Annotated in this window: 48 protein-coding genes (2 of these 48 cut by a window edge); 23 read left to right on the forward strand and 25 right to left on the reverse strand. The window is 72.3% G+C overall.

The genetic code is table 11. The features are described 5' to 3' along the window. A protein-coding gene (locus ACVCAH_RS12560) for a nitrate- and nitrite sensing domain-containing protein (RefSeq protein WP_447136265.1) crosses the window boundary here: on the reverse strand, positions 1–336 show its 5' end (the start). It extends 2,163 nt beyond the left edge of the window; the window shows 336 of its 2,499 coding nt (coding positions 1–336); its start codon is at positions 334–336; its stop codon lies beyond the left edge, outside the window. A 99-nt stretch (positions 337–435) separates the two neighbouring features. Next, on the reverse strand, positions 436–1,818 hold the full coding sequence (locus ACVCAH_RS12565; RefSeq protein ID WP_447136266.1) for an FGGY family carbohydrate kinase: 1,383 nt from the start codon (positions 1,816–1,818) through the stop codon (positions 436–438). 253 nt (positions 1,819–2,071) lie between these two features. Here ACVCAH_RS12565 and ACVCAH_RS12570 point away from each other — a divergent pair, with 253 nt between their 5' ends. Further along, positions 2,072–4,042 carry an anthranilate synthase family protein gene (locus ACVCAH_RS12570; RefSeq protein WP_447136267.1) on the forward strand — a complete coding sequence of 657 codons (1,971 nt, stop codon included), beginning with the start codon at positions 2,072–2,074 and terminating at the stop codon, positions 4,040–4,042. Positions 4,043–4,127: 85 nt separating this feature from the next. On the opposite strand, the gene wrbA is transcribed toward ACVCAH_RS12570, so the two are convergent. After that, the gene (gene wrbA / locus ACVCAH_RS12575) at positions 4,128–4,745 is read right to left on the reverse strand and encodes an NAD(P)H:quinone oxidoreductase (RefSeq protein ID WP_447136268.1); all 618 of its coding nucleotides are present in this window, start codon (positions 4,743–4,745) and stop codon (positions 4,128–4,130) included. A 143-nt stretch (positions 4,746–4,888) separates the two neighbouring features. Between wrbA and ACVCAH_RS12580 the strand changes: the two genes are divergently transcribed. Next, on the forward strand, positions 4,889–5,377 hold the full coding sequence (locus ACVCAH_RS12580) for an N-acetyltransferase family protein (RefSeq protein WP_447136269.1): 489 nt from the start codon (positions 4,889–4,891) through the stop codon (positions 5,375–5,377). A 186-nt stretch (positions 5,378–5,563) separates the two neighbouring features. On the opposite strand, the gene ACVCAH_RS12585 is transcribed toward ACVCAH_RS12580, so the two are convergent. From ACVCAH_RS12585 to ACVCAH_RS12595, 3 genes are all read right to left on the reverse strand, one after another. Continuing rightward, positions 5,564–5,932, reverse strand: coding sequence for a DUF3037 domain-containing protein (locus ACVCAH_RS12585; RefSeq protein ID WP_447136270.1), 369 nt, complete (start codon positions 5,930–5,932; stop codon positions 5,564–5,566). Continuing rightward, positions 5,929–6,687: a HipA family kinase gene (locus ACVCAH_RS12590; protein ID WP_447136271.1), complete on the reverse strand. Its 759-nt coding sequence runs from the start codon at positions 6,685–6,687 to the stop codon at positions 5,929–5,931. The genes ACVCAH_RS12585 and ACVCAH_RS12590 overlap by 4 nt, the downstream gene beginning before the upstream one ends. Positions 6,688–6,756: 69 nt before the next feature. After that, positions 6,757–7,149 carry a hypothetical protein gene (locus ACVCAH_RS12595; protein WP_447136272.1) on the reverse strand — a complete coding sequence of 131 codons (393 nt, stop codon included), beginning with the start codon at positions 7,147–7,149 and terminating at the stop codon, positions 6,757–6,759. Between the two features lie 205 nt (positions 7,150–7,354). Between ACVCAH_RS12595 and ACVCAH_RS12600 the strand changes: the two genes are divergently transcribed. Both ACVCAH_RS12600 and ACVCAH_RS12605 read left to right on the forward strand, forming a co-directional pair. Further along, positions 7,355–8,419, forward strand: a complete 1,065-nt coding sequence (locus ACVCAH_RS12600; RefSeq protein ID WP_447136388.1) for a winged helix DNA-binding domain-containing protein — start codon at positions 7,355–7,357, stop codon at positions 8,417–8,419. A gap of 197 nt (positions 8,420–8,616) precedes the next feature. Then, positions 8,617–9,366, forward strand: coding sequence for a YsnF/AvaK domain-containing protein (locus tag ACVCAH_RS12605; RefSeq protein ID WP_447136273.1), 750 nt, complete (start codon positions 8,617–8,619; stop codon positions 9,364–9,366). Between the two features lie 98 nt (positions 9,367–9,464). Here the strand turns inward: ACVCAH_RS12605 and ACVCAH_RS12610 are convergent, their stop codons facing one another. The 4 genes from ACVCAH_RS12610 to ACVCAH_RS12625 all read right to left on the reverse strand — a co-directional run bounded on the left by ACVCAH_RS12610 (position 9,465) and on the right by ACVCAH_RS12625 (position 13,881). Beyond that, positions 9,465–10,673 (reverse strand): ABC transporter ATP-binding protein, encoded by a 1,209-nt coding sequence (locus tag ACVCAH_RS12610; RefSeq protein ID WP_447136274.1) that lies wholly within the window; start codon positions 10,671–10,673, stop codon positions 9,465–9,467. A gap of 8 nt (positions 10,674–10,681) precedes the next feature. Continuing rightward, on the reverse strand, positions 10,682–11,518 hold the full coding sequence (locus tag ACVCAH_RS12615; RefSeq protein WP_447136275.1) for a carbohydrate ABC transporter permease: 837 nt from the start codon (positions 11,516–11,518) through the stop codon (positions 10,682–10,684). A gap of 1 nt (position 11,519) precedes the next feature. Then, positions 11,520–12,518, reverse strand: a complete 999-nt coding sequence (locus ACVCAH_RS12620) for a carbohydrate ABC transporter permease (RefSeq protein ID WP_447136276.1) — start codon at positions 12,516–12,518, stop codon at positions 11,520–11,522. A 76-nt stretch (positions 12,519–12,594) separates the two neighbouring features. Continuing rightward, complete coding sequence (locus tag ACVCAH_RS12625) at positions 12,595–13,881, reverse strand: ABC transporter substrate-binding protein (RefSeq protein WP_447136277.1); 1,287 nt, start codon at positions 13,879–13,881, stop codon at positions 12,595–12,597. Positions 13,882–14,114: 233 nt separating this feature from the next. Here ACVCAH_RS12625 and ACVCAH_RS12630 point away from each other — a divergent pair, with 233 nt between their 5' ends. From ACVCAH_RS12630 to ACVCAH_RS12645, 4 genes are all read left to right on the forward strand, one after another. Further along, complete coding sequence (locus tag ACVCAH_RS12630) at positions 14,115–14,693, forward strand: DsbA family protein (protein ID WP_447136278.1); 579 nt, start codon at positions 14,115–14,117, stop codon at positions 14,691–14,693. 214 nt (positions 14,694–14,907) lie between these two features. Further along, positions 14,908–15,612, forward strand: a complete 705-nt coding sequence (locus ACVCAH_RS12635; RefSeq protein WP_447136279.1) for a VOC family protein — start codon at positions 14,908–14,910, stop codon at positions 15,610–15,612. Between the two features lie 187 nt (positions 15,613–15,799). Continuing rightward, a complete protein-coding gene (locus ACVCAH_RS12640) occupies positions 15,800–16,231 on the forward strand; it encodes a hypothetical protein (protein ID WP_447136280.1) in 432 nt (143 codons plus the stop codon). A gap of 46 nt (positions 16,232–16,277) precedes the next feature. Further along, complete coding sequence (locus ACVCAH_RS12645) at positions 16,278–16,553, forward strand: hypothetical protein (protein ID WP_447136281.1); 276 nt, start codon at positions 16,278–16,280, stop codon at positions 16,551–16,553. A 61-nt stretch (positions 16,554–16,614) separates the two neighbouring features. On the opposite strand, the gene ACVCAH_RS12650 is transcribed toward ACVCAH_RS12645, so the two are convergent. The 3 genes from ACVCAH_RS12650 to ACVCAH_RS12660 form a co-directional block, all read right to left on the reverse strand. Further along, entirely contained in the window at positions 16,615–18,444 is a 1,830-nt protein-coding gene (locus tag ACVCAH_RS12650; RefSeq protein ID WP_447136282.1) for a BTAD domain-containing putative transcriptional regulator, read from the reverse strand. 267 nt (positions 18,445–18,711) lie between these two features. Beyond that, positions 18,712–19,101, reverse strand: coding sequence for a hypothetical protein (locus ACVCAH_RS12655; RefSeq protein ID WP_447136283.1), 390 nt, complete (start codon positions 19,099–19,101; stop codon positions 18,712–18,714). A 97-nt stretch (positions 19,102–19,198) separates the two neighbouring features. Continuing rightward, the gene (locus ACVCAH_RS12660) at positions 19,199–27,871 is read right to left on the reverse strand and encodes a golvesin C-terminal-like domain-containing protein (protein WP_447136284.1); all 8,673 of its coding nucleotides are present in this window, start codon (positions 27,869–27,871) and stop codon (positions 19,199–19,201) included. A gap of 223 nt (positions 27,872–28,094) precedes the next feature. Here ACVCAH_RS12660 and ACVCAH_RS12665 point away from each other — a divergent pair, with 223 nt between their 5' ends. Beyond that, complete coding sequence (locus tag ACVCAH_RS12665) at positions 28,095–28,529, forward strand: TIGR03668 family PPOX class F420-dependent oxidoreductase (RefSeq protein WP_447136285.1); 435 nt, start codon at positions 28,095–28,097, stop codon at positions 28,527–28,529. Positions 28,530–28,545: 16 nt separating this feature from the next. On the opposite strand, the gene ACVCAH_RS12670 is transcribed toward ACVCAH_RS12665, so the two are convergent. The 8 genes from ACVCAH_RS12670 to ACVCAH_RS12705 form a co-directional block, all read right to left on the reverse strand. After that, the gene (locus ACVCAH_RS12670; RefSeq protein WP_447136286.1) at positions 28,546–29,457 is read right to left on the reverse strand and encodes a TIGR03619 family F420-dependent LLM class oxidoreductase; all 912 of its coding nucleotides are present in this window, start codon (positions 29,455–29,457) and stop codon (positions 28,546–28,548) included. Between the two features lie 105 nt (positions 29,458–29,562). Next, entirely contained in the window at positions 29,563–30,090 is a 528-nt protein-coding gene (locus ACVCAH_RS12675; protein ID WP_447136287.1) for a hypothetical protein, read from the reverse strand. A 135-nt stretch (positions 30,091–30,225) separates the two neighbouring features. Continuing rightward, positions 30,226–30,888 carry a L,D-transpeptidase family protein gene (locus ACVCAH_RS12680; RefSeq protein WP_447136288.1) on the reverse strand — a complete coding sequence of 221 codons (663 nt, stop codon included), beginning with the start codon at positions 30,886–30,888 and terminating at the stop codon, positions 30,226–30,228. Between the two features lie 523 nt (positions 30,889–31,411). Continuing rightward, entirely contained in the window at positions 31,412–32,143 is a 732-nt protein-coding gene (locus ACVCAH_RS12685) for a DUF4184 family protein (RefSeq protein ID WP_447136289.1), read from the reverse strand. Positions 32,144–32,192: 49 nt separating this feature from the next. Then, positions 32,193–32,903 carry an HAD family hydrolase gene (locus tag ACVCAH_RS12690; RefSeq protein ID WP_447136290.1) on the reverse strand — a complete coding sequence of 237 codons (711 nt, stop codon included), beginning with the start codon at positions 32,901–32,903 and terminating at the stop codon, positions 32,193–32,195. Positions 32,904–32,955: 52 nt separating this feature from the next. Then, positions 32,956–33,321 carry a TetR-like C-terminal domain-containing protein gene (locus ACVCAH_RS12695; RefSeq protein ID WP_447136291.1) on the reverse strand — a complete coding sequence of 122 codons (366 nt, stop codon included), beginning with the start codon at positions 33,319–33,321 and terminating at the stop codon, positions 32,956–32,958. Positions 33,322–33,327: 6 nt separating this feature from the next. Next, positions 33,328–33,666: a helix-turn-helix domain-containing protein gene (locus ACVCAH_RS12700; protein WP_447136292.1), complete on the reverse strand. Its 339-nt coding sequence runs from the start codon at positions 33,664–33,666 to the stop codon at positions 33,328–33,330. Between the two features lie 84 nt (positions 33,667–33,750). Next, positions 33,751–36,459, reverse strand: a complete 2,709-nt coding sequence (locus tag ACVCAH_RS12705; protein ID WP_447136293.1) for an MGH1-like glycoside hydrolase domain-containing protein — start codon at positions 36,457–36,459, stop codon at positions 33,751–33,753. Positions 36,460–36,501: 42 nt separating this feature from the next. Between ACVCAH_RS12705 and ACVCAH_RS12710 the strand changes: the two genes are divergently transcribed. Beyond that, positions 36,502–38,430, forward strand: coding sequence for an amylo-alpha-1,6-glucosidase (locus ACVCAH_RS12710; protein ID WP_447136294.1), 1,929 nt, complete (start codon positions 36,502–36,504; stop codon positions 38,428–38,430). Between the two features lie 138 nt (positions 38,431–38,568). Beyond that, positions 38,569–39,900, forward strand: a complete 1,332-nt coding sequence (locus tag ACVCAH_RS12715; RefSeq protein WP_447136295.1) for a glycosyltransferase family 4 protein — start codon at positions 38,569–38,571, stop codon at positions 39,898–39,900. Positions 39,901–39,977: 77 nt separating this feature from the next. Here the strand turns inward: ACVCAH_RS12715 and ACVCAH_RS12720 are convergent, their stop codons facing one another. Beyond that, positions 39,978–40,847 (reverse strand): rod shape-determining protein, encoded by an 870-nt coding sequence (locus tag ACVCAH_RS12720; protein ID WP_447136296.1) that lies wholly within the window; start codon positions 40,845–40,847, stop codon positions 39,978–39,980. A 153-nt stretch (positions 40,848–41,000) separates the two neighbouring features. Here ACVCAH_RS12720 and ACVCAH_RS12725 point away from each other — a divergent pair, with 153 nt between their 5' ends. The 12 genes from ACVCAH_RS12725 to ACVCAH_RS12780 all read left to right on the forward strand — a co-directional run bounded on the left by ACVCAH_RS12725 (position 41,001) and on the right by ACVCAH_RS12780 (position 54,313). Beyond that, positions 41,001–41,207, forward strand: a complete 207-nt coding sequence (locus ACVCAH_RS12725) for a hypothetical protein (protein ID WP_447136297.1) — start codon at positions 41,001–41,003, stop codon at positions 41,205–41,207. A gap of 153 nt (positions 41,208–41,360) precedes the next feature. Next, positions 41,361–42,167 (forward strand): rod shape-determining protein, encoded by an 807-nt coding sequence (locus ACVCAH_RS12730; protein ID WP_447136298.1) that lies wholly within the window; start codon positions 41,361–41,363, stop codon positions 42,165–42,167. Between the two features lie 25 nt (positions 42,168–42,192). Beyond that, positions 42,193–42,423 carry a potassium transporter TrkA gene (locus ACVCAH_RS12735; RefSeq protein ID WP_447136299.1) on the forward strand — a complete coding sequence of 77 codons (231 nt, stop codon included), beginning with the start codon at positions 42,193–42,195 and terminating at the stop codon, positions 42,421–42,423. Between the two features lie 87 nt (positions 42,424–42,510). Continuing rightward, positions 42,511–44,163 (forward strand): serine/threonine-protein kinase, encoded by a 1,653-nt coding sequence (locus tag ACVCAH_RS12740; protein ID WP_447136300.1) that lies wholly within the window; start codon positions 42,511–42,513, stop codon positions 44,161–44,163. Between the two features lie 102 nt (positions 44,164–44,265). After that, a complete protein-coding gene (locus ACVCAH_RS12745; RefSeq protein ID WP_447136301.1) occupies positions 44,266–45,075 on the forward strand; it encodes a metal-dependent hydrolase in 810 nt (269 codons plus the stop codon). Further along, complete coding sequence (locus tag ACVCAH_RS12750) at positions 45,072–46,019, forward strand: amidohydrolase family protein (protein WP_447136302.1); 948 nt, start codon at positions 45,072–45,074, stop codon at positions 46,017–46,019. Before ACVCAH_RS12745 ends, ACVCAH_RS12750 begins: the two co-directional genes overlap by 4 nt. A 202-nt stretch (positions 46,020–46,221) precedes the next feature. Then, entirely contained in the window at positions 46,222–47,367 is a 1,146-nt protein-coding gene (locus ACVCAH_RS12755; RefSeq protein ID WP_447136389.1) for a LacI family DNA-binding transcriptional regulator, read from the forward strand. 76 nt (positions 47,368–47,443) lie between these two features. Then, positions 47,444–48,748, forward strand: coding sequence for an ABC transporter substrate-binding protein (locus ACVCAH_RS12760; RefSeq protein ID WP_447136303.1), 1,305 nt, complete (start codon positions 47,444–47,446; stop codon positions 48,746–48,748). Positions 48,749–48,812: 64 nt separating this feature from the next. After that, a complete protein-coding gene (locus tag ACVCAH_RS12765; protein WP_447136304.1) occupies positions 48,813–49,784 on the forward strand; it encodes a carbohydrate ABC transporter permease in 972 nt (323 codons plus the stop codon). 1 nt (position 49,785) lies between these two features. Continuing rightward, positions 49,786–50,679, forward strand: a complete 894-nt coding sequence (locus tag ACVCAH_RS12770; protein ID WP_447136305.1) for a carbohydrate ABC transporter permease — start codon at positions 49,786–49,788, stop codon at positions 50,677–50,679. Beyond that, positions 50,676–52,907 (forward strand): alpha-xylosidase, encoded by a 2,232-nt coding sequence (yicI, locus tag ACVCAH_RS12775; protein ID WP_447136306.1) that lies wholly within the window; start codon positions 50,676–50,678, stop codon positions 52,905–52,907. The genes ACVCAH_RS12770 and yicI overlap by 4 nt, the downstream gene beginning before the upstream one ends. After that, entirely contained in the window at positions 52,904–54,313 is a 1,410-nt protein-coding gene (locus ACVCAH_RS12780) for a GH1 family beta-glucosidase (protein ID WP_447136307.1), read from the forward strand. Before yicI ends, ACVCAH_RS12780 begins: the two co-directional genes overlap by 4 nt. A gap of 40 nt (positions 54,314–54,353) precedes the next feature. Here the strand turns inward: ACVCAH_RS12780 and ACVCAH_RS12785 are convergent, their stop codons facing one another. From ACVCAH_RS12785 to ACVCAH_RS12795, 3 genes are all read right to left on the reverse strand, one after another. Beyond that, a complete protein-coding gene (locus ACVCAH_RS12785) occupies positions 54,354–55,403 on the reverse strand; it encodes a phosphotransferase family protein (protein WP_447136308.1) in 1,050 nt (349 codons plus the stop codon). Positions 55,404–55,412: 9 nt separating this feature from the next. Next, entirely contained in the window at positions 55,413–55,910 is a 498-nt protein-coding gene (locus tag ACVCAH_RS12790; protein ID WP_447136309.1) for a hypothetical protein, read from the reverse strand. 130 nt (positions 55,911–56,040) lie between these two features. Then, positions 56,041–57,263, reverse strand: partial view of an FAD-binding oxidoreductase gene (locus tag ACVCAH_RS12795; RefSeq protein ID WP_447136310.1) — the 3' portion only. The gene runs 25 nt beyond the window's last position; 1,223 of the gene's 1,248 nt are visible here — the last part of the coding sequence; its start codon lies beyond the right edge, outside the window; it ends in the stop codon at positions 56,041–56,043.

Below are 57,263 nucleotides of genomic sequence, written 5' to 3' on the forward strand. Positions count from 1 at the left end.
CGCCCCGGCCCGCCGCAGCTCGGCCAGCTCACCGGCGACCCGGTCCCGCTCCTGCTGCAGCCGGTGCACCGCCGCGGTGATCTCCCGGCCGATGCCCACCTGCTCGGCGAAGTCGCTCAACGCGGTGGTCCGCCCGACCAGCGCGCGGGTCTGCACGCCGGCCAGCACCAGGAACGCCACCGAAGGAATGACCAGCACGGTGGCGAGCTTGGTCCGCATCCGCCAGTCACGCAGTCGGAACGGCGAGCGGCGCCGGTGCGGCACGACGCGGACGTCGAACCGGCGCCGGCGGTGGCTGGACACCGTGCCGTGCGCCCGGTCCGGACCTGCGCCCACACATGCCTCCTACGTTTCTCGCGTCCGCCGCGAGCCGGGGAGCGCAGTCCATCCAACCAGCCCCGGGAGCTGTGTCAACGGCTCCGGCTGAGGACCCGATCAGGAGGGTGAGGGCCGCTCATCCGTCCGGCCGATGGTGGCCGCCGTGACCGGGTCGCCGATCCGCCCCACCGCGACCAGCGCCGCGCCGGTCGCACCGACCTCCGGGTTGCGCTGGTGCCAAACCGGACGGGGCGCCAGCGCGGTGGCGAACGCCTGCCGCCACCACAGCGAGGCGGTGACCGCACCACCGCCGAGGACCACCTCGACCCGGGTGTCGAGGGTGGACTCCAGCACGGCGAGGTCGTCGGCGACCAGGCCGCACAGCCCGCGCATCAGCGCGGCCAGGATGTCCACCGCGGTGGTGCCGAAGCTGATCCCGTGCAGTTCCCCGGACCCGGCCGGCGCCAGGCCGGGCGGCCGGTCGCCGCCGAAGCGGACGTTCGCCCGCTGGGTTCCGCCGTCGGTCGGCACCAGCGCCAGCGCGGCGTCCAGCTCCGCGCCGGCGGGCAGCCGCAGCTCCCGGTTCGCCCAGGCGAACAGGTTTCCGCCGGAGGAGTAGGCGGCGCCGGTGACCACGTGGTCGTGGTCGACCCGGTAGCGCCAGAGTCGCCCCGGCAGCGGGGGCAACTCGGCTCCGGCCGGAACCCGCTGGACCACCCGGACCGCCGCCGACGTGCCGACGGTCACCGCCGCCCGGGTGGGGTCGACGCAGCCGGAGCCGACGTTGGACGCCGCGCCGTCGCCGATCGGCGCGACCCAGCGCGCCTCGGCCAGCTGCGGCCAGCGGCGGGCGTACGCCGGCCGCAGCCGGCCGCGCCAGTCGGCGGGAGCCAGCTCGGGCAGGTCCCCGGGCCGGACGCCGGCCAGCTCGCAGGCCTCCGCGTCCCACCGGAGGGCGCGCAGGTCGAGCAGGCCGGTGCCGGACGCCTGGGAGATCGACATGGGCGCGGCGTCGAGCAACTGACCGACCACGTACTCGACCAGGCCGGTGAAGCCGGCCACGGTTGCCGAGGTGTGCTGCCGCAGCCAGGGCAACCGGGCCGACCAGTAGCCGCGGTGCCACCAGGTGCCGGTGCGCTGGTGGTACGCGCCCGGGTCGGCCGGCCCGGGGGCGCCGGCGGCCGGCTCGGCGCGGGTGTCCAGCCAGGTCAGCACCGGCCCGAGCGGAGCGCCGTCGGCGGCCAGCGGGACCACCGAGTGCCACTGCCCGGAGACGGCCACCAGGCCGATGTCGCGCAGCCGGCCGTCGGCCGCCAGCTCGTCCAGGCACTCGACCAGGTGCTCCAGGTAGCCGGCGGCGTCGAGGGTGCCGGTGCCGTCGTCGCCGACGGCCAGGCTCACCCGGCGCCGGGCCAGCGCGCCGGGCACCAGCCGGGCCTCCGGGTCCAGCACCAGCCCGCGTACCGACGAGGTGCCCAGGTCGAGAGCGAGAATGTTCATCGCCGGTCAACGTACCCGTTGAGCTGGGTGGCAAAGCGCCGGCGAAGCAGGCGTACGCCCGATCGGCTTCCCGCCGGCCGGCGGAGCACGTAGGGTGGTCGCATGCCCGCGCGACTGTCCTGCTGGTGGCCCGCCGATCCGGCGGCCATCCCCCGCGCGTAGCTTTCCCACGCGGCCGCCCGTCGAGGCGGCCGCCGGTCCTCTCCGGCCCCGGGCCGTTCCGTCGGGCGGCTCCCCGGCCCGAGGAGAGACCATGACCCACCTGCCCGACCTGTTCGCCGCCGTCGCCCGCGGCGTCGACCCCGGCCCGTTCGCGCTGATTCGGCGCGAGGGCGCCGACCACCTGGAGCTGTACGCCGGGCCGGTCCGCACGGTCGACCGGCTCGCCGACGTGCCGCTGCCGGCCGGGGCGCCCGGGCCGCGGACGCTGGCGCTGGTGCCTTACCGGCAGGTCACCGAGCGCGGCTTCGCCTGCGTCGACGACGGGATGCCGCTGGAGTGCCTGCTCGTCGAGCGGCACGAACGGGTGCCGCTGGCCGAGGCGCTCGCCGCGTTGCCGGACACCCCGGTGGTCACCGCCGACGCCGGGTTCGACGTCGGCGACGACGAGTACGCGGCCACCGTGGGCCGGGTGCTGGCCGAGGAGATCGGGCAGGGCGAGGGGGCGAACTTCGTCATCCACCGCACTCTGCGGGCCACCGTGCAGGGCCCGCCGCTGCGGGCGGCGCTGGCCGCGCTGCGCCGGCTGCTGCTCGGCGAGCGCGGCGCGTACTGGACGTTCGTGGTGCACACCGGCAGCCGGGTGCTGGTCGGGGCGAGCCCGGAGCGGCACGTCAGCGTCGACGACGGGCTGGTGATGATGAACCCGATCAGCGGCACCTTCCGGTACGCCGGCAGCGCCCCGGACCGCGCCGCGCTGCTGCGCTTCCTCGCCGACCCGAAGGAGGTCGAGGAGCTGTACATGGTGCTCGACGAGGAGCTGAAGATGATGGCCACGGTGGCCGAGCGGGGCGGCCAGGTGGTCGGGCCGTACCTGAAGGAGATGTCGCACCTGGCGCACACCGAGTACCTGCTCGCCGGCCGCGGCTCGAAGGACGTCCGCGAGGTGCTGCGGGAGACGATGTTCGCGCCCACCGTCACCGGCAGCCCGATGGAGAACGCCTGCCGGGTGATCGCCCGGCACGAACGGACCGGGCGGCGCTACTACGCGGGCGTGCTGGCCCTGCTGGGCCACGACGACGCCGGCCGGCAGACCCTGGACGCCCCGATCCTGATCCGGGCCGCGGAGATCTCCCCCACCGGGGAGCTGCGGGTGCCGGTGGGCGCCACCCTGGTGCGGCACTCCACCGCGGCGGGCGAGGTGGCCGAGACGACGCACGCCAAGGCGGCCGGGGTGCTCGCCGCGCTGGGGCTCGGCCCGACGGCGCCGGCACCCGGCCCGCAGCCGGAGGTACGCGACGGCTGTTCCGGCTCGGCGCGTCGGGCGCCGCGCCGCGACCCGGAACAGCCGCTCGCCGAGGATCCCGAGGTGCGGGCCGCGCTCGCCGCCCGCAACGCGCTGCTGGCCCGGTTCTGGCTGGACCAGCGCGCCCCCGACGCGGCCGGCCGGCCCGGGCTGGCCGGCCGGCGGGCGCTGATCGTCGACGGCGAGGACACCTTCACCGGCATGCTGGCCCACCAGCTCGGCGCGCTCGGCCTGGCGGTGACGCTGCGCCCCTGGCACACGCCCGGCCCGGTCGACGGGTACGACCTGGTGGTGGTCGGCCCCGGCCCGGGCGACCCGGGCAGCGCCACCGAGCCGAAGATGCGCGCGCTGCGCGGCCTGCTCACCGGGCTGCTCGCGGACGGCCGGCCCACCCTGGCGGTCTGCCTCGGCCACCAGCTGCTGGCCGGGCTGCTCGGGTTGACCCTGCACCGCCGGGACGCGCCCTATCAGGGGCTGCAACGCGAGGTGACGGTCTTCGGCGTGCCGCGCCGGGTCGGCTTCTACTCCACCTTCACCGCCCGGGCCGGCGCCGACCGGCTGGCCACCCGCTACGGACTGGTGGAGCTGGCCCGGGACGAGGCGGACGGCGCGGTGCACGCGCTGCGCGGACCGGGCTTCGCCGGGGTGCAGTTCCACCCCGAGTCGGTGCTCAGCCCGGACGGGCTGGCCGTCCTCGACGAGCTGCTGACCGAACTGTTGGCGGTGACCCGGGCGCTGCCCGCCGCCGAGCCGGCATAGCGGTGGTCCTACCCGGGTAGAGCTGGCGGTGACGGCGGTCCGGGCAGGTTGAGAGCCCCCGTCCGGGCCGCCGGCCGCCGTCCGGTCAGCCGGCCAGGCCCTTCTTCACCGCGGTGCCGAGGTGCACGGCGCGCCTGGCGGTCAGCGCGGCCGCACCCAACGCCAGGTTGTCCGGGGCGGTCTCCGCGTTGTTGCTGGTGTGCGAGGCGCCGTACGGGTTGCCCGCGGCGAACTGGCTCGGTTCGGTGTAGCCGGGGGTGACCACGATCCCGCCCCAGTGGTAGAAGACGTTGAACATCGACAGCAGGGTGGACTCGTGCCCGCCGTGCGCGGTGGCCGTCGAGCAGAACCCCGAGTACACCTTGTTCACCAGGGCGCCCTGCGCCCACAGCGGGCCGGTGGTGTCGATGAACTGCTTGAGCTGGGCGGCCATCACGCCGTACCGGGTCGGCGTGCCGAAGATCGCGACGTCGGCCCAGGAGAGGTCGTCCAGCTGCGCCTCGGGCACGTCCTGGGTCTCCATGGCGTGGGCGTGCCAGCCCGAGTTGGAGCGGATCGCCTCGTCCGGCGCCAGCTCGTGCACCTTGCGCAGCCGTACCTCGGCGCCCGCGTCACCGGCGGCCTCGCACACCGCCTGCGCCATCTGGTACGTGATGCCGGTCGCGCTGTAGTAGATCACCGCGACCTTGGTCCGGTCAGCCATCGCAGTCCTCCTCGTCTCGGATCAGCTCCGGCGACTACCCGGTACTTGCCAGGACAAACCGGGCCGGGTGGGGCGAGGGCGCGAGGGAACGCGCAGCTCACCCCGGGTGGGGTCGGGCCGCGCGGGCCGGCGATGCTGGACCCATGGAGATCAGACCCGCCACCGCCGACGACTGGCCGCTGATCTGGCCGTTCCTGCGCGAGATCGTGGCCGCCGGAGAGACCTACACCTGGCCCCGCGACGTCGACGAGGAGCGGGCCCGGGCGATGTGGCTGGTGCCGCCCACGGGCCGCACCGTGGTCGCGGTCGACCCGGACGGCACCGTGCTCGGCTCGGCGAAGCTGGTGCCCAACCAGCTCGGGCCGGGCGACCACGTCGCCAACGCGAGCTTCATGGTCGCCCCCGCCGCCGCCGGTCGCGGGGTGGGGCGGGCGCTCGCCGAGCACGTGCTGGCGCTGGCCCGTGCGGAGGGCTACCGGGCGATGCAGTTCAACGCCGTGGTGTCGACGAACACCCGCGCGGTGGCGCTCTGGCGCTCGCTCGGCTTCGAGGTGGTCGGCCGGGTGCCCGAGGGGTTCCGGCACCCGGGCCTGGGCTTCGTCGACCTGCTCGTCATGCATCGTCGGCTGTGAATCGCTTGCCCTGGCTCAAGATTTCCGCAAGTTCCGATGCGAACCGGTGCCGATCCGCCCGCCGGCCGGGATCCTGGTCGCACCGGTGCCGGCGAGTCGGCCGGTGCCGCCGCACCGGGGAAGCTGAACGGGGGATCGCGCTCCGCCGGCAGCGTGGCTGGCGTAGCGCGATCAGGGGAGCCGACCTCAGCGGACCAGCTTGTCCATCAGCCGGTCCAGCTCGGCCGCCGGATCGGCGGTCAGCCCGGTGTGCACCGGCCCGGCCTGGATCATCGTGCTGCGCGGGGCGGCCAGCCAGCGGAACCGCTCCCCCAGCCGCATTCCCGCCGACGGGCCGTCGCCGGCGCAGGTCCGGTCCCAGGAGCGCAGCACCGCGGCCACCGCGGCCAGGTCGACCTCCGGGGCCAGCGCGCGCACCCGGTCGGCGTCCAGATGGGTACGCGCGCCCAGGAAGTCCCGCTGCTGGCAGTAGAGCAGCACTCCGACGTTGATCTGCTCGCCGCGTTCCACCCGGGGCACCAGCCGGATGACCGCGTACTCGAAGGGCTCTCTCACGCCGCCCTCCCCGGTGGCAGCCAGTCGGCGGTACGCGCCACCCGACGGGCCAGGTGGTCCACGTACGCCGCCCGGGCCACGTCCGCGGAGTCGAAGTCGGCGCCGGTCAGCCAGCTCTCGGGCACCAGGGCCAGCACCTCGGCCAGCAGGTCGCGGGTGACCCGCGGGGCCAGGTCGGCGTCCGCCTCCGCCAGCGGGCCGGCGTAGGGCGCCAGCACGTGGTCGTCGGCCCGGTACGGCCGGTGCACCGCCGCCTCGGCGCGGGGCCAGTTGTGATGGAAGTAGAGCGACGCGCCGTGGTCGATCAGCCAGAGCTCGCGGTGCCAGACGAGCAGGTTGGGGTTGCGCCAGCTGCGGTCGACGTTCTCCACGTACGCGTCGAACCAGAGCACCCGGGAGGCGAGCGCCGGCTCGACGGGGTGCGCGACCGGGTCGTAGCCCAGCGCGCCGGGCAGGAAGTCCATCCCCAGGTTGGCGCCGCCGCTGTTGCGCAGCAGCTCCTGCACCTCCTGGTCGGGCTCCGCTCGCCCGATCACCGGGTCGATGTCGAGCACCACCAGGGGCGGCACGGCCAGGCCCAGCCGGCGGGCCAGTTCACCGCAGATCACCTCGGCGACCAGCGCCTTTGGCCCCTGCCCGGCGCCGCGGAACTTCGCCACGTACGTGCCGAGGTCGTCGGCCTCCACCACGCCGGGCAGCGAGCCACCCTCGCGCAGCGGGGTGACGTACCGGATCGCGGTGACCTCGCGGAGCACGGGACCACCCTAGTGGGCGCGGGCGGCGCCCGGCCGGCGACCCGGCGCGCGGCGGTCCGACCGCCGGGCTCAGTCGAGCTGGTCGCGCAGGTCGTCGACCTGCTGTTGCATCCGGTCCACCGCGGCCTCGTTGTTGAGGAAGGTGGTGATCCCGGCGGCGAAGGCCAGCCCGATCAGCACCGCCAACGCGCTGAGCACCAGGCCGCCGATCGCCACGCCCCGACCGGTCACCCCCGGCCGGCCGGCCATCTTCAGCCCGACGATGCCGAGCACGACGCCGATGATGCCGAGTATCAGGCCGGCCCAGGACAGGATCACGGTGAGCACGCTGATCAGTGCGGCCACCCCGAAGACGAGGGCGAACGTCGCCGCCGCGCTGGTCTTGGCCGCCGTGCCGGTCCGGCCGCCCCCGGTTCGGGTCGGTGCGCCGGCGCCGCGCACCGGCTCGCTTGACGCAGTCATGTCGCTCCCTTCGGACGCGCGGAGCGCGCCTACTCCGGGGGCGGCATCCCCACTGCCTCGGCGGTTATGCCTCGGCCCGGGAGAAGCAGGGCACCGGCGCGGAGTCTTTCCGGAAGCGTCGGTGCCGGGACCTAGGCTGGCGCTCACCCGATCCGGAAGGGCGGACCCCGTGCATCTCACCGCGACCGACGCGTTGGCCCTGCGGATGACCAGTCTGCTGCTGCGCCGGCATCCGACCACCGCTGTGGGCACGGTGGCCGACGTGGTGGAGTGGTTCGGCGCCATGCAGGCGCAGGACCTGGCGAGCGGCATGTGGTCGCTCGGGGTCCGGCTGCCCGCGCTCGATCACGCCGCCCTGCACGCCGCGTTGGAGCGGCGGGAGGCGCTGCGCACGTGGCCGATGCGGGGCACGGTGCACCTGGTGCCGCCGCGTGACGCCCGCTGGATGCTGGAGCTGACCGGCGTACGCTCGCTGGCCGGTGCCGCGACCCGCCGGGCGCAGCTCGGGCTCACCGAGGCCGACGCGGAGCGCGCGGTCGACGTGCTCGGCGCCGCGCTGGCCGGCGGCGGCCGGCTGACCCGCGCCCGGTGCCTGGCCGCGTTGGAGGCCGCCGGCATCGGCACCGCCGGGCAGCGCGGCTACCACCTGCTCTGGTACGCGAGCGTGCGCGGGGTCACCTGCCTCGCGCCGAACGTCGGCACCGAGCAGACCTTCGCCCTGCTCGACGAGTGGGCGCCGCGGCCCCACCGGCCCGAGCGGGACGAGGCGCTGGCCATCCTGGCGCACCGCTACGTCCGCGGGCACGGACCGACCACCGACCGGGAGTTCGCCGGCTGGACGGGGCTGACCCTCACCGACGCGCGCCGGGGTCTCGCCGCGGCCGGCGACGCGCTGGCCCCGGTACGGGTCGACGGGGTGGCGATGCTGGTCGACGCGGCCCTGCTCGACGCGCCCCGGCAGCCGCTGGACGACCTGCTGGTGCTGCCCGGCTTCGACGAATACCTGCTCGGCTACAAGGACCGTTCGCTGATGCTCGACCCCGCGCACAAGGACGCGATCGTGCCCGGCGGCAACGGCGTCTTCCAGCCCACGGTGGTCCGCGACGGGCGGGTGGTCGGCACCTGGAAGCGCAGCGTCGGCCGGGACCGGCTCACCGTGACGCTGCGCCCGCTGGTGCCGCTGGACGCCGAGCGGGCCCGGGTCGAGCGGGCATTGGCCGGCTACGCGGCCTTCCTGGGCCTGCCGGTGCGGGTGGACTGGCCGGCCTGAATCGCGGCCGACCGGGGCGGGGCGCCCGTCCTGCTCACGTCCGCGAGCGTGAATGGGGGGATGCCGGTGGGCACCCCACCGACCTCCCGCGCCTCACCGGCCCCAGGTCTCCCCCGCACTCCTGTCCGGCGTGTCGGTGACGCATCCGCTCCGGCCAGTCGGGTATCCGGCGGGAGATACAGAGGGAGGTATGGTCCATGAAGCTCAACGCACAGCAGGTCAGCTCGCTGTACGGACAGAACGTCACGGACCGCTCGGGGTCAAAGATCGGCAGCGTGGGCCAGATCTGGGCCGACGCCGCCGGTGAGCCGACCTGGGTCAGCGTGAAGACCGGGGTGATGGGCAAGAAGGAGTCGATGGCTCCGCTGCGGAAGGCCCGGATCGCCGGCGACGGACTCGCTGTCGACTACGACAAGTCCACAGTAAAGAACGCGCCCGCCGTGGACGCCGGCACCGACGAGCCGCTCAGCACGGCGCAGATCGACCAGCTCTACCGGCATTACCAGCTCGCGCCGCAACCTGCTCCGGCCGCTCCGCCCCCGACCCGGGAGCGTGGGCGCGCGCCGGGCGCGGGTGAGGACCTCATCCGGTCCGAGGAGCGACTGCGGGTCGGCACCGAGAGCCAGCCCGCCGGCACCGCGCGGCTGCGCAAGTACGTCGTCTCCGAGGACGTGCACACCACCGTGCCGGTCGAGCACGACGAGGTGTACGTGGAGCGCGAACCGATCAGTGCCGCGGATGCCCGCAACGTCCGCGGCGACATCGGCGAGGCCCAGCAGGAGATGACGCTGCGTGCCGAGCGGCCGGTCGTCAGCAAGGAGACGGTCCCGGTGGAGCGGGTCCGCCTGGCGAAGGACGAGGTGGTCGACCAGCGGGCCGTCGACGAGCAGGTCCGACGGGAACAGGTCGAGGCCGACATCCCGGAAACCAGCCGGCGACGTCGCTGACACCTGACGGACGACGGGCGGGTGGGTCGGTAGGGCGGGTGGGTCGGTTACCGACCCACCCGCCCTACCGACCCACCCGCCCGCGCGGCCGGTACCCGTCAGTCGGCGAGCGCGCCGGCCGCCCGGCCCTCGTGCAGGGTGAGGTTGCGCCCGTTCGACGGGTCGAACAGGTGGATCTTCTCCAGGTTGAACCAGACCCGCCGGGTCTCGCCCTCCACCACCGGGGACTCCGCCGACAGCCGGGTCACCAGGTTCGCCCCGGCCCCGGTGAAGTCGGAGGCGCCGGCGTCGGCGGCCAGTTCCTCCAGTTCGGCGGCGGTGGCCCGCTCCCCCTCGACGGTGAAGTAGACGTACTTGTCCGAGCCCATCGACTCGACGATCTCCACCGGCGCCTCGAACTCCATGCCTCGGCGGCGGGTGTCCTCGTCGACCAGCTCGGCGTCCTCGAAGTGCTCCGGCCGGATGCCGAGGATCAGCTCGCGCGGCGCGTCGCCGGCGGTCAGCTGCCGCCGGACCCGGTCGCCGAGCGGCACCTCGCCCAGCGCGGTACGCAGCGTGCCGTCCTGCACCGCGGCGTGCAGGAAGTTCATCGACGGCGAGCCGATGAAGCCGGCCACGAAGAGGTTGCGCGGGTGGTCGTAGAGCTCCTGCGGCGGGCCGACCTGCTGCACCGCGCCGCCGCGCATGATGACCACCCGGTCGCCGAGGGTCATCGCCTCGGTCTGGTCGTGGGTGACGTAGACGGTCGTGGTGCCGAGCTGCTTCTGCAGCCGGGACACCACCGTGCGCATCTGCACCCGCAGCTTGGCGTCCAGGTTGGACAGCGGCTCGTCCATCAGGAACGCCTTGGGCTGCCGGACGATCGCGCGGCCCATCGCCACCCGCTGCCGCTGCCCGCCGGAAAGGTTCGCCGGCTTGCGGTCCAGCAGCGCGGTCAGCTCCAGGACCTTCGCCGCCTCCTCGACCTTCTGGTTGATCGTCTCCTTGTCCAGCTTCGCCAGCCGCAGCGGGAACGCCATGTTCTCCCGGACGGTCATGTTCGGGTAGAGAGCGTACGACTGGAACACCATGGCGATGTCCCGGTCCCGGGGCGCCTTGTCGTTGACCCGCTGACCGGCGATGCGCAGCTCCCCGGAGCTGATGTCCTCCAGCCCGGCAATCATGTTGAGGGTGGTGGACTTCCCGCAGCCGGACGGGCCGACCAGGATGACGAACTCGCCGTCGGCGATCTCCAGGTCGACGTCCTGCACCGCGACGGTCCCGTCCGGGAACTTCTTGCTCACCTTGTCGAGCACGATGTCAGCCATGACTACACCTATCCCTTGACTGCGCCGGAGGTCAGGCCGGAGACGATGCGGCGCTGGAAGAAGAGGACGAACAGGATGATCGGAATGGTGATCACCACGGCGGCGGCGCAGATCGCCCCGGTGGGGTCCTCGAACTGCGACTCGCCGGTGAAGAACGACAGCGCCACCGGCACCGTCCGGGACCGTTCGGTGGAGGTCAGCGAGATGGCGAAGAGGAAGTCGTTCCAGCAGAAGATGAAGACCAGGATCGCCGTGGTGAACAACCCCGGCGCGGCCAGCGGCGCGATCACCCGGCGGAACGCCTGGGCCTGGGTCGCCCCGTCCATCTTCGCCGCCTTCTCCAGGTCCCACGGGATCTGCTTGAAGAACGCCGACAGGGTGTAGATCGCCAGCGGCAGCGCGAAGGTGATGTACGGCAGGATCAGGCCCGGCCAGGTGTCGAAGAGGCCGAGCTGCCGCTCGATGTCGAACAGCGGCGACACCAGCGACACCTGCGGGAACATCGCGATCAGCAGGGAGACGCCGACCAGCAGCCGCTTGCCGGGGAAGTCCAGCCGGGAGATCGCGTACGCGGCCATGGCGCCGAGCACCACCGCGACGACGGTGGCGATCAGCGCGATGCCGATCGAGTTGACCAGGGCCCGGACGAACTGGTCCGTCGCGAAGATCGTCCGATAGTTGTCCAGCGTCCACTCCCGCGGCCAGAACTTGCCGTCGGTGAGGGTGGCCGGGGTCTTGAACGACAGCGACGCGATCCACAGCACCGGGATCAGCGCGAAGACGACCACGACGACGTCCAGCAGACCCCAGCGGAGCTTGGCCCGGGTGGTGGTTTCGACAGCCATCTCAGCGCCTCTCCCCGTCGTCGCTGCCGGGGGCAGCGGTACCGAACAGCTTCACGAAGACGAAGGCGATGATCGCCACGGTGAGGAAGATCAGCACCGACATCGTCGACCCGATGCCGAGGTTGAGCCCTCGGATCAGGTTGTTGTAGGCGAGCATCGACACCGACGAGGTCTCGTTGCCGCCCGCGGTGAGCACGAAGATGTTGTCGAAGACCCGGAACGCGTCCAGCGTGCGGAACAGCAGCGCGACCAGGATCGCCGGCTTCATCACCGGCAGCATCACCTTGGTGAACCGCTGCCAGGCGGTGGCACCGTCGGTCGAGGCGGCCTTGAGCAGGTCCTCCGGGACCAGCGCCAGCCCGGCCATCAGCAGCAGCGCCATGAACGGGGTGGTCTTCCAGATCTCGGCCAGCATGATGATCGCCAGCGAGCTCGCCCGCTCGGTGAGCGGCGCGCCCTCGCTGAACAGGTTGGCGAGGTAGCCGGTGCCGGGCGTCCAGGCGTACCGCCAGGAGAAGGCGGCGACCACCGTGACGATGCCGTACGGGATCAGCGCGGCGGTGCGGACGATGCCCCGGCCGACCAGCGTGCGGTGCATGATCAGCGCCAGTCCCATGCCGAGCACCAGTTCGATCACGACGGTGACCACGGTGATCAGCGCGGTCACCCCGAATGCCGTCCACCAGAACTCGTTGGTCAGCACGGTCACGTAGTTCTCCAGCCCGATGAACTCGCGCTGGTCGGGGAAGCGCAGGTCGAAGCGCTGGAGTGACAACCAGACCGAGTAGAGGATCGGGTATGCCGTCACCAGCACCATGACCAGCGCGGCCGGCGCGCAGAGCAGCCAGCCCAGCCGGCGCTCGGCCTTCTTGTTCTCACTCAGCGGCGGCCTGCGCCGGCCGGCCCGCTGCGCGGGCACCGCGGCGTGCCGGGCGCCCGAGCGGGTGGCGGTCTCCCCGGCCGCGACGTCCGCCCCGCCGGGGGTGGCGTTGACGCTCATGACGCCCCCTCTCGACGGTCGGCGACGCCACGAGGCTCCATGGCGCCGAGCTGACTGGTTCGCTCGCTGCGCTCGCTCACGGCAGGACCCCCTTGGACTCGAGCGCGTCGGCGATGGCGTCGCGCAGTTCGTCGGCGGTCCGCTGCGGGTCGATCGCCGACGGCGGCGAGAGGATCGCCGACATCACGGTGGAGATGCTCTGGTACGCCGGGGTCAGCGGGCGGGTCGCCGGCTCCTTGAGCTCCTCCAGGATGGTCTCCTTCATCGGGTACGCCTCGGCCATCTCCGGGTCGGCGTAGACCTGCTCGATGGTGGGCGGCACGCCGTCGTTGACCGCGGAGAACTTCTGGTTCTCCGCGTTGCGGATGCACTTCGCCGCGTCGAAGGACTCCGCCGGGTGCTCGGAGTAGGCGCTGACCGCCATGTTCACCCCGCCGATGGTGACCTTGCTCGGGGTGTTCTCGTCGATGCCCGGCACCCGGGCCCAGGTGACCTGCTGGGCCAGCTCCGGGTTGGCCTCCTGCATGGCCGGGTAGACGAACGGCCAGTTGACCTGGAACGCGCCGTTGCCGGACTGGAACTCCAGCCGCACCGGGTCCTCGGTGGCGTTGCTGAACGACGGCGACGTCACGCCCGACGTGGCGAACCGCTGGAGCTGCTCCAGCGCCCGCACGGTGCCCTCGTCCATCGCGGCCCGCTTACCGTCGTCGCTGAGGATGTGGCCGCCGGCGCTCTCGGCGAGGGTGTTGTAGAGGACCACCAGGCCCTCGTACTGGGCGCCCATGGTGAGCACCTGGTACGGCTTGCCCTGCTGCTTCAACTGCTGGGCGGCGGAGATCATCTGGTCCCAGGTCTTCGGGGCCTCGGGCACCAGGTCCTTGCGGTACCAGAGCAGCTGGACGTTGGTGTTCTTCGGCGCGGCGTAGAGCTTGTCCTGGTAGCGCGCGGTCTCCAGCGGGCCGGCGAGGGTGCCCTGCTCGACCTCGGCCTTGTCCTGCCCGGTCCACTCCAGGATCCAGTCGGCGCTGGCGAACTCCTGGGTCCAGGTGACGTCGAGGCCGAGCACGTCCATGCCGGTGTCCTGCGCGGCGAGCCGGCGCACCATCTGCACCCGCTGGTCGTCGGCCTGGCGCGGCAGCACCCGGTAGGCGATCCGGTACCGGCCCTGGGCCGCCGCGTTGCAGTTGTCCACCACCTTCTGCAGGTTCTGCTCCGGCGGGTAGTACAGGTTGATCGTCGGCACACCGCCGTCGTCGCCGGTTCCACAGGCCGCCATGGGCGCCACCAACGTCAGCGCCGCGGCCGCCGCCAGCGCGCGCACGTGTGGCCGGCGCCGGCGCCGGGTCCCGTCGGGATCGCTCATCACCCCTCCCCTCGTGTCGGCCAAGAGCCGGGGAGACGCACCGTGCCCCGGCGCACGGCGGAACGGTCGGGACGCTGACCAGCGAGTGACCGGCCCCGGACGTTTCGTGGCCCCAACACTGCCCGACCTGGGAAGTCGCGAAACCTGACGTGATGAGACGGTGACAACACCACTACCGGTGTGGCACGGATCACCGCGCTGCGGGCCGGCACGGCGACGCCTACCCTCAAGCGATGGACGCCACCTTCTTCTTCGACCCCGCCTGCCCGTGGACCTGGCACGCCTCGCGCTGGTTGGTCACCGTCGCCGACGCCCGTGGCCTGCGCGTCGAGTGGCGGGCCTTCAGTCTGGCCATCCTCAACGAGGGGAACGTCCCCGCGGAGTTCGCCGACGTGCTGGCCGCCTCGGGCCGGGCGATGCGACTGGTGGAGGCGCTGCGCGCGGACGGGCGCTCCGACGACGTCGCCCGGTTCTACGCCGAGGTGGGCACCCGCAGCCACGACGCCGGCAACCCGCTGTCGCCGAAGATCGTGGACGCGGCCGTCGAGGCGGCCGGCCTGGGTGACGCGGCGGCGGCGCTCGACGACGAGCGCTGGGACGCGGCGGTACGCGAGTCACACGAGCTGGCGTACGCCTCGGCCGGACCGGACATCGGCTCGCCGGTGCTGATGGTGCCCGGCGCCGAGCGGGGCATGCACGGACCGATCCTCAGCGAGGTGCCCGGCACCGACGACGCCCTGACCATCTGGGACTCCCTGCTCCCCCTGCTGCACCTGCCGGCCTTCCACGAGATCAAACGCGGCCGCCGCTGACCGCATCCCCCCTCCCCGCCACCCGCGCTCCCGCGCTCCCGCGCTCGGCCACTCGGGGCGCTCGGGGCGCTCCGGCCCAAGATCCGCGCAAGATCGGGGAAGGTGCTGCGTCCCGCGCTCGCGAGACCGCACCTTGCCGAAAGTTGCGCGTGGTACGGGCGGGCGGCCCGGGGAGCGGCGGCGAGGTGGCGGGTGGGGCGGGGATGATGGGCGCATGATCGCTCGCTTCAAAGACCTTTGTCTGGACGCCGCCGACCCGCACGCGCTGGGCGCGTTCTGGGCCCGGATCCTCGACGGCGACCTGGTCGACACCGGCGACGGCGACACCCGGATCGACCCCCGCGCGGCCGGCTCCGGCGCCGAGTCGATCTGGGTCAACCGGGTGCCCGAGCCGCGTACCGTCAAGACCCGGGTGCACCTCGACCTGCGGCTCGCCGACGCGGAACCGACGGCGCTGCTCGCCGCCGGGGCGCGGCTGGTCCGCGAGCCGGACGCGGAGATCAGCTGGTGGGTGCTGGCCGACCCGGACGGCAACCTGTTCTGCGCGTTCCCGCCCCGGGAGGGGGCCGGACCCGGCCCGATCGCGCTGATCGTCGACTCGGCCGACCCGGTCGCCCAGGCGAGGTGGTGGGCCGGCGTGCTCGGTGGCGAGGTGCAGGTCAGCGAGCAGGGGCACGCCGCGGTGCTGGGCGCGGCCGGCTTCCCCTGGCAGCAGTGGATCTTCGACCCGGTGCCGGAGCGCAAGACCGTGAAAAACCGGATGCACTGGGACGTCGACCTGACCGACCCGGAGCCGACCGCGCTGATCAAGGCCGGTGCGACGCTGCTGCGCGAGCCCGACGAGGCGATCAGCTGGTGGATGCTGGCCGACCCGGAGGGCAACGACTTCTGCGCGTTCGCGCCGCGTCCCACCCAGTGAGCGGTGATGCTACCCAGCGACCGCCCGGTGGACTAGCGTTCTCGTAGCTCCGCAGCCAGCGCGTTCGCCGCCGACGTCGACACGCCTCCGGCCGACCCCGACCCGTCCGATCGGTTGGTTCTCGCGGGAACTTCCCTCTGCCGGTCCACCGGTTGGGCAGGATCGTCCCCAACGAGGAGGTGCCGTCGTGCAGGACACCCGCGCTCTCGCCCTGACGTTCGAGGTGAGCGGCCTGCCACCGGTCAAGACCGAGGCGCTGTCCATCTTCGCCGCCGGGCACCGGCAGGCGACGAGGGTCCGCGCCCTGCTCCAGGCGGCCTGCGACGCGGCCCAGCGCACCGGCTGGACCCCGCTGTCCGGGCCGATCGAGGTGGACGTGCTGCTGCGCTGCCCGCCCGGGCACCGCACCTCCGACGCCAGCAGCCTGCTCGGCGGGGTGTGCGCGGTGCTCCAGGACAAGAAGCGGGTGGCCAACATCGGCCTGGCCCACCTCGGCGTCCTGGTCGACGTCGCCCTCTACGACGACGACCGGCAGATCCGCCGGCTGTCGTACGTGGAGGAGCCGGCGGAGGACTTCTCGTACCAGGTGCGGGTCGCCGCCGTACCGAACGTGGTTTGACCGACGGCCGCGGTGGGGTACCGCGGACGCCGACGAAGGGAGCGCCATGTCGGAGCCACATGTCACGCTGGACCCCCGCGGGCTCGATCCCGTGCAGCAGAAGCTGCGCGGCCCGCTGGAGGATCAGCTGACCTCGGCGCTGCGGGCGGCTACCGAACGGGTCCGGGCCGGCTACGCCGGCGAGCCGGTCGAGCAGGTCTGCCAGCGGCTGCTCGACGAGACCCGGGCCGGCCTGCACCCCGACATCGCGGCCGGCTTCGAGCCGGACATGGACGAGTTCTGCCGGGTGGCGGTGGCCATCGTCCGCGGCGGGGACGCCTGACACGCTGCCGTCGCCGGCCACGGGCCGTCGGTTCCCCGCGGCGGCACGTCCCGGGTGGTGCTCAGGCGGCGACCGGGTCGACCCGCCAGCCCGTCGACGGGTGCTGGGGCACCGCCGCCAACTCGACAACGTAGTCGCGCACCAGCGCGGGCAGCCGGTAGCCGCCCCGCTCGTCCCGGTGGATCAGGTGCGAGTCGACCAGCCGCTCCAGGGCGTGCCGGGCCCGCTGCGCGGAGACGCCGAGCAGAGCCGCGGTCCGCTCCGGCAACGCCGGCGCGTCCGGCGACTCGCCGAGCAGCTCCAGCAGCCGACCGGCCACCTCGTCGCCGGAGCGCACGGCGGCGACCCCGGCGGCCAGGCTCGCCCGCACCGACAGGTCCTCGTACGCCAGCAGGTCCAGCCGGTCGTGGCGGTCCCGCAACTGCTCGACCAGCACGGCCACCGGCAGATCCGGCCGGCTGGCCAGCCGCGAGGCGGTGATCCGCAGGGCCAGCGCCGAGCCGCCACAGAGCCGCACCAGCTCGGCCGTGGCGGCCGGCTCCACGTCCAGCCGCTCGGCGCCGCCGAACGCGGCCAACAGCGCCCGCGCCCCGGCGGCGTCCACCGGAGCGAGGGCGACCCGCCGGACGCCATCGAGGCTGCGCAGCTGCCGCTGGGCGACCACGACCAGCGCCGGGCCGGGCCCGGCCGGGATCAACGGCCGTACCTGCTGGGCGCCGGTTACCCCGTCGACCACCAGCAGGAGCCGTCGATCGGCGACCCGGGTCCGGAACCAGCCGGCCCGCTCGTCGGCACCGGCCGGCACGTCGGCGGCCGGCACACCGAGGGCGCGCAGCACCCGGGCCAGCACCTCGTCGGGTGTCACCGACGGCCGGTAGCCGAGGTCGACGAAGACCTGCCCGTCCGGGAAGTCGGCGGCCACCAGGTGCGCCGCGCGTACCGCCAGCGTGGTCTTGCCGCTGCCGGCCGGCCCGCTGACCACCACGGCGGCCGGTGTCCCGCCACCCACGGCCGCGACCACGTCCGCCACCTCGGCCGTACGGCCGACGAAGGTGATCAGGTCGGCGGGGAGCTCGCGGGGGACGGTGGCCGCGGCGGGGGGCGCCGGGACTGCCGCGGTGACGGCGAGCGGCGCGGCGGGCGGGACGTACGCCAGCTCCGGTGACCGGTCCAGCATGGCCCGGTGCAGCCGAACCAGGTCCTCACCCGGGTCGATGCCGAGCTGCTCGTGCAGGGTGGCGTACGCGTCCCGGTAGGCGGTCAACGCGGCTGATACCTCGCCGCACCGGTAGAGGGCCAGCATCAGCTGCCCCCAGGCTCGCTCGCGCAGGGGGTGGGCCGCGAGGTGCCCGCGGATCTCCGACAGCAGGTCTCCGTGCTCGCCGACGGCCAGCCGCGCCTCGGTCAGCCCCTCGAAGACCTGGAGCCGCTGCTCGTCCAGGCTCGCCCACCGGTTGTCGAGCGTGGTACCACGCGGCAGGCCGTCACCGGCCGGGCCCCGCCAGCAGTCCAGGGCCGCCCGGAGCGGGTCGACGGCGCCGCCCGGCTCGGCGCCCGCCAGCCGGGTGCGCCCCTCCCCCGCGAGGCGCCGGAACTCGGCGACGTCGAGTTCGTGCGGGCCCAGGCTCAGCTCGTACGCGTTGGGGCGGGCGATCAGCCGGTCGCCGAGCGTACGGCGCAGGGCCGCGGCGTGCGACCGGAGGTTCGCCACGGCGGAGGCCGGCGGGTCGTCCGGCCAGAGCATCCCGATCAGTCTGGGCAGTGGGACGGGGTGGTTGGCCTCCAGGGCGAGGCCGGCGAGTACCGCGCGGCGCTTCGCCGCGCCCGGCGTGGCGACCTGGCCCGTCACACTCAGCTCCACCGAGCCCAGCAGCCGAATCTCCAGTTGCATCCCGCGCTCCCCCGTCGAACATCGAGCGCGCTCAGGCTAAGCGGGCCGTTCCCGGCACAACAAGACGTGGGCGAGACAAAAAGAGAGACGCACATCAATATGCTGACCTGGCGTGTCGGCGTAACGGATTCGACGCGGAAAGCGCTCTCGCCGCGCCGGAACCACTCGCTACCACGATCATGTCCGCCAATGCGCCCAGCATCCGCAGTCGAGCAGGATACAAGTGGCGTCCCCGGGCGGTGCCCGGGGACGCCACCACGGCCGAACCTAGTCGCCGCAGCCGTACTCCTGCCGGAATTCGTTCTCGGTCAGGACCCTCTCGTTCGTCGCCAGGACCTTTCCGTTTTCGATCTTCCCGGTGTCCAGGACGGTGTTGTAGGTGTTGTTCTCGAAATGGGCGGTTATCGCGAGGCGACCGCCCACTCCCTGTGCGGCGATGTTGTCGGCCTCCGCCGTGAACCCTTCCGGCAGCACGCCGATCTCGACTTCCGGGACAGCCCTCGGCTCGCTCGTGGCAATCTGCCACAACGGCGGGCTGACGGTGTCCCTCGTCTTCTCATCCATCCTGGCGATGAGCAGTTTGGTGAGGTAACTACCGGGGCGACATTGCCGCCCCAACAGCACCGTCAACTGATCACCGTCCTTGCGCAGGGCCATCGGCCCGGCGGGAGTGCAGCCCGCCAGGCCGGTGGCTATCGCTGCCAGGAGCGCCGCGCAGACAACTGCCCGCCTTCCAGGCCGCATCACTCGCTCCTCAGTTGTAGTAATTGCCCTTGTGCAGGTCCGCGTCCATCTCGAAGACGTTGTAGCAGGTCCACGGGTCGTCGCACTTGTCGCCGTGGGAATCCACCCGCTCACCGGCGAACAGGTAGATCGCGCCGGAGAGCAGGCTGGCGGAGCCGTAGGCGAGACCGAAGTTCACCGGGTTGCCGGTCAGCCCGAAGTACTGGGTCGAGTGCCGGGACTCGTGCTCCATCAACTCCGGGTCGGCGTCGAGCTGGGACCTCGCCGCAGTCGTGGTGTAGACGTTCCCGATGGTGATACCTCCGTCACGAGCGAACCGCTTCGCGTCGGTGCACGTGAGCATGAGTCCCCGGTACCAACTACAGGTGGCACCGGCGATCCACGCGTAACCGTAGCCCACCGCCGTGGACGGCAGGTTCAACGCGAAGCGGGCGACGTGCCAGGCCCGCTCGATCGCGTTGGGGGTGTGCTCCACCGTCCAGTCCCAGGCGTCGCTCACCGCCTCGGTCGTGGCGTTCCAGGCGTCGGCGACGGCCTCGGTGGTCGCGTCCCACGCGTCCGAGACGAAGTCCGTCGTCGCGTCCCAGGCGTCCGAGACGGCCTCGGTCGTGGCGTCCCACGCGTCCGAGACGAAGTCCGTCGTCGCGTCCCAGGCGTCCGAAACGGCCTCGGTCGTGGCGTCCCACGCGTCGCCGGCGGTGTCCGTTGTCCAGTTCCACGCGTCCCCGGCGCAGTCCCCCCAGGTCGTGGGGTTCCAGCCGCAGGACGAGTGGCCGTCCCGCTCCACCCGGGAGACGGGGTTGCCGCCCGCGAACGCGTACCGGTTGGCGTTCCAGGGGTCGGTGCCCATCCGCATGTCGGACAGTGCCCCGTTGTAACTGTCCCGCGTGAGGAACCGGTTCAGGCCCGGGTCGTAGTTCCGGAAGCCCATGTCGTACGTCCCGGACGCGTCGCTCACCCGCTTGGCGTTGAACCGGTACGAGTTGTACGCCTCCTTCGTCGGGTTGGCCGGGTCGGGCTTGTCCACGCCGGTGAACAGCGCGTCGTCGTTGCTGCCGAACGCGGTGTAGCCGTACGTGGCCTTGGTGTTGCCGGCCTCGTCCGTGATCTGGTCGACGTCGGACCGGATGTTGTAGCCGTAGTAGGTCCGCTCCCTGCTTCCGCCGGCCCCGTGCACGATCTGGGAAAGCCGCTCCCCCCACGGCGAATACTGGTAGGACTTCGTGACCTCCCCCGCGACCTCCTCGTCGAGGACGTCGGTGGAAAGCCCCAGGTAGTTGAACGTCGTCGTCTTCTGCTGGGCGGTTCCGGCATCCGTCGTCCGCGTGGTGGTGCGGTCGAACGGGTCGAAGCTGAACTTCGTCGTCGACGTGCTGGTACGCGTCTCCACGACGTGGTCGAAACCGTCGTAGACGTTCCGCTTGACGATCGAACCCGCCGCGGTGACGGTGTCGAGACGGCCGAACGGATCGTAGTTGTACGACGAGGTCAGTCCGGCGGTCGTCGATGTCAACAACCGGTTGCGGTCGTAGTTGAAGGTCGTCGTCGTGCCCTTGACGGTCTGGGAAATGATGTTGCTGTTGGCGTCGTGGACGTACGCCTCACTTCCGGCGCCGGCACCCGTCTTCGTCACCGCGACCAGCCGGTCGCGGGGATCGTAGGTGTAGTCGTACTGCGTGCTCAGGTACCCGCTGTGGTTGTCGGCGTTCATCTTGCTGCTGGTGACGCGACTCCGGTTGCCGTTCAGGTCGTAGGTGATCACGTCGTCCGACACCGTCGTGCCGTCCGCCTTCTTCTCGACCTGCGCCCTGGGCAGCCCGTCGAGGTAGTAGCTGTAGGTGGTGATGTTGCCGTTGCCCTTGGTCTGCGTCTTCCGCTCGCCACGGTCCGTGTACTCGATGGTGGTGGTCTTCCTGCCCGGGTCGCTGGCGGACGCGCCGTTGGTCACCGTGGCGACGAGATCCCGTGGGTCGTACGTGTACGTCGCGTACTGCCGGTCGTGCTCCACCGTCACCGGCGAGCCGTTCTCGTTGTAGTCGAAACGGGTCGTGTTCCGGACCGCCCCCGACTTGCTCTCGGTCACCGCGTCGACCTGGTTCAGGTCGGTGTAGGTGATCGAGTAGCTGTCCACCCGTGCGCCGGCGCTGTTGTCGGACACGGTGATCTGGTTGCCGTTGGCGTCGTACCGGTAGGTGTAGTCGTGCTTCTCGGTGTCGGTCTCTCCGGCGTTGTTGCGAACGAGCTTCACGGCGTCGGCGGCCACGGTACCGGTGGCCTGGTCCGACAGGAGCACCTTGTGACTGTTGCCCTCGCTGAAGCTGTACGAGCCGAGGCTCACCCAGCCACCGCTGTTGACGCTCTGGTCGACTGTCCGTCCGGTGCTGCCGCCGACATGCGACACCGTGTACTTCGCGTCGGTCGCGGCGCCAGTCACCTCCGGGTAGCGGACGAACACCTCGTAGGCGCCGGCCTGCGGCACGTTCAACTGCCAGGTGAAGGTGTTGGTGCCGGTGCCCGCCGGTCGACTGGCGTAGCTGGGGCCGTACATCCCCTTCGGCGAGGTGGCCGTGTTCCAGGTGCCGGTGGCGGTGGTGTTGTTGAAGTCGGAGTTGTCGACGAGCACCACCTGCTGACCGACCGGCACGCCGTCGTCCGCCCGGGCCCGCAGCTTGCCGTCGGGGAAGTACGACCAGGTCATCGTCCGGTTCGACGATCCACCGGCCGAGGTCACCTTGCGCAGGGTCTGGGACCCCAGGGAGTCGTAGTCGTACGACGTGACGATGTCCCACGGATCGCTGCTGCTCTTCATCCAGCCGTTGTCGAAGTAGGTGTAGGTGGTGTTGTTGCGGACCGACTCGCCTGACGACGGCGGGGCGGAGACGATCTCCAGCCGACCCACGTCGTCGTACTCGTAGGTGGTGACGTCCGGGGTCTTGTACCGGGCGTCGTCCTTGTCGTACGCGGTGCGGGTCTCCTTCACCCGGTTCAGCTTGTCGTAGACCGTGACCGTGGCGAAGTCGTCGGGATCGTCGGTCGTGTCGACGCCCCGAGGGCTCACCATCCTGGTCTGGTTGCCCACCTGGTCGTACTCGTACCGGGTGCTGCGGTAGGTGACGACGCCCGCGACGTCCTTGTGCGGCACCCTGACCTCCGCGGTCGCGCCCCTCGCGTCCAACGTGAAATCGGTGGTGACGCCGACCTGGTCGGTCGTCGCCGTCACGAGACCGTCCCGGTCGTACCGGGTGGTGGTGAACTTGCCCAACGCGTCCGTGGTCCTGGTCAGCCGGTGCGCCAGGTCGTACTCGTAGCTGGTCGTGTAGTCGGAGGTGTCGGGCGTCGCGTTCTTCCGCGGATCGACCATCTTGACCACGTCGCCGTGCCGGTACTCATAGGTGATCTTGTCGCCCCGGGCATTGGTCACGCTGGTCAGCTGGTAGATCTCGTCGTACACGTTGGTCGTCGTGTAGTCACCGGCCGTCGGGGTCAGGTTGCCCTTCGGCTCCGTGGTGGTCAGCAGGTTGCCGACCTTGTCGTAGGTGAACGAGGTCCTCCGCTCGGGGTCGCCGGGCTCGTCGACCGAAGACAGCGTGTAGCTGAGCTGATCCGCCTCGTCGAAGAACGCCTTCGACACCGCGCCGTTCGGCGCGTACGACTCCAGCACGTTGTCGTTCACGTCGTATTTCGGAGCCGGGGTGACGATGAAATCGCCGGCGTCCTGGTCCTTCGGCACCTTCTTCTCCTGCGGCCGCCCGAAGGTGTCGTACTCCTGGGAGGTGACCTTGCCGTAGGCGTCGGTGACCGTCTTGACCTGGCCGCGGTCGTCGTAGCTGTACCTGGTCGACTTGGTGTCCGGGTCGGTGATGACCTTCGGGTAGCCGTTGGCGTCGAAGTCGCTGTTGACGGTCGTGTTGCCGTTGGCGTCGGTCGCCGTCAGCAACTGGCCCCAGGCGTCGTAGGTGTAGGAGGTCTTGTAGTCGTTGGCATCGGCCGTGGTGTTGCCCACCGGGTCGACCACCCAGGCGAGGTCACCGTCCGGCTCGTAGCCGAAGGTGTGTTTCCGTCCCTCCGGGCTGGTCTTCTCGGTCAGCTCGGCGACGTACCCGTTGAGCTGCCGCTGGTAGCCCAGCACCGTGCCCGACGTGCCGTTGGCGACCGCCGTCGCGTCCTTGATCTCGGTCGGGTAGCCGGTCTTCTGGTCGTACTGCCAGGTCGAGACCGCGCCGCTGGCCTCCTCCAGCCGGGTGACGTTGTGGTCGTCGTCCCAACCGAGCTTGGTGGTCTCGTTCTTGGCGTTGGTGGTCTCGATCGGCCGACCGTAGCCGTCCATCAGGTAGGCGGTGGCGTGGTTCTCCGCGTCGGTGACCGTGGTGCGAATGGTGTTGGTGGCGTCCGGGTCCACATAGGCGAACTGGGTGGGGTGGCCGAGCCGGTCGGTGTAGGTCTTGGTGCGCCAGTGCCACTTCGGGTCGTCACCGGCCTGCGGGTAGTGGTAGGTCAGGTCGGTGGCGTTGTCGCGCGGGTCGGTGACCTTGACCAGCTTGACGTTCTTGTTGCCCTGCGTCATGTCGTAGCGGAACTGGAGCTTCTTCGGCTCTCCGTTGGTCGAGCCGGCGCCGTCGATCAGCTCGCCGAGCAGACCCTTGTCGGTGTACGTGAAGGTCAGCTTCCGTCCGGAGATGTCGGTGATCTGGGAGACGTGGTCGATGATCTTCGGGTTGGTGAGACCCGACGACGCGCGGACCTTGGTCCACGTGGTGTCGTCGATGTAGTCGTACGTCTGGCCCTTGGCGTAGTACTCGATCTTCAGCGTTTCCCGACCGGTCGCGTCGGTGAGGTACCTGAGGAACTTGGTCGGCTTGTTGTTCGACTTGCGCTCCTCGTAGACGAAGCGCAACTCGTTGCCGTTGTTGTCCACCACGCTGGTGAGGAAGCCCTCGCAGTCGTAGAAGAACTGCGTCCGGTCCGGCCGGGTCAGCACCCACGCCTTCGGCTCCTGGGTGTTGGGCTTGCAGTCCAGGCTGGTGACCTTCTGCAGGTAGAGGTGCACGCCCTTGGGGCTCTTCCACTCGTTCGCCGCCGGGTCCCAGGTGAACCGGTGGCTGGTGCCGTCGCCGTCGGTCAGGGTGACCTTCGTCGGGTTCGGGTTGGGGTGGAAATCGAGGGGGGTACCCAGGCGCATCATCGACGACGCCTGCAACGACCAGCCGTAGCCGGCGACGGTGTCGCTGGTGTCCAGCGAGTTGTACGCCAGCCGGACGAACGTGGAAAGGCCCCGCGACGGGTTGGCGAACGCGTTGTACGACCAGACGGTGTTACCGGCGTAGAGGTTGTTCATCAGGGTGCCGCCGGCACCGGTGTTCTTCCCCGCGTACGAGTAGAACTTCTCCAGACCCAGTTGGTCGGAGGTCGGCTCCTCCACCGCGATGTTCTGCGGCAACCCCTTGATCGGGCTGGTCGCCGAGAGCTTCCGGCCATCGATCTTGTTGCGCAGGTCCCAGCTGAGCACGTACGCGGCGCGCTTGTTGCCCTCCGTCGACGACGGTGGGGTCTTCACCTGGGCGGTGACGTCGACCGTACCGCCGGCTGCCACGTTCTTCGGCAGCGCCGTGCGCAACTCGTAGCTCTCGTCGGGGACGTCCTCGAGGACACCCGCCGCGTTGTACCGCTTCCAGTCGTACGAGAGCTCCCAGTCGGTGGTGTTCCAGGCCGCCAGCGTCGGGTTCGACACGGTCACCGGGAGCGTGTACGTGGCGTTCGGCGCCAGCGTCTGGGGCGTCGAGGCGGCGTAGTACGTCGACTCCCCGTTCTGCTCGAGGTAGGTGACCTCCAGCGTCGGCCGCAACAGTGGCTCCGGTCCCTCGGACGACAGCAGCATGGCCCGTGCCGTCTGGTTGACCTCGTCCCGCTGGCGCATCAGGAAGCCGTGGTTGCTGGCCGGGTTGGTCAGCCACCCGGCCACGGCCGGGGTGACGTCCCAGGTCTCCCACTCGGGGTCGTTGCTGAACCCGTTGAAGCTGGCCTTCCAGGACGTGTCGTAGTCGCCGCCCGGGGTCGTCCACAGCGTGGTGGCGTTCCGCCGGTTCCAGGTCGCCGTCGTCTCGTCGAACGCGTTCTTGAGCTTGTAGACGTCGACGTACTCGTCCCGGTCGGTGCCCGGGTAGAGGTACGTGTTGAACATGCGCAGCTCGGCGCCGACGATCTTCGCGTCGGTCGGCACTCCGGCCAGGTTCGGGAACTTGACGACACCACGGGTGTCGCCGTACCCGGTGGTCATGCTGGAGTTGTTGCCCACCGCGACGTACGGGTCGCCGTCGTAGACGTCCACGTTCGAGTCCGGCCTGGCCAGCGAGAGCGAGGTGTCGGTGACCCCGGTGCGGTAGATCCGGGTGATCTGGCCGGCCTTCGGCAGCATCGCCGGCTGGGTCGGGCCGGCGATGACCTGTCCGTCCTGGGTCTTGACCGCGACCATGTAGTAGTAGAACTTCCGGGCCATCGGGTCGGTGTTGTCCGCCGCCGTGGGCACCGCGGTGGTGTCCTGGTAGGTCCGGCTCGCGCTCGACACGGGCGCGATCAGCGTCGCGGCCGACGGGGTGAAGTTCTGGTGCACGCTGCGGTGCACCTGGTACTCGACGATGTTGTCCGCCGTCGTGCTCGTCGACGGGTCCCGGTACTCCGGCCAGGTCAGCACGGCACCGGTGGAGGTGATCGTGGTCGGGGACTCCACCGCCACGCCCGGGCGCCCGTAGGTCACCACCAGCCTCGGCAGGTTGTAGTCCCGCCGGTCGTTCATGTAGGCGTACTCGGACGCCTCGAAGATCGGGCCGCCGCGGTTCAGCTTGTTCTCGTCGACCGCCTTGAGCATGAAGCCGTTGTTGCTGGCGGGAGCGTTCACCCACTCCTGGACGGTGTTGCGCACCGGGAACGACATCCAGGCGCTGGACACGGCCCGCTTCTTGGTCGCGACGCCCCAGCGGGTGAAGCGCACCGCGTCCGCGATGACCGACTTGCCGACCAGGTCGCCGAGCACGACCCGGCCGGTGGTGCCGGCGTCGAACGGGTGCACTCCGAGCGTCTTCCACTGGCCCTTGCCGGAGGGGATCATCTGGTTGATCGGGTACGCCTTGCTGCCGCCCTTGTAGTGGACGGTGTAGGGGGCCATGTCGGAGCGGTCGTCGGTGTGCGAGGTGAAGTGCACCTCGACCTGGTAGTTGCCCGCTTCCGTCAGCGTGGGCACCCAGGTGTGGGTGTTCCCGGCGGTGGCGTCGTCGTTGTACCGGTAGTCCGCGTTGATCGCGAGCGGCGTCAGGGTGGTGTTGCCGGAGTACGGCCAGGTCCCGGTGACTGACGTCTTGCCGGTCTCGCCGTCGTCGACCGTGACCATGTTGCCGGACGGCTGGGCCGCCATGGCGTTCTTCATGGTGTCCCAGGTGGCGGTGTCCTCGTCCCACGCGGCATTGACCTTGCGTGCTTCGATCGAGACGTCGTACTCCCACGACTCGTGGGTCTGCGAGTAGTACAGCTCGAGCCGGGCGTCGTCGATGGTGGTGTTCTGCGGGATCGAGCTGGTGTTGAACTGCACCAGCGAACGCCAGAGCCCGGAGTCGGTGCCGACCTTCAGCGGCCACTTGACCTGGTCCTGCCCGTACGGGTGGGTCGGGTTGCCCGAGTAGATCTGCACGTCCTGGCCGTCGGTCGGCACCGGGCGGATCTGGATGGTGGGGTCGACGACCACCGGGTAGACCCGGGCAGGGTCGGCGAGCCAGCCGGCATCGGCGCTGAGCGTGATCGTCGAGGTGCCGCCCGACTGGGTCACCGTCTGGGTGACCTTGTCGCTCCACACCTTGCCGTGCGGGGAGGACTTGTCGTCCTTGTCGTCGTACATGAACGGCGCCGGCATCACGAAGACCGGCTCGCCCCCGTCGGTACGCAGGAACGCGATGGAGCCGTCCGGGCGCTGCTGCGCGGTAAGCCCGGCGGTGTCCAGGGTGAACGTGTACGACACCGGCCCGCTGGGCGCCCTGCGCAGGACGATCTTCTCCTTGAGCGCGGTGGAGGAGACGTCGTAGACGACGTCGGCGCCGCCGGCCAGGCCGGGGTAGGTGACCGTGGAGCCGGAGACCTTCGGAGTCACGTCCTTCGGCGCGCCGGCCAGGCCCAGCTCGATGCTGCGGCCGTCCTGCTCGAAGCGGACCAGCTCGTCGGAGCTGTCACCGAACAGGCTGGTGAAGGTGTTGGTCCGGTTGCCCTGGACGTAGCCCTTCTCGTCGGTCGGCTTGATGGTGGTGTCGATCGGCTGGTAGCGGCCCTTGCCGTCCTTGTAGTGCAGCGGCACGGCGGAGATCTCCGCCTGGGTCCGCCCGTCGGACAGCTGGTAGACCTTCGAGTTGGCGGTGCGCTTGCCGGTCAGCTCCTTGACCCGCTTCTGCGGCGGCCAGGTCTTCGCCGCCGGCGCCTTCTCCTGCACCGCCAGCCCGGCGCTGACGACCTCCGGCTTCGCCGGGCGGCTGCCGCCGTTGACCAGGTTGCCGGCCGCGTCACCGAGGCGGGACAGCAGGTTGCCGTCCCCCTCGGAGTTCGCCGCGCTGTTCCGTTCCTGGTCGGGCAGGAGTTGTGTCCCGCCCAGGGTGGCCACCAGGGCCAGCACCAGGGCCGCGATCAGCGGTCCCCGTAGCTTTCTCTTCACCCGTCACCCTCCGGTCAAGGGCCAATACGACGGGTAGAAGTTAGGGAGAGCAGATACACCGTGAGCTATCGCGCGGATACCTCAGGCATCGAGATCGGCAAGATCGCACAGTGCCGGGTCGGACCATGGCGCGGTCTGCGGGCGCGAACCCCGGGCTCCTCGTTCGGCTCCCGTCGGCGGATGTCGGCACTCTCCCGGCCGGGCTCGGCTACGGTCTGGCCTTGTGCAGGCCCACCAAATCCGGCACCGGGTCGGATCGGCCCGGGTGGCCCGGCTCGCCACCGTCCGGCCCGACGGCCGGCCGCACCTGGTACCGGTCTGCTTCGCCCTGCTCGGCGAGGTGGCGTACCACGCCGTGGACGAGAAGCCCAAGCGCCACCGGCAGCTGCGCCGGCTGGTGAACATCCAGGCGACAGAGCATGCCTGCCTGATCGTCGACGAGTACGACGAGGACTGGTCGACGCTGTGGTGGATCCGGCTGGACGGTCGCGGCCGCCTGGTCGGGGATCCGGCGGAGGAAGCCGCCGCCCGGGCGGCGCTGACCGCGAAATATCCGCAGTATGTGGCACGCCCACCGGACGGGCCGATCGTCGCGGTCACGGTGACCCGATGGTCGGCGTGGTCGGCGGCGGAAGGAGCGGTGGACCTGACGGGGTGAACCCGCGTGGTCCGGGTCAGCAGGTCGGGGCGAGCGCGTCGAGCACCTCGTCGGCGCGGCGCAGCGACGCCTGCGGGTCCGCCGAGGGTGAGCCGATCTCGGGATCGAAGTTGAGGTCGACGAAGAGTTCGGTGACGCCCGCCTCGGCGAGCCGGCCGAAGTCCGACCGGATCTGCTCGAGCGTGCCGGTGAGCGGCGTGCGGTCGGCCGAGCCTGCCGGGCGTACCTGCACGGCGCCCCGGCAGACGAACCGCAGCGATTGGGGGTCGCGCCCGGCGTCCGCTGCCGCCGTCCGCACCGTGGCGACCGCCTCGGCGATACCCGTCAGGTCGGCCTGGCTGCCACTGATCCAGCCGTCGGCGAGCCGGCCCGCCCGGCGCAGCGCCGCGGGTGCCTGACCGCCGAGCAGGATCGGCGGGTGCGGTCGCTGCACCGGCTTCGGGTCCATCCGGGTCGGCGGGACCTGGTAGAACGCACCGCGATGCGCGATGACCTCGTCCTGCCAGAGGCTGCGCAGGACGGTGACGAACTCGGCCGCGCGCTGGCCCCGCCGGTGCCGGCTCGCGCCGGTCGCCTGGTACTCCTCGTCCGACCAGCCGAGGCCGAGCCCGACGTCGAGCCGTCCGCCGGCGAGGATGTCGAGGGTCGCGGTCTGCTTGGCCACCACGACCGGGGAGAGGAACGGCATGTTGAGCACCGCGACGCCGAGCCGGATCCGCGTGGTGTGGGCGGCGAGGAAGGCCAGCGTGGTCAACGGATCGTGGACGCTGTGGTACGTCTCGCTCCAGCCGAGGTCGGCGGGGGCCAGCAGACGCTGGAACGTCCACAACGAGTGGTATCCGAGCAGTTCGGCGCGCCGGGCGACGTGGACCATGTGCTCCGGGGTTGCCCATGAGCCGGAGACCGGCGGGGCGAATCCAATCTCCACTCCGGCACGCTATCCAGTGCCGCCCCGGCCGGCACGCGGAACCGCCATCGTCGACCTGCCCGGCGGGTGCGTCCCGCCCGCAGCGGCCGCGGCCCCCAGCCGCGGCTACCTGTCGGCCACGCTGCTCACATGGGGGCCCAGCCGCGTTCCCGCGGCGGCCCGCACACGCTCAAGTCGCTCGAGGTCCTCGTCGAGAAGCGTCAGGATCTCGTAGGCCAGGCTCGCGGCTCCCACGGTCGCTCCGGAGAAGACCTCTCGATACAGCAGCCAGATGCCGGGCTGCACCGCGGTGCGGCACTCGTCGAGGAGATCCCTGCCTCGGAGCGCCGGCTCCCATGCCTGGGCGTCCGCGGAGAGGATGAAGAGCAACGTCTCCAGGAACTGGTGGCGCGCCGGCACGGAAGTGGTGTCCGCCAGGGCTGCCAGAGCTACCGACACCACCGGCAACGACGGCTCCATGAGCACCGAGGGCGACATGACATGCCCGCCAATGACGTCGAACCGTATCTCTTCCTCATCCTCGGCGCGCGCCAGCGCCAGCAGGTCACGGGCGAGATGGTCGGCGGGGTTTCCACATCCGCAGCGAAGTGAACTCCAGTCCCGGCGCGCGATCTCACCTGCCACGAGCTCCATCGACGCGACATCCCCCTCTCCCGGGTCGACTCCTCAAGGGGCTGCCCGATACCCCCGCCGTCGCCTCGACACTATGCCTCGGAACGCCGAGGGCCGCCCCGGTCGGGACGGCCCTGGGCGGAGGCGGGAGCTGGGTCAGTACCGGCCGAGGTTCGCCACCGGGCAGATCACGATCCGCGGCGCGCGCGCCGGGTCGAGCCAGGTGAGCACCCGGACCAGGTTGGCGTGCGAGAGGCTCACGCAGCCGGCGGTGGCGTTGCCGCCGCTGGTGCTGAACTCGTGCAGGAAGATGCCGCTGCCCGCGTTCGGGATCGGCTTCGCCACGTTCGGCGGCATGTTGTACGTGATCACCGCGAAGTGGGTGTACGCCGGGATCTCCTTCCACAGCGCCTCACTGAAGCCGCCCGGGTTGGTGGTGCTGTGCTGGAAGGTGTTGTACAGCGGCGAGTCGACGTTCTCATTCCACCAGTCGTTCGTCACCAGCCGGTGGTAGGGGAAGCGCACCCCCGGGTCAGCGCCGATGCCGTACATGGTCGGGCCGAACGAGTAGACGCCGGTCGGCGTGGTGGGCACTCCCTCGACGTGGTTGTCACTGAAGCCCCGGGAGCCGATGCGCGCCGGCAGCGGCGGGAAGACCGGCACCCAGTGGCCGCCGGCCAGGGCGAACGTCTCCAGCGTGGCGTACGTGGTGCTGTAACCGTTGCCGGTGACGACGACGACCTGCTTGGTCGTCTCCGGCAGGGTGGTCAGCGCCGACGCGCGATTCGGCGGCGGGATCGGCCGCGGCCGCCCGGTCACGACCGTCCCACTCGGGTGGCCCTATCGGTGCGCACGGAAGAGCGTCTCCGTTCCATTCGCAGCATGATCGCAGTTCCGGCGCCGCGCGGCTGCCCCGGAAAGGGTGAGGAACATCAGCTCTCGAAATCGGCGGGTCGGTGTAACGGGAATGGCGCGCCCGACGCAGCAGCCGCCGGCAATACCGCGTCGAAACGAAAAACGGGTCAGGACCGGGTCCGCAACTCCCCGGTCCTGACCCCCAGCCGTCCGGCGTGGTAGCGAGCTTCGTCGGGTTGGTCGCGCGGGCGTGGCACGCCGCCCACGCCGGGCTCAACCCGACGAGCCGGCCCGCCTGCACTCAGCTCCACGGTGCCCAGCTACCGGACTTCGGTGCGCTCCCGACTCACCCCGAAGAGCCGTGAGCGCCGGATCAGGTTAGGCGCGTTTCTCCGGCCCGGACAAGGCGCGTCGGGTGCGGTGGAGGGTGATTGATATCAACGTTGAAAACCGGCATGTCGGCGTAACACGGCCGCCGGGACGAGCGCTATTTCCGGTCGGAGCGATCTCTGCGCCACCGCTCCGCCAGCCGGGCCGCCACGCCGCCGGCCAGCAGCGCCAGCGCCAGCACATGCAGCAGTCGTACGCCGGTGGCGGCCGGCTGGCCGGCGGCCGGCAGGACCGGCAGCAGCGCCACCCCGCCCAGCGCGGTCGAGACCGCGACCGTGCGGAACACCGCCGGCCGGGCGGCCGGCGAAGGCAGCACTCCCACCCTGCCATGGCGTACCAGGCGGCGCGCCAGGTCGATCGCGACCACCCCACCGAGCAGCGTGCTGGTCAGGTCGGCCACCGTCCACCAGTGCACTCCAGTCCGGGCGTACCAGTCCACACCGAGCGCCCGGAGCCAGCCATCGGTGTGGGTGAGGTAATCCCAGCCGAGGTGGGTGGCGGCGCCGAGCAACGCGGAACTCATGGTGATCCACCACGGATGTGGGCCCGGCACGGCGTGCGCCGGCCGGAAGCGCGCCGGCAGCCGCGGGGCGACGACGGCCGCGCCGCGGCGCACCACCCAGGCGTAGCCGAGAGCCACCGGCAGGCACCACCAGAGCAGGCCGGCGACGGTGTGGGTGCCGGCGACCTCGAACCGGGTGCCCATGCTCAGGTACGCCACGTCCGGCGACACCGCACCGGTGGCCAGCGCGACCCCGTCGAACCAGCGCGGCCGCCACAGCTTCAGTGGCAGCACCGCGGCCAGGTGCGAGGGAAAGGTCAGCGGCACCGGGGCCGCCCCGTGCCGGCGGCCGGGCAGCCAGTCGGCACGTTGTTCATCAAAAGTGCTTCAGCAGGTCGGGGAAGGCGGTCAGGTGCAGCACGCCCGGGTCGGCCGGGTCCAGCACGTCGTGCTCCAGCACCCAGGTGTTCTCGTTCGGGATGAACACGGCGTTCATCCCGGCCGCCCGGGCCGGCAGGATGTCCGACTTCGGGGAGTTGCCGATCATCCATGCGCCGGCCGGGTCGAAGGCGTGCTCGCGGGCCAGCCAGCGGTACGTGTCGACGTCCTTCTCCTGCACGATGTGCGCGGCCCGGAAGTGGTGCAGCAGCCCGGAGGCGTCGAGTTTGCGCTGCTGCTCCCCCCGGTCACCCTTGGTCAGCAGCAGCAGCGAGTGCCGCCCGGCGAGCTCGTCCAGCGCGTCCGCCACCCCGGGCATCAGCTCGACCTGGTGCTCGACCAGCGCCACCGCCAGCTCCTGGATCTCCCGGCGCTCGGCCTCGGTGGCCGGCCGCCGGCGCAGCCGCTCCAGGCACTCGCCGAGGCTGTGCAGGAAGACCTTGCTGCCGTAGCCGTGCACGGCCGCGTTGGCCCGCTCGATGTCGTCCAACACCGCCCGGATCTCGACCCGGTCCAGGGTGGGGTGGTCCAGCCACGCCAGGAAATCGTCGATCACCCGCTCGAAGAGCACGTTGTTCTCCCAGAGCGTGTCGTCGGCGTCGAACACCAGCACCTGCCCCGGGGACACCGTCGCGCCGCCACCCGTCATGCCCGTCCTCCTCCCGTGCCGGGCCCGGCGGCTCGCCACGGCCCGGCCGGGACTATAGGGCAGACCCGCCGACCCGCCCAGGGACTTTCCTGCCCGCCCGGCGCGGGGCCGGCGCCACCGCGACGTCCAGCAGCCGGGCGGCGATCATCTCCTCCCGCTGTTCCTGCGCCTCCGGCCGCAGCCGGCCGCCCCTGGTGAGCATGACCACTCCGTGCAGCAGGCTCCAGCCGAGTTCGGCGAGGGTGTCCGCGTCCCGGCCGGCGGCCAGCGGCGCCACAGCGGCGCGCAGCTGCCCGAACGCGGCCGCCGGGGTCACCGGCGCCCGGTCCGCGCCGAGGGTCAGGTCGGGGGTGTGCGCGAGCATCGCGTCGTAGACCTCGGGATTGGCGTACGCGAAGTCGAGGTAGGCGGAGACCACGGCGGATCAGGCCCGGCGGGTGTCGCCGGCGGCCGCCTGGGCGGCGGTGAGCGCGGCGGCCAGCTCGGCGAAGCCGCGCACCGCGACCGCGGCCAGCACCGCGTCCCGGTCGGTGAAGTGCCGGTAGAACGCGGCGACGTCGACTCCCGCCCGCTCGGCCAACCTGCGCGGGCTCACCGCCGGCCAGCCCTCCGCCTCGGCCAACTGCCGGGCGGCAGTGACGATGGCCGCCGCCTCGCCCGGCTCGGCGCGGGTCGCAGCCTCGCTCCGGTCGGCCGGGACGGCGTGGTCGGTGCGGTCGGCCGCCGCGGCTTGGTCGGCGTCGCCGTCCTCGGGTTCGGGCACCTCACCGAGCGTAGTGGCGATCGCGGACGGCGAGCGGTCGGCGACGGATTGGCGACTGTTCGCCGCCGCGACACAATCCCCTGGTCAGCGGCGCAGGGTGAGGATCAGGTCGGCGACCAGCGCGGTCCAGCCGGTCTGGTGCCAGGCGCCGAGCCCCGCGCCGTTGTCGCCGTGGAAGTACTCCGGGAAGGCGATCAGGTCCCGCCAGTCGGGGTGGGTCTGGAAGAGCTGGCAGGCGCCATAGATCGGCCGGCGACCCCAGCCGTCCCGGGTGAACAGGGAGATCAGCCGGGCGGAGAGGTCGTCGGCGATCTCGTCCAGCGTCCGCTTCACGCCCGACCGCGTGGGGTACTCCACCCGCAGGTCGTCGCCGTAGAAGGCCGCGTAGTCGCGCAGCGCGCTGATCAGCAGGAAGTTGGTCGGCATCCAGATCGGCCCGCGCCAGTTGGAGTTGCCGCCGAACAGGCCGCTGGTCGACTCGGCCGGCTCGTAGCCGACGCAGAACTCCTGGCCGCCGAGGGTCACCGCGAACGGCTTGTCCAGGTGCGCGCGGGAGAGCGTGCGCAGGCCGTACTCGGAGAGGAACTCGTCGGGGTCGAGCATCCGGGCCAGCAACCGGACCACCTGCTCCGGGCCGACCATGGAGAGCAGCCGCTGCTGGCGGCCGTCCGGGCCGAGCCGGCGGGCCCCGATCACGTCGGCGTACTCCGGGCGGTTGGTGAGGAACCAGCGCAGCCGGGCGCCCAGCTCGGGCAGCCGGTGCAGGGTACGCGCGGGGAGCCGGGTGACCGCGGCCAGCGGCAGCAGCCCCACCACCGAGCGGACCTTCAGCGGCACCTTCGTGCCGTCGGTCAGCCGCAGCACGTCGTAGAAGAACGCGTCCTCGTCGTCCCAGAGCCCCTGCGAGTACGCGGCGGCCGCGATGTACGCGAAGTGCTCGAAGAACTTGGTGGCGGTGTCCACCCAGGTGCGGTCGTGCTCGGCCAGCACGATCGCTATGTCAAGCAGGTTGAGCGCGTACATGGCCATCCAGCCGGTGCCGTCGGACTGCTCCAGCACGCCGGCCACCGGCAGCGCGGCCGACCGGTCGAACGGACCGACGTTGTCCAGCCCCAGGAAGCCGCCCTCAAAGACGTTGTTGCCGCCGGTGTCCTTCCGGTTGACCCACCAGGTGAAGTTGAGCAGCAGCTTGTGCATCACCCGGGCCAGGAAGTCGTGGTCCCGGCTCCCGTCGATCTCGAAGACCTTCAGCGCCGCCCACGCGTGCACCGGCGGGTTCACATCGCCGAACGCCCACTCGTACGCGGGGATCTGCCCGTTGGGGTGCAGGTACCACTCGCGCAGCAGGAGCAGCAGCTGCTCCTTGGCGAAGCCCGGGTCGACCCGGGCGATGCTCACGCAGTGGAAGGCCAGGTCCCAGGCGGCGTACCAGGGGTACTCCCAGGGATCGGGCATGGAGATCACGTCGAAGCTGGTCATGTGCCACCAGGCGCTGTTGCGCCCGTGCCGGCGGCCGGGCGGTGGGGGCGCGGAGCCCGGATCGCCCTCCAGCCAGCGTTTGACGTCGAAGTGGTAGAACTGCTTGCCCCACATCAGCCCGGCGATGGCCTGCCGGGCGACGAGGGCCTCGTCCGGGGTGGCGGCGGCCGGGATCACCCCGGCGAAGAAGCGGTTCGCCTCCGCCCGCCGGGCCCAGACCACCGCGTCGAAGCCGTCGCCTAGGTCGGCCGGGGGCGGCGGGGTGCCGCCGGGCGGCGGGGCGGTACGGGTCAGCCGCAGCCGGATCTGTCGCTGCTCGCCGGCCGGCACGTCCAGCACGTAGTGCAGCGCGCCCTTGGTGCCCTCGCCCGCCGGGTTCACCGTCGGGGCGCCGTTGACCACGTGGTCGTTGATGCCGTCCTTCGGGTAGCGGGACCGGCCGGGCAGCCCCCAGAGCCGCTCGGCGTTGGTGTCGTTGTCGCAGAGCAGCGGGGTCGGCGCACCGTCGCCCTCCAGCAGCAGCTGGCCGAGCACCCGGTGCTCGCCGACCAGCCGGGAGCCCTCGCCGACCAGGCGGGGGATCCGGTCGCCGCCGGGCAGCCCCCACGACCAGGTGTTGCGGAACCACAGGGTGGGCAGCAGGTGCAGCCGGTCGTCCCGGTCACCCCGGTTGGCCACGGTGATCACGATGCACAGGTCGGTGGGGGACGCCTTGGCGTAGTCGACGGTCACCGCCCAGTACCGGTCGTCGTCGAAGATGCCGGTGTCGACCAGCTCGTACTCGGTGTCGTCCCGGCCGCGCAGCGCGTTCACCGCGACCAGTTCGTCGTACGGGAAGGCGGCCTGCGGGTAGTGGTAGCGCCAGCGCATCCAGGAATGGGTGGGCGTGGAGTCCTCGTACCACCAGTAGTCCTTGGCGTCCTCGCCGTGGTTGCCGCCGTCACCGCCGAGGCCGAACATCCGCTCCTTGAGGATCGGGTCGCGCCCGTTCCACAGCGCGAGGGCGAAGCAGAACGTCTGCCGGTCGTCGCAGACGCCGGCCATGCCGTCCTCGCTCCACCGGTAGGCTCGGGACCGGGCGTGGTCGTGGGGGAAGTAGTCCCACGCCGTGCCGTGTTCGCTGTAGTCCTCCCGCACCGTCCCCCACGCCCGCTCGGACAGATACGGACCCCATGCCCGCCAGTCCTGCTCCCCCGCGTCGGCCTGGGCGAGCCGGATCCGCTCGGGCTCGGGCGCGGGCGCGTTCGACAGCGGCACGTCGGTGATCACGTGCACATCTTCGACGCCGCCGGGGTACTCCACCACAGCGGCCATTCTCGTCGTGGCGTGTTACACCCCGCCGCCGGTGGAGGAAAGTTGATCGAGATTCGCTTCGGCCCGCAGGTCTGCGGGGAGCTGACCAGCGGCGCGACCCGGGAGTGGCTGGTCGCCGACGGCCTCGGCGGGTACGCCATGGGCACCGTCGCCGGGCTGCGTACCCGCCGCTACCACGGGCTGCTGGTGGTGGCCGGGGAGACGCCAGCGTCCCGGCGGGTGGGACTGGTCAGCCTGGACCCGGCCGTGCTGCTCCCCTCCGGCGCCCGGGTGCGCCTCGGCGCCCACGAGTGGGCCTCCGGGGCGGTCGACCCGCACGGCTTCGAGCTGCTGGAGCAGTTCGCCCTCGTCGACGGGGTGCCCCGGTGGCGGTGGCGGATCGGCGACGTGGTGATCGAACGGGAGCTGGCCATGCGGCACGGCCGCAGCTGCGTCGCGGTGGTGCACCGGCTGGTCGCGGGCGGCCCGGTGCGGCTGGAGCTGGCCGCGGCCTGCACCTGGCGGGACGCGCACGGCGAGCGTCGCGCCGACGGGCCGGCGCTGCGGGTGGAGCCGGTGGCCGGCGGGGCGGTGATCGAGGGCGCGTTCCGGCTCGCCGGGCCGGACTGGACCCCGGAGGGCCAGTGGTGGCTGGGCGTGCACCACGGGGAGGAGGCGGCCCGCGGCCTGCACCCGGACGAGGACCTCTGGTACGCGGGACGCTTCTCCGGCGCGCTGGACCGCCCCGGCGACACCCTGTCCGTGCTGGCCTGGGCCGGTGAGCTGACCGAGGAGCCGCCCCCGGCGACCGAGGTGGTCGCGGCCGCCCGGGCCCGCAACCGCCGGGTGGTGGCCGCCGCGCGCCCCGCCGACGACGTCGACGCCACCCTCACCCTGGCCGCCGACGCGTTCGTCATCCGCACCGGCCGGGGGCCGGACGTGGTCGCCGGGTACCCCTGGTTCGGCGCCTGGTCCCGGGACACGATGATCTCCTACGAGGGCCTCTTCCTCCGTACCGGACGGGCCGACGAGGGGCGCGAGCTGCTGCGGTCGTACGCGGCGACGCTGTCGGAGGGGATGCTCGCCAACACCGCCGACACCGGGCGGGTGGAGTACAACACCGTCGACGCCACGCTGTGGTTCCTGCACGCGGTACGCCGGCACGTCGCGGTCACCGGGGACACCGACCTCGGCGCCGAGTTGCTGCCCGCGCTGCGCGGGGTGGTCGACGCGCACGTGGCCGGCACCCGGTTCGGCATCGCCGTCGACCCGGCCGACGGGCTGCTCACCTCCGGCGCCCCGGGTGCCGCGCTGACCTGGATGGACGCCCGGGTCCACGGGGTGCCGGTCACCCCGCGCGCGGGTAAGCCGGTGGAGGTCAACGCGCTCTGGATCAACGGGCTGGCGGGCCTCGCCGAGCTGACCGAGCTGGCCGGGCGGGACGCCGGCGACCTGCGCCAGCTGCACGAGCGGGCGGTCGGCGCGTTCCGCGACCGCTTCCCGGCTCCCGCCGGCTGGCTGCACGACGTGGTCGACGCGCCCGCGCCGGCGTACCCGCTGGGCGCCGAGCGGCACGACGACGACCTGCTCCGCCCGAACCAGCTGCTGGCCTGGTCGCTGCCGTACGCCCCGCTGGAGCCGGACGCGCCGGCGCTGCGCCGGATCGCTGCCGGGCTGCTCACCCCGCTCGGCCCGCGCAGCCTCGCCCCCGACTGCCCCGGGTTCGTCGGGCGGCACCGGGGCGGGCCGGCGGAGCGGGACGGGGCGTACCACCAGGGGACCGTCTGGCCGTGGCTGCTCGGCCCGTACGTGGACGCCTGCCGGCGCGCGGACCTTCCGATCGACGACGTGTTCGTCGGCCTCGAAGCTCACCTGAGCGAGTACGGCCTGGGGTCGGTGAGCGAGACGGCCGACGCCCTGCCGCCGCACCGGGCGACCGGCTGCCCGTTCCAGGCCTGGTCCGTCGCCGAGCTGCTGCGGGTCCGCCGTTAACGGTTTACACCTCTGCAACGACCGCGTCTCCGCTGGTTAGCCGGTCACCCGCAGGATTGGATCCGATCCAGCCGCGACGACGGGCACCGGCGCAGGTGCCGGCCGGCGCGCGCCCGGAGACAACTCAAAGGGGTCCGCATGTCACCTGACGCCGACGTGATCGACATCCACCCCGCCCGGCACCAGCGCGTGCTGATGCTGTCCTGGGAGTACCCGCCGGTGCTCGTCGGCGGTCTCGGCCGCCACGTCCACGCCCTCTCCGTCGCCCTGGCCGCCGCCGGCCACCAGGTCACCGTCGTCACCCGACACGCCGACGGCGCACCTCTGGAGGAATACGCCGACGGCGTCCGCCTCATCCGCGCCGCCGAAGACCCCGTCACCTTCCCCCTCGCCACCGGATCCCTCCTGGCCTGGACCATGGCCTTCAACCACACCCTCACCCGCGCCGCCCTCCGTGTCACCGAAACCGACGACTACGACCTCATCCACGCCCACGACTGGCTCGTCGCCCACACCGCGATCACCCTCGCCGAACACCTCGACCTGCCCCTGGTCACCACCATCCACGCCACCGAGGCCGGTCGGCACCAGGGCTGGCTGCCCGAGGAGATGAACCGCACCATCCACGGCGTCGAGCACTGGCTGAGCAACGCCTCGACCCGGGTGATCGCCTGCTCGGGCTACATGCGCGAGCAGGTCACCACGCTCTTCGAGGTGCCGGCCGGGCAGGTCGACGTGGTGCCCAACGGGGTGGACGACCGGGCCTGGCGGGCCCGTCCCCGCGCGGTCGCCGCGGCCCGGGCCCGGTTCGCCGGGGACGGGCCGCTGGTCGGGTACGCCGGCCGGCTGGTCTACGAGAAGGGCGTGCAGCACCTGGTGCACGCGGTGCCGTACCTGCGCCGGCGGCACCCCGGACTACGGGTGGTGATCGCCGGCGACGGCCCGTACCGGGCGGAGTTGGAGGAGGAGACGCGGCGGCTCACGCTCGGGCCGACCGTACGCTTCACCGGCTTCCTGGACACCACCGAGCTGCCCGCGATGCTGGGCGCCACCGACGCGACCGTGGTGCCCAGCCTCTACGAGCCGTTCGGCATGGTCGCGCTGGAGGCGGCGGCGGCCGGCGCCCCGCTCGCGGTGGCCCGCACCGGCGGGCTCGCCGAGATCGTCGAGCCGGGGGTCACCGGCGTGACCTTCCCGCACAGCGACCCGGACGCCCTGGCGGACGCGGTCGACCAGCTCCTCGGCGACGAGGTCTTCGCGCGCCGGGTCGCCCGCCGGGCCCGCACCATGGTCGGCCGCCGGTACGGCTGGGCGACCATCGCGGACCGGACCGCCGGCAGCTACGCGGCGGCGCGCCGGGAGCAGGGCCCGTGGCGGGCGCGGCGCGCGGCGGCGCGGCTGGCCGGCGCCGGTCAGCGGATCGTCATCCCGGAGGGCAACCTGCTCGGCGTCGGCCACGCCGCCTGCTGAGCCGAGCACCGCCCCGTCCGCCGGCGATCGCGGGCCACCGAGCCGGCCGGCCCGCTGACCGTCGTGGCGGCGCCGGGTCACGGCTCGCCGGTTGGCCCCGTCCGGATGCTGTGGTCGGTGGTTCGTGCCGGCGGGGCACCGCCCTCGCCGGGGTGCCGGGCGGCGGCCATCGCGGCGAGGCTGGCACCGGTGAGCGCGGCGGTGTACGGCGCGGGAGCGGGTTGCACCGCGGCCCGCAGGGTCCGGGACAGCGCCGCGATCAGGTCCGGCCGCGCCGCGCCGTCACCGACCAGCACCATCCCCCGGGCCAGCGCCGCGAGCGCGGTCGGCCGCGTGGACGGCTGCTGGTGCACCTCGCGCACCAGCCGCGCGGCGATGGTGGCCAGGACGGGCACGGTGACGTGGTCCTTGATGTCGTGGGTGCCGAAATCGGCGCGCCGGGCGGCGACCAGTTGCCCGTCGCTGAGCAGTCCGATCTCGGTGACCTGCGCGCCGATGTCGGCCAGCAGCAGCGGCCCCGCGCCGGCTCCGGCGCCAATCGCCGCGGCCCGGACGGTGTCGACGAACAGCAGCCGGCGCGGCGCCAGCGCGGCGGTGAGCACCTCCCGCATGATGTGCTCGTCCGCCGGCATGGTCGACGTCGGGCGGCAGGCGACGACGAGCGGCTCCGCTCCCACCGCCGGACTGAAGCGACGCAGCAGGTGCCGCAGCGCGCTGGTGCAGGCCGGGGCGTCGACGAGGCGCCCGCGCCGCACCAGTGCCGTCCAGTGGCCGGGGCCCTCGCCGGTGGAGCTGCTGACCGTGCCGCGGTGCAGGCACCACAGCCGCAGCCGCGAGCTACCGGCGTCGACCGCCAGCAGCGCCGGCGACGCACCGAGGCGGTCCGCACCGAGTGGGCCGCGCCGGGCGCTGTGCGGCGGTCGATCGACGGCGGTCGTGGCAGGCATGCCGGCCTCACTTCCCGGACGGGGGACGACCTCCAGCTTCGGCCGGGAGCACCCGGGCGGCACCGGAGCCGGCGGGCCAACAACTGCCCTGCCACGTTGCCGACCTCCGGCAACCTTGGCCGGGCCGCGTGTGGTGCGGCTATGGTGTGCCGCATGCGAGTCCCCGAGCCGCGACGCACCGTCGAGCAGCGCACTGCGCTGCCGATGCTGGTCGTCGCCGCCGTGCTCGCGGCGGTCTGCTCGGCCGCCCGCGCGGTGGGGCTGTGCATCGTCTTCCGGCTCACGAAGCGATCGGTCCCGGGCTGCGTACCGGCGTGGTCGGCCGATCGGGCTCCGCCGCCGCGCCCCGGCATCGCCTGACGCCCCCGCCCCACCGGCCCTCGCGGCCGCTGGTCCTCGCTCCGCTGTCCGAGCTGTCGCCGCCCCCGCGCGGACCGGTTTCGGACCGCACAGCCCGCCGCCGGTGCCGACGACCTCCGGCCCGCGGCACGAATCGCCCTGAAGGGTGCCCACATGCTCACCCCCGGCGCCTACGCCCGCGAAGGGCTGCGGCAGATACTCACCATCGACCTGGGCACGGCCCACGTACGGATCTGGTCGCCCGCCCTGCGGCGGGTGGTGGAGGAACCGACGGTCGTCGCCTGGGGGCCACCGGGATCCCGGCGGGCCGTCGGCCGGGCCGCCGTCGACCTGGCGGAACGCACCGGCGCTCCGCTGGTGTGGCCGCTGCGTGCGGGCGTCGTGGACCACTTCCCCGCCTGCGTGCACCTGCTACGCGTACTCACCGTCGCCAACGGCCGGCCCTGGGCACCGCACACTCCCGTCCTGGTCGGGGTGCCCGCCACCGCCACCCTGCGGCAGCAGCACCGGCTGACCGCGGCCGTCGGGCGGGCGACCGGCGGACGGGTGACCACCGTGGAGGAGCCGCTCGCCGCGGCGCTGGCCTGCCGGGTCGACCTGGACGCCGAGGACCTGGTGGTGGTCGACATCGGCCACGGGCGCACCGAGGTCGTCCGCGTCACCGCCGGCGCGGTTACCGCCGCGGCCCGGGCCGACGGGTCGAACGACGTCGACCAGGTTCCCGCCATCGCCGCCGCCGTCCGGCGGCTCGGCGACCGCTCCGGCCGGAGCGGGCCGCGGCGGCTCCTCGTCACCGGTGGTGGGGCGGCCACGATCGGACTCGCCGCCCGGCTCGCCGCCCTCACCAACCGGGCCGTCACCATGCCCACCGACGTCCGGCTCGCCACCATCCACGGCCTCGCCCTGCTGGCGCGGGCCCGGTCGCACACCGACGGTTCGCCCGGTCAACCGGGCGACTGACCCCGCCGAGGATCTGGAGCACGCGATGAAGATCGAGACGGTGCCGCTGCCCGGGATCGGGCTGCGGCACACGTTCACCACCGAACAGGGCCGCCGGGTCGGTGTGGTCACCCACCACACCGGAGGGCTCCGCGACCTGGTCCACGACGACCCCACCGACCCGGACCGCAGCTGCGGCCTCCGGCTGACCCGGGCCGAGGCCCACGCCCTCGCCAGCCTGCTCGGCGTCCTCGACATCGTGCCCACCGGCGGCTGACGACGGCGGGTGCGCCCGCCGACGGGTCGCGGCTCCCGCTCGGGGTGGATGAGAAATCGCGCAGCGCTGACTATCGTGTGACCCGGGGTGACCGAGAGGGACGCGACCGTGCGGCAGCAGCTGATCGCGGGGCGGTACCGGCTGCTGGACCTGGTCGGGACCGGGGGGATGGGCCGGGTCTGGCTGGCCCGGGACGAGATGCTGCACCGGGACGTCGCGGTCAAGGAGATCAGGCCGCCGGCCTGGCTGACCGAATCCGAACGCGACGACTTGCGGCTGCAGACGCTCCGCGAGGCCCGCACCGCGGCCCGGCTCAACCACCCGAACGTGGTGCGGATCTACGACGTGGTCCACGACGAGGACAGCCCGTGGATCGTGATGGAGTACGTGCGGTCGCGCTCGGTGCACCAGATCCTCGCCACCGACGGGCCGCTGAGCCCACGGCGGACCGCCCGGATCGGCCTGGCGGTGCTCGCCGCGCTGCGGGCCGCGCACGCGGCCGGGGTGCTGCACCGCGACGTCAAGCCGCACAACGTGCTGGTCGCCGACGACGGCCGGGTGGTGCTGACCGACTTCGGGCTGGCCACCTTCGCCGGCGGGGACGGCACGATGACCGGGCCGGGCATGGTGCTCGGCTCACCGCAGTTCGTCGCCCCGGAACGGGCCCGGGACGGCATCTCCGACCCGCGTACCGACCTCTGGTCGCTCGGCGCGACCCTCTACGCGGCCGTCGAGGGGCGGGCGCCGTACGCCCGGCCGAACGCGATGGCGACGTTGAGTGCGCTGGCCACCGAACCGCCGGACCCGATGCGCCGGGTGCTGCGCCCGGTCCTCACCGGACTGTTGCAACGGGACCCGTGGCGGCGGCTGACCGCCGTCGAGGCCGAGCCGCTGCTGCGCGCCGCCGCCGCGGACCTGGACCGGCCGGCCACCCCGCCGTCACCGGCGACTCCGCCGCAGCCCGCCGCCGACGTGCCGGGCGCGGCGCACGGCGACCGCCGCGCACCCGCGGCTGCCCGGGCGGACCCGACCGGACGGCGGGCGGGAGCGTCGCGGCGGGCACGGGCGGCACGGCGGGCCCGGCTGCGGCGGCTGGTCGCGGTGGGGGCCGTCGCCGCGCTGCTCGCCACGGCGGGGGTCGCGCTCAGCCTGGCCGGGCGGACCGACGAGCCGCTGACCGCCCCGTCCGGCTCCGGCGCCACCGCCGGTCCCCGGCCGGCCGCGTTCGCCTGCGCCGCGGCGCCACCGTCCGGGGCCTCGCCGGTGCCGTCGGTGCCCGCGCCGGCCGGCGCGTACCGGCTGGTGGCCAACTGGACGTGGCATGTGGACCCGGCCGGCTACCGGATCGCCGCACCGGTGGCCTGGCTGCACTGGACCGACGGCGCGGCGACCTGCTTCCGGGAACCGGGCGGGGCGCGGGTGCTCGGCGTGGAGGCCGGTCCCCGGCGCGCCGACCCGGTCGGCTGGTGGCGGGCGGAGGAGCGGCGGCTCACCGGGGGCGGGTCGCTCCCCGGCTACCAGCGGTACGACATCGCGGCGCTGGACATGTTCCAGGGCGCCGCGATCTGGGAGTGCGCCTGGATCAGCGCGGCCGGCGAGCGGGTGCACACCGGGCGGCTGCTGGCCAACGTCTCCGCCGACCGCGCGTACACCGTCTCGTGGCTGACAAAGGAGTTCGACTGGCAGGTCAACACGGCATACTTTGCGATGATCCGGCAGAGCTTCACCCCCCTGCCCTGACACCATCCCCTGTGGACCGTCCAGGTGATGCCCCTGCGGCGCGGGCTCTGACTAGAGTGGCGTAGCTTGGGCGCTCAAGATCCCTGGGGAGGGTGAGCCGAGATGATGGGACCGTCCCACGCGCTGTCCGGCGCGGCGGTGTGGCTGGCCGGGTCGTGGGCGCTGGACCAGTTCGCCGACTACCACCAGTCCCCGCTCGCGCTCGCGGTCGGCACCGCGGTCTGCGCCGGTGGCGCGCTCTTCCCCGACCTCGACCTGTCCGGCAAGGTCACCCGCAACCAGGGCGGCGCCACCGTGGCCCGCACCTTCGGGGTGTTCTCGCTGTTCATCGCCGAGGTGATGGAGAAGATCTCGCTCGGGGTCTACTACGCCACCAAGCTCAGCCGCGACCCGCGCCGCAGCAACGGCCACCGGACGCTGACCCACACCATCCCGTTCACCCTGCTGGTCGGCTGGGGCACCACCGCGCTCTGCGCCGCGTACGGCAAGTGGGCGGTGATCGGCATCCTGTTCTTCATGATCGGGCTGGCGCTGCGCGGGCTCTTCGACGAGTGGGCCGAGCGGGCCGGCTGGGTGATCGTGACCCTGGTGTCGGCCGGCGCGGCCTGGTTCGTCGCCGCCAACCTTCCCGGCGGCCGCGGCTATCCGCTGATCGGCACCGCCGTCGGGGTGGGCTGCTTCGTGCACATCCTCGGCGACATGATCACCAAGGCCGGAGTGCCCATCCTCTGGCCCATCCCGATCAAACGTCGGATGTGGATGATGGTCGGCCTGCCGAACAGCATCGCGCTGCGGGCCGGCAGCAAGACCGAGGTGATCGTGGTCCGCGCCGCGCTGACCGTGATCGCGGTGCTCGCCGCCGTCGGACTGGTCGCGCCGTCGGTGCTGCACCGCTTCGACATCCAGGTATGACCGACCGGCCCGCCCCCGCCGACCCCGCGTCCGGGGCCGACGACGCCGAGGTGCCGCTGTCCGGGGCCGACGACGCCGAGGTGCCGGCGTTCTGGCGCCGGCTCGGCCTGCCCGGGCTGGCGGACGTGCACGTGCACTTCCTGCCGCCCCGGCTGCTGCGCCGGGTGTGGGCCTACTTCGACGCGGCCGGGCCGCTGGTGGGCACCGAGTGGCCGATCCGGTACCGGTGGAGCGACGCCGAACGGGTGGCGCACCTGCGCCGCCTCGGCGTCCGGGCGTTCAGCGCGCTGGCGTACGCCCACAAGCCCGGCATGGCGGCGGAGCTGAACCGCTGGACGCTCGACTTCGCCCGGGCCACCCCGGGCTGCCTGCCCTCGGCGACCTTCTTCCCGGAGCCGGCCGCCGAACGGTACGTCACCGACGCGCTGGACGCCGGCGCCCGGGTGTTCAAGGTGCACGTCCAGGTCGGCGGGTTCGCGCCGACCGACCCAGCGCTGGACCCGGTCTGGGGGCTGCTCGCCGACGCCGGGGTGCCGGTCGTGGTGCACGCCGGGCACGCCCCGGTCGGCACCGCGCACACCGGCCCGGACCCGTTCGCCGCGGTGCTGGCCCGCCACCCCCGGCTCACCGCGGTGGTGGCGCACCTGGGCGCGCCGGACTACCGGGCCTTCCTGGACCTGGCCGAGGCCCACGAGCGGGTCCGGTTGGACACCACCATGGCCTTCACCTCGTTCTTCGACCGGTTCGTCCCCTTCCCCGCCGACGAGCTGCCCCGGCTGCGCGAGCTGGGGCTGGCCGGCAAGGTGCTGCTGGGCAGCGACTTCCCGAACATCCCCTACCCGTACGCCGAGCAGCTCGCCGGCCTGGTCCGGCTCGACCTCGGCGACGACTGGCTGCGCGCGGTCTGCTGGCACAACGCCGCCACCCTGTTCGACCTGCACTGAACACCCCGGCGACGCCCTGGGCGGCCCGGCAGCCGCCCGACCCGCCCCGTCGGCCGGCTCGCCCGGACGTCTGCTCGACATCGGCTATTGACGGCCCCGTAACACGTGCCCTACCGTCTGTCGAAACGGTTAGTCGAAACGTTTCGACAACCGCCCCGGGAGCGGTCCCACTGCTGGCCAGAGGAGGTGCGCGGTGGCCACCATGCACGACGTCGCCCGCCTCGCCCGGGTCTCGGTCAGCACCGTGTCGTACGTGCTCACCGGCACCCGGCCGATCTCGCAGGCCACCCGGGACAAGGTGCTCGCCGCCATGGCGGAGCTCGACTACCAGCCGAACGCGATGGCCCGCGGCCTGGCCAGCCGGCGCAGCCGGATCCTCGGCCTGCTCATGCCGATGGACGAGCGCGGGCTGGGCGCCACCGAGACCGCCTTCGTCACCGGGGCGGCCGCCGCCGCCAGCGCCGCCGGCTACCACCTGGTGCTCTCCCCGGTGGGCGTGGGCGAGCTCGACGACCTGCGCCGGCTGGCGAGCCAGCGGATGATCGACGGCGCGGTGCTGATGGAGGTGCAGGTCGAGGACGGGCGGGTGGCCGCCCTTCAGGAGGCCGGCGTACCCCTGGTGCTGATCGGCCGCACCGGCGACACCACCGGCCTGTCGTACGTCGACATCGACTTCGACCAGACCGTCCGCGAGGCCGTCGACCACCTCGTCGGCCTCGGCCACCGCCGGATCGTCTACGTGAACCACTCGGCCGCCACCATCGCGGCCGGCTACGGCCCGGCGGTGCGCACCCGGGACACGTTCGTCGCGGCGATGGCCGGCCACGGCCTGGAGCCCGTGATGATTCCCGCCGAGGACAGCGCCGCCGGCGGACGGGCCGCGCTGACCACGGCCCTCGCGCAGGCACCCGACCTGACCGCCCTGCTGGCGATGAACGAGAACGCCGTCTTCGGCATCCTCGGCGAGCTGGCCACCCGGGGCCTCGCGGTGCCCGACGACGTCTCGGTGGTCTCGATGGTCACCTCACCCCAGGTGGCCGAGCTGGCCACCCCAGCCCTGACCGCGATGACCTCGCCCGGCTCGGCGCTCGGGCGGATGGCGGTCGAGGCGCTGCTGCGCCAGCTGGAGGGGGCCGGCGACCGGCACCAGCAGCTGCTGCCGTGTGCGCTGGAGATCCGCGGCTCGACCGGCCCGGTCGCCCGGCCGGCCACGCTGACCGCCACCGTCACGCGCGGCGGCGACGGCGCGACGGCCACCGCGGCCACCGCGGCCACCGGCGACATCCCGGCCGCCGCGACCGGCCGCGACCGCATCGACCCGACCGGCTCCGGCCCGCCGGGCACGTGACAACGGCCCGCCGCCGCGCTGCCACGCGACGACGGGCCAGGTAAGTACCGGCTCGATACTCACCAGGAGGATAGCAATGGGGCGATTCCGCAAGCTGGTCGTCGCCGTCGCGCTGGCCGCGACCGCGACCACGACGGTGGCCGCGTGCGGCGGCGACGCGGGGGGCGACGGCGGCGACGCCAAGACCCTCAAGCTCTGGCACTACGAGAGCGCGAACAGCGCGATGGGCGTCGCCTGGGACCGGGCGATCCAGATCTTCAAGGACGAGCACCCGGGCGTCGAGGTGCAGTTCGAGCGCAAGGCGTTCGAGCAGATCCAGCAGAACGCCGGCATGATCATCAACTCGTCCGAGGGCCCGGACGTCATGGAGTACAACAAGGGCAACGCGACCGCCGGCCTGCTGTCCTCCCAGGGGCTGCTCACCGACCTGAGCGACGAGGCCACCAAGCGCGGCTGGGACAAGGCGCTCAGCCCGAGCCTGCAGACCACCGCCCGCTACAGCGACAAGGGCGTGATGGGCTCGGGCAACTGGTACGGCGTGCCGAACTACGGCGAGTACGTGACGGTCTACTACAACAAGGACCTCTTCGACAGGCACGGCGTCAAGGTGCCGACGACGCTGGCCGAGCTGACCGCCGCGATGGACACCTTCGTCGGCAAGGGCGTCACGCCGCTGGCCGAGGCGGGCGCCGAGTACCCGGCCGGGCAGCTCTTCTACCAGCTCGCGCTGGCCAAGGCCGACCGGCAGTTCGTCAACGACTACCAGCTCTACCAGAACCCGGTGGACTTCCACGCCGACCCGCTGAAGTACGGCGCGGACACCTTCGCCGATTGGGTGAAGAAGGGCTACGTCGCCAAGGACTCCGCGAGCCTGAAGGCCGAGGACATGGGCACCGCCTTCATCTCCGGCAAGGCCCCGATGATCGTCTCCGGCAGCTGGTGGTACGGCCGGTTCAAGAGCGAGATCAAGTTCAACTGGGACACCTTCCTGTTCCCCGGCAACACCCTCCAGGCCGGCTCGTCGGGCAACCTCTGGGTGGTCCCCGCGAACAGCAAGGCCAAGTCCCTGGCGTACGACTTCATCGACATCACGCTCCGTCCGGAGATCCAGGCGCTGATCGGCAACAACGGAGGCGTGCCGGTGGCCGCCGACCCGTCGAAGATCAGTGACCCGCGGGACCGCAAGCTGATCGAGAACTTCAACACGATCAGCCAGCAGGACGGCCTCGCCTTCTACCCGGACTGGCCGGTGCCCGGCTACTACGACGTGCTGGTCTCCGGGTTCCAGGGGCTGATTAACGGGTCCAAGTCTCCGGACCAGGTGCTCGACGCGATCGCCAAGCCGTACGCGGACGGCGTCAAGGAGATCACCGGCAAGTGACACGGCAAGGGGTGGACGCGTCCGGTCACGGCCGGCGCGTCCGCCCCGCCGGGAAGGATCTCCCATGGCACTCCCCCAGACCCTGGCCGGCCCGCAACGGCCCGCCACGCCACCCGAGCGGCCCGCGACCCGCCGGAAGCGCCGCGGCAGCCGCGCCGGATACTGGCTCTACCTGCTCCCCGGCGCGGTGCTCTTCCTGCTCGTCATCGGCGCGCCGCTGGTCGGCACCATCTACTTCTCGCTGACCAAGTGGTCCGGCATCGGCGACCCGACCTTCGTCGGCCTGGACAACTACCGCCACCTCCTGCAGGACGAGGTGTTCTGGACATCGTTCAAGAACACCCTCGCGATGATCGTCGCCATGGTGGTGGTGCCCACCGTGGTCGGGCTGGTGCTCGCCGCCGTGCTCTTCGACGTCATCGGGCGCAAGTTCCGGCCCCGCACCGCCGCGGCGCTGCGCGCCGCCTTCTACCTGCCGCAGGTGCTGCCGGTCGTGGTGGCCGGCATCGTCTGGGGCTGGATCCTGCGCCCCGACGGCGCGTTCAACGGCCTGCTCGACGCGATCGGCCTCGGCGCGCTGCGCCACGACTGGCTCGGTGACCCGGACACCGCCCTGCCCAGCGTGATGGCGGTGATGATCTGGGTGCAGATCGGCTACCCGGTGGTCGTCTTCATGGCGGCGCTGCAGCGGGTCGATCCCGAGCTGTACGAGGCGGCCGAGGTCGACGGCGCCGGCTGGTTCCACCGGTTCCGGGCCATCACCCTGGCGCAGATCCGGCCGGAGACCTTCGTGGTGGCCCTGACCTGCACGATCGCGGCACTGAAGGTGTTCGGCCCGGTGTTCGCGCTGACCCGGGGCGGGCCGGAGAACACCACCAACGTGCCGTCGTACTTCGCCTACTACACCTTCTTCAAGAAGCTCCAGGTCGGCTACGGCTCCGCGATCTCCACCGTGCTCACCCTGATCATCATCGTGGTGGCCGTGGTGTTCATCTGGATGCAGTACCGCAGCGAGCGCCAGGACCGGGGGGTCTGACATGGCCGTCACGCTCACTCCGGCCGAGCCCGCGGTGACGCCGCGCCGGCCGCGGCCGGCCCGCGACCGGCACCACCGCGGCGCGAGCCGCTGGATCATCCTCGCCCTGGTCACCCTCGGCGCCCTCGCCATGCTGGTGCCGTTCGCGTTCATGCTGCTCAACGCGTTCAAATCGCCCGGCGACTACTCGACGGGCGGCCCGCTGAGCTGGCCGTCGGAGTTCTACACCAACGGCCTGCGGACGTACTGGACCGAGGTTAACTTCCCGCTCAAGCTCTGGAACTCGACGCTCATCGCGGGCTCCGTCGCGGTGCTCGGCGTCGTCGTGTCGCTGCTCAACGCGTACGCCCTGGGCATCGGCCGGGTCCGCGGGCGGCTCTGGATCGTGGGGCTCTTCCTGCTGGCCAACATGCTGCCGCAGGAGGCGCTGATCTACCCGCTGTACTACGCCGCGAAGCAGGTCGGCCTCTACAACACCCAACTGTCGGTGATCATCATCTTCACCGTGATCCAGAGCGCGTTCGGCACCTACCTGCTCGCCTCGGTACTCGGCACGTTCCCCCGCTCGCTGCTGGAAGCGGCGGCGCTGGACGGCGCGGGCAGGTGGACGATCCTGTGGCGGGTGGTCTTCCCCAACCTGCGGCCCACGCTCGCGGTGCTGCTGATCTTCTTCTTCATCTGGACGTGGAACGAGTTCCTCATCCCGCTGGTCATGCTCATCGACAACCAGACGCAGACCATCCCGGTCGCGCTCGCGTCGTTGCAGGGCGACCGGTTGATGGACGCTCCGACCACCAACGCCGGCGCGCTGATCAGCCTCCTCCCGGCCATCCTCTTCTTCCTCATCTTCCAGCGCACCCTCTCGCGCGGCATCACGGCAGGAGCCGAGAAGTGAAGTTCACCGACGGGTACTGGCAACTGCGACCGGGGGTCACCGTGCTGCGCCCCGGCACGGTCGAGTCGGTGGAGCCGGACGACCGTGGGTTCACCGTCTTCGCCCCCACCGGCCGGACCGCCGGCCGCGGCGGCACCCTCAACCGGCCGGTCGTCACCGCCCGGTTCTTCTCCCCCGCCCCCGGGGTCGTCGGCGTGACCATCGCCCACCACCTGGGCGGGACCCCGAAGCTCCCCGCGTTCGAACTGGCCGGCGGCGACGAGCACCCGGTCACCGTCGACGTCACCGGCATCACCGCCACGCTGACCACCGGCGAACTCACCGCTCGGGTCGCGCTGATCGACGGGTGGCGGGTCGACTTCCTGCACGGCGACCGCCTGCTCACCTCGTCCACCGAACGCAGCGTCGGCATCGTCACCGACGCCGAGGGCCGCGAGCACGTGCACGAGCGGTTGGGCCTCGACGTCGGCGAAACGGTGTACGGGCTGGGCGAGCGGTTCGGCGCGTTCGTCAAGAACGGCCAGACGGTCGACATCTGGAACGCCGACGGTGGCACCGCCAGCGAGCAGGCGTACAAGAACGTGCCGTTCTACCTGAGCAACCGCGGCTACGGCGTGTTCGTCGACCACCCCGAGCACGTCTCGTTCGAGATCGGCTCCGAGGTGGTGTCGCAGAACCAGTTCAGCGTCGAGGGACAGACGCTCACCTACTACCTCATCGACGGGCCCACCCCGAAGGACGTGCTGCGGCGCTACACCGCCCTGACCGGGCGACCCGCGCGGGTGCCGGCCTGGTCGTACGGGCTGTGGCTGTCCACGTCGTTCACCACCGCGTACGACGAGAAGACCGTCACCGAGTTCATCGACGGGATGGCGGAGCGGGACCTCCCGCTGTCGGTGTTCCACTTCGACTGCTTCTGGATGCGGCAGTACCACTGGGTCGACTTCGTCTGGGACCCGGCCACCTTCCCCGACCCCGAGGGCATGCTGCGCCGGCTGCACGAACGCGACCTCAAGGTGTGCGTGTGGATCAACCCGTACATCGCCCAGCGGTCGTACCTGTTCGAGGAGGGCCGACGCGCCGGCTACCTGGTGCGCCGGCCCGACGGGTCGGTCTGGCAGTGGGACAAGTGGCAGGCCGGCATGGCGCTGGTGGACTTCACCAACCCGGACGCCGTCGCCTGGTACACCGGGAAGCTCAAGGCGTTGCTCGACATGGGCGTCGACTGCTTCAAGACCGACTTCGGCGAGCGCATCCCGACCGACGTGGTCTGGCACGACGGGTCGGACCCGCAGCGGATGCACAACTACTACACCCACCTCTACAACCGCGCGGTCTTCGAACTGCTGGAGGCCGAGCGCGGGGAGGGCGAGGCGGTGCTGTTCGCCCGGTCGGCCACGGCCGGCGGGCAGCAGTTCCCCGTGCACTGGGGCGGCGACTGCGAGTCGACGTTCGTGTCCATGGCCGAGTCACTGCGCGGTGGGCTGTCGCTCGCCGCTTCCGGCTTCGGCTACTGGAGCCACGACATCGGCGGCTTCGAGGGCACCCCGGACCCGGCGGTGTTCAAGCGGTGGATCGCCTTCGGGCTGCTCTCCTCGCACTCCCGGCTGCACGGCTCCGGCTCCTACCGGGTTCCGTGGGCCTTCGACGACGAGGCGGTCGACGTGCTGCGGCACTTCACCCGGCTCAAGCTGAGCCTCATGCCGTACCTGGCGGCGGTCGCCGAGGAGGCGCACCGCTACGGCGTGCCCATGATGCGCCCGATGGTGGTCGAATTCCCGGACGACCCGACCGCCACCTACCTCGACCGGCAGTACATGCTCGGCCCCGACGTGCTGGTGGCGCCCGTGATGAACGCCGACGGGCAGGTGACCTTCTACGTGCCGGCCGGCACCTGGACGCACCTGGTGACCGGCGCGCAGCTCACCGGGCCGGCCTGGGTGACCGAGAAGCACGGGTTCGACAGCCTGCCCGTGCTGGCCCGACCGGGCGCGGTGATCCCGTTCGGCGCCCGCACCGACCGACCGGACTACGAGTGGGCCGACGGCGTGCGGTTGCGGCTCTACGCCCCGGCCGAGGGGCAGCGGACCCGGGTGCGGGTGCCGTCGCCGGGAGAGGGGCGCGGCGCCGAGTTCGAGGTGCGCTACGACAGCGGGACGGCCACCGCCGAGCTGGTGGCGGGCGCCTCGACGGCGTACGACTGCGAGGTACAGGGGGTGCGGCGATGACGGAACACATCTTCCCGGAGGGCTTCGTCTGGGGTTCGGCCACGGCCGCGTACCAGATCGAGGGTGCGGCCACCGAGGGTGGCCGGGGGCGGTCCATCTGGGACACGTACAGCCACACCCCCGGCCGTACGTACAACGGCGACACCGGCGACGTGGCGGCGGACCACTACCACCGCTGGCCGGAGGACCTCGGGCACATCGCCGACCTCGGCCTCGGCGCGTACCGGTTCTCGATCTCCTGGCCCCGGGTGCAGCCGGGCGGCTCCGGCGCGTTCAACCGGGCCGGCCTGGACTTCTACTCCCGGCTGGTGGACGGGCTGCTGGAGCGCGGGGTGCGGCCGGTGGCCACGATGTACCACTGGGACCTGCCGCAGGAACTGGAGGACGCCGGCGGATGGGCGGCGCGGGACACCGCGCTGCGGTTCCAGGAGTACGCCGCCGGGATCGTCGAGGCGCTGGGCGACCGGGTGCACACCTGGACCACGCTGAACGAGCCGTGGTGCTCGGCGTTCCTCGGCTACGCCTCGGGGGTGCACGCGCCCGGCCGTACCGAGCCGGCGGCGGCGCTGGCTGCGGTGCACCACCTCAACCTCGCGCACGGCCTGGCCGGCCGGGTGGTCCGGGAGCTGGCCCCGGCAGCCGAGCTGTCGGTGACGCTGAACCTGCACGTCGTCCGCCCGGCGTCGGACTCGGCCGCGGACCGGGACGCGGTACGGCGCATCGACGCGCTGGCCAACCGGGCGTTCCTCGGCCCGATGCTGGACGGGGCCTACCCGGCCGACCTGCTCGCCGACACCGCGCCGGTCACCGACTGGTCGTTCGTCCGCGACGGCGACGAGAAGCTGATCGGAGTGCCGCTGGACGTGCTCGGGGTCAACTACTACTCGAGCACACTGGTCCGGGCCTGGGACGGGGTGTCGCCCCGGTCGGACGCGGACGGGCACGGCGCGTCCGCGCACTCGCCCTGGGTGGCCGCCGACGACGTCGACTTCCTGCCGCAGCCCGGCCCGCACACCGCGATGGGCTGGAACATCGATCCGGCCGCCCTGACCGAGCTGCTGCTCCGCCTGCACCGGGAGTACCCGGGCCAGCCACTGATGATCACCGAGAACGGCGCGGCCTTCGACGACGTGGTGGCGCCCGACGGCCGGATCCACGACGACCGGCGGATCGACTACCTGCGCCGGCACATCGGCGCGACGGCCGAGGCCCGAGCGGCGGGCGTGGACGTGCGGGGCTACTTCGTCTGGTCGCTGCTGGACAACTTCGAGTGGGGGTACGGCTACGACCGCCGCTTCGGGATCATCCGCGTCGACTACGACACCCAGGTCCGCACCTGGAAGGAGAGCGCGCACTGGTACCGCCGCCTGGTTGCCAGCGGCCGGCTGGACCAGCCGGCGGAGTGAGCGACCGCCGCTGAGGTTCCGCCGGCGGACGCTGCCGCGGTCAGCGCAGCGCCTCGGCGGCCCAGCGGACCAGCAACTCCAGCACCGGACGGCGGCCGGCCATGATCTCGGCCTCGTCCCGCCGGTCGTACGTCTGCCCGGTGGGCCCGCCGAGCCGGCTGAGCATCAGCGGGGCGAGCCAGACGTACTTCGCCGCGCCGGTGAGCCGGACCGCGCGGGTGACCGTCGCCGGGTCGACGCCGCCGCCCAGGCCCGCCCGATACCGGTCGACCACGGTCGCCGCCACCTCGTCGAGCAGCGCGACGTCGACCAGGCCGTCGAAGAAGGTGTCCAGCACCAGGTTCGCCGCGTCCTCGCCGACCGGGCCCGGCCCCACGGACGACCAGTCCAGCAGCACCGGACCGGCGTCGGAGAACACCAGGTTCATCGGCCACACGTCATGGTGGCAGAGGGTACGGGGCAGCCGGTCGGTGGTGGCAACCACGGCGTGCCGCCGCTCCCAGAGCCGGCGCAGGCCGGCCCGCAGCGCCGCCGGCCAGGTGGCGACGGCCACCGGGTGATCCCAGGGCACCGGCTCGGGCACCGGCCGGCTGAGCGTGTAGTCGCGCAGCCAGTCGCGGGCCAACCACTCCGGTGTCCGTTCCGCGCCCGGCCAGGCCCAGGTGGACCGGTCGCCGAGCCACCGTGCGTGGCCCGCACCGAGCCGCTCGGCGACCTCGCCGAGGTCGGCCGGCGAGCAGTCCGTGCCGGCTCGGCCGCTCGCCTCCGCCAGCCAGAGCGCCACCGTTCCGTCCGGGCGCTCGTCGACCGCCAGCGACTCGGGGCCGGCCAGTCCCGGGAAGGCCGTGGTGGCCAGACCGCTGCCGTACGCCTCGACCTCGCGCCGCCAGTAGTTCCAATGGCCCGGATCATCGCTACCGGCCCAGTGGGTGGGGCCGGGGCGGCCGGGCGGAGCGAGCAGCTTGAGCACCGCCGGGCGACCGTTGCGGTACGTCCGCCAGATCCCGCCGGTCACCCCGTTGAGGGTGTTGTGGGTCAACCCCTCGGCCGGCACGTCGGCCGGCACCAGGACCGTGGGGGGCCGCGCCACCGGCCGCGCCTAGGAGCGCAGGCCGGCGAACGTTGCCTCGCCGGCCCGGTCGTGACGCATTCGCCGGTTCAGCCGCCGGGCCAACCATCTGCCGCCCTCAGCCGTCGCGCCGTGGGCAGCCACCGGACCCACCACGGCCAGCGCGGCGATCGTGCCCGCCAGGACCGCCTCGATCGCCGAGGCACCGGCGATCAGGACGACCACCACCGCGCAGAGCGCGGCGAGCAGCATCGCGGTGCCACCGCCGACCAGTGCCGCCGTGAACCGTCCCCGGCTCCGCCTCGTCATCCCGCCGATGAGGGCGGCGGGCACCACCAGCAGCGGCACCGCCACGACGCCCAGCCCGGCGGCGAGCAGCACCAGCAATGGCCCGGCGAGCGGCCCGCCGGGGTCGGCGCCCGTGATCAGCGCGTACGCGAGCAGGGCGAGGTAGCCCACCAGTCCCTCGAGTGTGAACACCAGCCAGGCCAGCAGCGCGCCGGCCGCGTGCCGAACAATTGTTGCCACATCTACCCCCGTGCCCGACGCGCCCAGCCGCGCCGGCGAGTCGACGCTATCGCAGTCCGCCGAGGCCGTGGGGGTTGATGATCGGCTGGAGGCCGACCCGCCGGTACCGACCCCGATCCCCGAGCGAAGTCTAGGCGGAGGCCGAGGTCAGGGCTGGCGGGACGGCAAGGCCGGCGCCGAAGACGCCGTCCGGGTCGTAGGTCGCCTTGATGCGGCGCAACGCTGCCCAGTTCCGCGGGGTGAACGCCGACGCGGTGCGGGACGGGTCACGCAGGAAGTTGAGGAAGCTGCTGCCGAAGCCACAACGCGACAGTGCTGCCCCGGTCCCGGGCGACGGCACCGTGTCGAGGATGACCGACAGTGGGGCGTCGCGATGGGCGGCGGCGCCGTTGTCACGGGCGATGCGGCCACCCCAGTGGCGGATCTCGACAGTGGCGTCCGGCTCGGCCACCAGCGCGGCGACGAGATCATCGTCTAGCGTGCGGACCTGGTCGAACGTACGGGCGAAGGTGCCGCCCATCGCGGCCTGCGCGTAGTCGACGACCCGCATGGTGTCCGCGGCGACGGGCCCGGCGACCGTCCACAGCGGCTCCAGCAGTGCCCGGCCGCGGTCGGCGTCACCGGCGTACATGGCCTTGACGACGAGCGAGCCGTCGCGGGTGAGGAGCACTGCGGTGCTGAGCGAGTCCGGAATCCGTTCGATCCACTGCCGGTAGAAGGCGATCGTCTCAGCGGCCCGCTCGCGGCCGAAGGTGACCGCGCCGGCGTACACCTGCGTGACCGGGTAGAGGCGGAACTCGAGTGCGGTGACCACGCCGAACGAACCTCCACCGCCGCGCAGCGCCCAGAACAGGTCGGGGCTCCGCTCGGCGCTGGCCGTCTCCAGCCTTCCGTCGGCGGCGACGACCTGTGCGCGCAGCACACTGTCGGCGGCGAGACCGTGCCGGCGGGCCAGCCAGCCCAGGCCGCCGCCCAGCGTGTAGCCGGTCACCCCCACGTCGGGTGAGGAGCCGGACAGCGCCGCGAGCCCGAACGGTGCGGCTGCCCTCAGCACGTCGCCCCACCGCGCGCCGGGGCCGACGCGGGCGACTCGGCGGTCCGGGTCGATCAGGACCGACGCCATCGCACCGGTGTCGAGCAGCAGCGCGCCGTCGTGCGCCACGTGGGTGCCGTGACCGGTGGCCTGGACGGCGAACGGCAACGCGTGGCGACGGGCGGCCAGCACCGCCTGACGCACGTCGGCCGGGCCGGCGGCACGGACCACGGCGGCGGGATGAGGGTCGAGAGCGGGGTTGAGGGGCCTGCGGTGGTCGTCGTAGCCCTTGTCGCCGGGCAGGAAGACGGGGCCGTCGG

It is taken from the genome of Micromonospora sp. LZ34 (genome assembly GCF_052981855.1).

Bases quoted from the DNA above. Each gene is read 5' to 3' on its own strand.
- ACVCAH_RS12605 (WP_447136273.1), top strand. From the start codon at position 8,617: ATGAAGCTCAACGCACAGCAGGTCAGCTCGCTGTACGGACAGAACGTC.
- ACVCAH_RS12735 (WP_447136299.1), top strand. From the start codon at position 42,193: ATGAAGATCGAGACGGTGCCGCTGCCCGGGATCGGGCTGCGGCACACG.
- ACVCAH_RS12650 (WP_447136282.1), bottom strand. From the start codon at position 18,444: ATGCAACTGGAGATTCGGCTGCTGGGCTCGGTGGAGCTGAGTGTGACG.
- ACVCAH_RS12755 (WP_447136389.1), top strand. From the start codon at position 46,222: ATGCACGACGTCGCCCGCCTCGCCCGGGTCTCGGTCAGCACCGTGTCG.
- ACVCAH_RS12625 (WP_447136277.1), bottom strand. From the start codon at position 13,881: ATGAGCGATCCCGACGGGACCCGGCGCCGGCGCCGGCCACACGTGCGC.
- wrbA (WP_447136268.1), bottom strand. From the start codon at position 4,745: ATGGCTGACCGGACCAAGGTCGCGGTGATCTACTACAGCGCGACCGGC.
- ACVCAH_RS12705 (WP_447136293.1), bottom strand. From the start codon at position 36,459: ATGGCCGCTGTGGTGGAGTACCCCGGCGGCGTCGAAGATGTGCACGTG.
- ACVCAH_RS12720 (WP_447136296.1), bottom strand. From the start codon at position 40,847: ATGCCTGCCACGACCGCCGTCGATCGACCGCCGCACAGCGCCCGGCGC.
- ACVCAH_RS12600 (WP_447136388.1), top strand. From the start codon at position 7,355: ATGACCAGTCTGCTGCTGCGCCGGCATCCGACCACCGCTGTGGGCACG.
- ACVCAH_RS12750 (WP_447136302.1), top strand. From the start codon at position 45,072: ATGACCGACCGGCCCGCCCCCGCCGACCCCGCGTCCGGGGCCGACGAC.
- ACVCAH_RS12570 (WP_447136267.1), top strand. From the start codon at position 2,072: ATGACCCACCTGCCCGACCTGTTCGCCGCCGTCGCCCGCGGCGTCGAC.
- ACVCAH_RS12595 (WP_447136272.1), bottom strand. From the start codon at position 7,149: ATGACTGCGTCAAGCGAGCCGGTGCGCGGCGCCGGCGCACCGACCCGA.
- ACVCAH_RS12655 (WP_447136283.1), bottom strand. From the start codon at position 19,101: ATGGCCCTGCGCAAGGACGGTGATCAGTTGACGGTGCTGTTGGGGCGG.
- ACVCAH_RS12580 (WP_447136269.1), top strand. From the start codon at position 4,889: ATGGAGATCAGACCCGCCACCGCCGACGACTGGCCGCTGATCTGGCCG.
- ACVCAH_RS12770 (WP_447136305.1), top strand. From the start codon at position 49,786: ATGGCCGTCACGCTCACTCCGGCCGAGCCCGCGGTGACGCCGCGCCGG.
- ACVCAH_RS12620 (WP_447136276.1), bottom strand. From the start codon at position 12,518: ATGAGCGTCAACGCCACCCCCGGCGGGGCGGACGTCGCGGCCGGGGAG.
- ACVCAH_RS12780 (WP_447136307.1), top strand. From the start codon at position 52,904: ATGACGGAACACATCTTCCCGGAGGGCTTCGTCTGGGGTTCGGCCACG.
- ACVCAH_RS12610 (WP_447136274.1), bottom strand. From the start codon at position 10,673: ATGGCTGACATCGTGCTCGACAAGGTGAGCAAGAAGTTCCCGGACGGG.
- ACVCAH_RS12565 (WP_447136266.1), bottom strand. From the start codon at position 1,818: ATGAACATTCTCGCTCTCGACCTGGGCACCTCGTCGGTACGCGGGCTG.
- ACVCAH_RS12715 (WP_447136295.1), top strand. From the start codon at position 38,569: ATGTCACCTGACGCCGACGTGATCGACATCCACCCCGCCCGGCACCAG.
- ACVCAH_RS12690 (WP_447136290.1), bottom strand. From the start codon at position 32,903: ATGACGGGTGGCGGCGCGACGGTGTCCCCGGGGCAGGTGCTGGTGTTC.
- ACVCAH_RS12635 (WP_447136279.1), top strand. From the start codon at position 14,908: ATGATCGCTCGCTTCAAAGACCTTTGTCTGGACGCCGCCGACCCGCAC.
- ACVCAH_RS12675 (WP_447136287.1), bottom strand. From the start codon at position 30,090: ATGGAGCTCGTGGCAGGTGAGATCGCGCGCCGGGACTGGAGTTCACTT.
- ACVCAH_RS12725 (WP_447136297.1), top strand. From the start codon at position 41,001: ATGCGAGTCCCCGAGCCGCGACGCACCGTCGAGCAGCGCACTGCGCTG.
- ACVCAH_RS12745 (WP_447136301.1), top strand. From the start codon at position 44,266: ATGATGGGACCGTCCCACGCGCTGTCCGGCGCGGCGGTGTGGCTGGCC.
- ACVCAH_RS12645 (WP_447136281.1), top strand. From the start codon at position 16,278: ATGTCGGAGCCACATGTCACGCTGGACCCCCGCGGGCTCGATCCCGTG.
- ACVCAH_RS12765 (WP_447136304.1), top strand. From the start codon at position 48,813: ATGGCACTCCCCCAGACCCTGGCCGGCCCGCAACGGCCCGCCACGCCA.
- ACVCAH_RS12615 (WP_447136275.1), bottom strand. From the start codon at position 11,518: ATGGCTGTCGAAACCACCACCCGGGCCAAGCTCCGCTGGGGTCTGCTG.
- ACVCAH_RS12760 (WP_447136303.1), top strand. From the start codon at position 47,444: ATGGGGCGATTCCGCAAGCTGGTCGTCGCCGTCGCGCTGGCCGCGACC.
- ACVCAH_RS12630 (WP_447136278.1), top strand. From the start codon at position 14,115: ATGGACGCCACCTTCTTCTTCGACCCCGCCTGCCCGTGGACCTGGCAC.
- ACVCAH_RS12730 (WP_447136298.1), top strand. From the start codon at position 41,361: ATGCTCACCCCCGGCGCCTACGCCCGCGAAGGGCTGCGGCAGATACTC.